At 59.2% G+C, this 54,664-nt stretch carries 62 protein-coding genes and 1 tRNA gene (2 of these 63 only partly in view); 20 read left to right on the forward strand and 43 right to left on the reverse strand.

Annotated features, from left to right (window positions below; genetic code table 11):
* Positions 1-715 carry the 3' portion of an EamA family transporter RarD gene (rarD, locus tag AB731_RS09715; RefSeq protein ID WP_047093278.1) on the forward strand. Its footprint begins 203 nt before the window's first position, so 715 of the gene's 918 nt are visible here — the last part of the coding sequence; its start codon lies beyond the left edge, outside the window; the stop codon is at positions 713-715.
* Here the strand turns inward: rarD and pyrC are convergent.
* Positions 712-1,749 (reverse strand): dihydroorotase, encoded by a 1,038-nt coding sequence (gene pyrC, locus AB731_RS09720; protein ID WP_047093277.1) that lies wholly within the window; start codon positions 1,747-1,749, stop codon positions 712-714. The two genes, rarD and pyrC, sit on opposite strands and share 4 nt — an antisense overlap.
* Positions 1,750-1,787: 38 nt before the next feature.
* Between pyrC and ygfZ the strand changes: the two genes are divergently transcribed.
* A complete protein-coding gene (gene ygfZ, locus AB731_RS09725; RefSeq protein ID WP_047093276.1) occupies positions 1,788-2,522 on the forward strand; it encodes a CAF17-like 4Fe-4S cluster assembly/insertion protein YgfZ in 735 nt (244 codons plus the stop codon).
* Here the strand turns inward: ygfZ and AB731_RS09730 are convergent.
* Positions 2,519-3,118 (reverse strand): TetR family transcriptional regulator, encoded by a 600-nt coding sequence (locus tag AB731_RS09730; protein ID WP_047093275.1) that lies wholly within the window; start codon positions 3,116-3,118, stop codon positions 2,519-2,521. The two genes, ygfZ and AB731_RS09730, sit on opposite strands and share 4 nt — an antisense overlap.
* 84 nt (positions 3,119-3,202) lie before the next feature.
* Here AB731_RS09730 and AB731_RS09735 point away from each other — a divergent pair, with 84 nt between their 5' ends.
* Entirely contained in the window at positions 3,203-4,099 is an 897-nt protein-coding gene (locus tag AB731_RS09735; protein ID WP_082126449.1) for a metal-dependent hydrolase, read from the forward strand.
* 4 nt (positions 4,100-4,103) lie between these two features.
* Here AB731_RS09735 and AB731_RS09740 read toward each other — a convergent pair whose 3' ends face one another.
* The 3 genes from AB731_RS09740 to rplU form a co-directional block, all read right to left on the reverse strand.
* Complete coding sequence (locus AB731_RS09740) at positions 4,104-4,652, reverse strand: GNAT family N-acetyltransferase (protein ID WP_047093274.1); 549 nt, start codon at positions 4,650-4,652, stop codon at positions 4,104-4,106.
* A gap of 172 nt (positions 4,653-4,824) precedes the next feature.
* Positions 4,825-5,094, reverse strand: a complete 270-nt coding sequence (rpmA, locus tag AB731_RS09745; RefSeq protein WP_047093273.1) for a 50S ribosomal protein L27 — start codon at positions 5,092-5,094, stop codon at positions 4,825-4,827.
* A 33-nt stretch (positions 5,095-5,127) separates the two neighbouring features.
* Positions 5,128-5,628: a 50S ribosomal protein L21 gene (gene rplU, locus AB731_RS09750; RefSeq protein ID WP_047093272.1), complete on the reverse strand. Its 501-nt coding sequence runs from the start codon at positions 5,626-5,628 to the stop codon at positions 5,128-5,130.
* Positions 5,629-5,843: 215 nt separating this feature from the next.
* Here rplU and AB731_RS09755 point away from each other — a divergent pair, with 215 nt between their 5' ends.
* Complete coding sequence (locus AB731_RS09755; RefSeq protein WP_052768957.1) at positions 5,844-6,350, forward strand: hypothetical protein; 507 nt, start codon at positions 5,844-5,846, stop codon at positions 6,348-6,350.
* A 103-nt stretch (positions 6,351-6,453) separates the two neighbouring features.
* Here AB731_RS09755 and AB731_RS09760 read toward each other — a convergent pair whose 3' ends face one another.
* The 6 genes from AB731_RS09760 to AB731_RS09785 form a co-directional block, all read right to left on the reverse strand.
* The gene (locus tag AB731_RS09760; protein WP_047093271.1) at positions 6,454-6,885 is read right to left on the reverse strand and encodes a hypothetical protein; all 432 of its coding nucleotides are present in this window, start codon (positions 6,883-6,885) and stop codon (positions 6,454-6,456) included.
* 81 nt (positions 6,886-6,966) lie between these two features.
* A complete protein-coding gene (locus AB731_RS09765; protein WP_231638901.1) occupies positions 6,967-7,413 on the reverse strand; it encodes a molybdenum cofactor biosynthesis protein MoaE in 447 nt (148 codons plus the stop codon).
* A gap of 1 nt (position 7,414) precedes the next feature.
* Positions 7,415-7,654, reverse strand: a complete 240-nt coding sequence (locus tag AB731_RS09770) for a MoaD/ThiS family protein (protein WP_047093270.1) — start codon at positions 7,652-7,654, stop codon at positions 7,415-7,417.
* Between the two features lie 2 nt (positions 7,655-7,656).
* Positions 7,657-8,658, reverse strand: coding sequence for a GTP 3',8-cyclase MoaA (gene moaA, locus AB731_RS09775; RefSeq protein WP_047093269.1), 1,002 nt, complete (start codon positions 8,656-8,658; stop codon positions 7,657-7,659).
* A gap of 75 nt (positions 8,659-8,733) precedes the next feature.
* Positions 8,734-9,048 (reverse strand): Rossmann fold domain-containing protein, encoded by a 315-nt coding sequence (locus AB731_RS09780; RefSeq protein ID WP_052768956.1) that lies wholly within the window; start codon positions 9,046-9,048, stop codon positions 8,734-8,736.
* The gene (locus AB731_RS09785; RefSeq protein ID WP_047093268.1) at positions 9,045-9,413 is read right to left on the reverse strand and encodes a dihydroneopterin aldolase; all 369 of its coding nucleotides are present in this window, start codon (positions 9,411-9,413) and stop codon (positions 9,045-9,047) included. The genes AB731_RS09780 and AB731_RS09785 overlap by 4 nt, the downstream gene beginning before the upstream one ends.
* Positions 9,414-9,542: 129 nt before the next feature.
* Between AB731_RS09785 and AB731_RS09790 the strand changes: the two genes are divergently transcribed.
* Positions 9,543-10,337, forward strand: coding sequence for a DUF1499 domain-containing protein (locus AB731_RS09790; protein WP_052768955.1), 795 nt, complete (start codon positions 9,543-9,545; stop codon positions 10,335-10,337).
* On the opposite strand, the gene AB731_RS09795 is transcribed toward AB731_RS09790, so the two are convergent.
* The 10 genes from AB731_RS09795 to coxB form a co-directional block, all read right to left on the reverse strand.
* Entirely contained in the window at positions 10,334-11,221 is an 888-nt protein-coding gene (locus tag AB731_RS09795) for a class I SAM-dependent methyltransferase (protein WP_047093852.1), read from the reverse strand. The two genes, AB731_RS09790 and AB731_RS09795, sit on opposite strands and share 4 nt — an antisense overlap.
* On the reverse strand, positions 11,221-12,621 hold the full coding sequence (gene thrC, locus AB731_RS09800; protein WP_047093267.1) for a threonine synthase: 1,401 nt from the start codon (positions 12,619-12,621) through the stop codon (positions 11,221-11,223). The genes AB731_RS09795 and thrC overlap by 1 nt, the downstream gene beginning before the upstream one ends.
* Before the next feature lie 42 nt (positions 12,622-12,663).
* The gene (locus AB731_RS09805; protein WP_052768954.1) at positions 12,664-13,281 is read right to left on the reverse strand and encodes an SURF1 family protein; all 618 of its coding nucleotides are present in this window, start codon (positions 13,279-13,281) and stop codon (positions 12,664-12,666) included.
* Positions 13,278-13,565 (reverse strand): DUF983 domain-containing protein, encoded by a 288-nt coding sequence (locus AB731_RS09810; RefSeq protein WP_331386696.1) that lies wholly within the window; start codon positions 13,563-13,565, stop codon positions 13,278-13,280. Before AB731_RS09810 ends, AB731_RS09805 begins: the two co-directional genes overlap by 4 nt.
* Before the next feature lie 116 nt (positions 13,566-13,681).
* Positions 13,682-14,554: a cytochrome c oxidase subunit 3 gene (locus AB731_RS09815; protein ID WP_047093265.1), complete on the reverse strand. Its 873-nt coding sequence runs from the start codon at positions 14,552-14,554 to the stop codon at positions 13,682-13,684.
* Between the two features lie 67 nt (positions 14,555-14,621).
* Positions 14,622-15,227: a cytochrome c oxidase assembly protein gene (locus AB731_RS09820; RefSeq protein WP_047093264.1), complete on the reverse strand. Its 606-nt coding sequence runs from the start codon at positions 15,225-15,227 to the stop codon at positions 14,622-14,624.
* Positions 15,224-15,352: a hypothetical protein gene (locus tag AB731_RS14325; protein WP_047093263.1), complete on the reverse strand. Its 129-nt coding sequence runs from the start codon at positions 15,350-15,352 to the stop codon at positions 15,224-15,226. Before AB731_RS14325 ends, AB731_RS09820 begins: the two co-directional genes overlap by 4 nt.
* Positions 15,349-16,299: a heme o synthase gene (locus AB731_RS09830; RefSeq protein ID WP_047093262.1), complete on the reverse strand. Its 951-nt coding sequence runs from the start codon at positions 16,297-16,299 to the stop codon at positions 15,349-15,351. Before AB731_RS09830 ends, AB731_RS14325 begins: the two co-directional genes overlap by 4 nt.
* 80 nt (positions 16,300-16,379) lie before the next feature.
* A complete protein-coding gene (gene ctaD, locus AB731_RS09835) occupies positions 16,380-18,101 on the reverse strand; it encodes a cytochrome c oxidase subunit I (protein ID WP_047093261.1) in 1,722 nt (573 codons plus the stop codon).
* Positions 18,102-18,158: 57 nt separating this feature from the next.
* Complete coding sequence (gene coxB / locus AB731_RS09840; protein WP_231638903.1) at positions 18,159-19,226, reverse strand: cytochrome c oxidase subunit II; 1,068 nt, start codon at positions 19,224-19,226, stop codon at positions 18,159-18,161.
* Between the two features lie 188 nt (positions 19,227-19,414).
* On the opposite strand from coxB, the gene pyrE reads away from it, so the two are divergent.
* From pyrE to ruvX, 7 genes are read left to right on the forward strand one after another with little or no spacing between them, the layout of a single operon-like run.
* Positions 19,415-19,993, forward strand: a complete 579-nt coding sequence (gene pyrE / locus AB731_RS09845; RefSeq protein ID WP_047093849.1) for an orotate phosphoribosyltransferase — start codon at positions 19,415-19,417, stop codon at positions 19,991-19,993.
* A gap of 1 nt (position 19,994) precedes the next feature.
* Positions 19,995-20,750, forward strand: coding sequence for a pyridoxine 5'-phosphate synthase (locus AB731_RS09850; RefSeq protein WP_047093260.1), 756 nt, complete (start codon positions 19,995-19,997; stop codon positions 20,748-20,750).
* Complete coding sequence (gene acpS / locus AB731_RS09855) at positions 20,747-21,151, forward strand: holo-ACP synthase (RefSeq protein ID WP_047093259.1); 405 nt, start codon at positions 20,747-20,749, stop codon at positions 21,149-21,151. The genes AB731_RS09850 and acpS overlap by 4 nt, the downstream gene beginning before the upstream one ends.
* A 9-nt stretch (positions 21,152-21,160) precedes the next feature.
* On the forward strand, positions 21,161-22,054 hold the full coding sequence (lepB, locus tag AB731_RS09860) for a signal peptidase I (RefSeq protein WP_047093258.1): 894 nt from the start codon (positions 21,161-21,163) through the stop codon (positions 22,052-22,054).
* Positions 22,051-23,193 carry an AI-2E family transporter gene (locus AB731_RS09865; protein WP_047093257.1) on the forward strand — a complete coding sequence of 381 codons (1,143 nt, stop codon included), beginning with the start codon at positions 22,051-22,053 and terminating at the stop codon, positions 23,191-23,193. Before lepB ends, AB731_RS09865 begins: the two co-directional genes overlap by 4 nt.
* A 37-nt stretch (positions 23,194-23,230) precedes the next feature.
* Positions 23,231-24,385, forward strand: a complete 1,155-nt coding sequence (locus tag AB731_RS09870; RefSeq protein ID WP_047093256.1) for a DUF3089 domain-containing protein — start codon at positions 23,231-23,233, stop codon at positions 24,383-24,385.
* Positions 24,364-24,858, forward strand: coding sequence for a Holliday junction resolvase RuvX (gene ruvX / locus AB731_RS09875; RefSeq protein ID WP_047093255.1), 495 nt, complete (start codon positions 24,364-24,366; stop codon positions 24,856-24,858). Before AB731_RS09870 ends, ruvX begins: the two co-directional genes overlap by 22 nt.
* On the opposite strand, the gene AB731_RS09880 is transcribed toward ruvX, so the two are convergent.
* From AB731_RS09880 to argH, 7 genes are all read right to left on the reverse strand, one after another.
* Positions 24,855-25,772, reverse strand: a complete 918-nt coding sequence (locus AB731_RS09880) for a hypothetical protein (protein ID WP_047093254.1) — start codon at positions 25,770-25,772, stop codon at positions 24,855-24,857. The genes ruvX and AB731_RS09880 overlap by 4 nt on opposite strands.
* Positions 25,772-26,728 (reverse strand): hypothetical protein, encoded by a 957-nt coding sequence (locus tag AB731_RS09885; protein WP_047093253.1) that lies wholly within the window; start codon positions 26,726-26,728, stop codon positions 25,772-25,774. Before AB731_RS09885 ends, AB731_RS09880 begins: the two co-directional genes overlap by 1 nt.
* Positions 26,729-26,743: 15 nt before the next feature.
* Positions 26,744-26,905: a hypothetical protein gene (locus tag AB731_RS09890; protein ID WP_156167429.1), complete on the reverse strand. Its 162-nt coding sequence runs from the start codon at positions 26,903-26,905 to the stop codon at positions 26,744-26,746.
* A gap of 104 nt (positions 26,906-27,009) precedes the next feature.
* On the reverse strand, positions 27,010-27,798 hold the full coding sequence (locus AB731_RS09895) for a precorrin-2 dehydrogenase/sirohydrochlorin ferrochelatase family protein (protein WP_047093252.1): 789 nt from the start codon (positions 27,796-27,798) through the stop codon (positions 27,010-27,012).
* A 1-nt stretch (position 27,799) separates the two neighbouring features.
* Positions 27,800-29,062: a diaminopimelate decarboxylase gene (gene lysA / locus AB731_RS09900; protein WP_047093251.1), complete on the reverse strand. Its 1,263-nt coding sequence runs from the start codon at positions 29,060-29,062 to the stop codon at positions 27,800-27,802.
* Positions 29,063-29,064: 2 nt separating this feature from the next.
* On the reverse strand, positions 29,065-29,310 hold the full coding sequence (locus tag AB731_RS09905; protein ID WP_047093250.1) for a lipoprotein: 246 nt from the start codon (positions 29,308-29,310) through the stop codon (positions 29,065-29,067).
* Positions 29,307-30,683 carry an argininosuccinate lyase gene (gene argH, locus AB731_RS09910; RefSeq protein WP_047093848.1) on the reverse strand — a complete coding sequence of 459 codons (1,377 nt, stop codon included), beginning with the start codon at positions 30,681-30,683 and terminating at the stop codon, positions 29,307-29,309. The genes AB731_RS09905 and argH overlap by 4 nt, the downstream gene beginning before the upstream one ends.
* Here argH and AB731_RS09915 point away from each other — a divergent pair.
* From AB731_RS09915 to AB731_RS09925, 3 genes are all read left to right on the forward strand, one after another.
* Positions 30,646-31,302 carry a TlpA family protein disulfide reductase gene (locus AB731_RS09915; RefSeq protein WP_231638904.1) on the forward strand — a complete coding sequence of 219 codons (657 nt, stop codon included), beginning with the start codon at positions 30,646-30,648 and terminating at the stop codon, positions 31,300-31,302. The genes argH and AB731_RS09915 overlap by 38 nt on opposite strands.
* A 320-nt stretch (positions 31,303-31,622) precedes the next feature.
* Positions 31,623-31,698, forward strand: a tRNA-Val gene (locus AB731_RS09920).
* A gap of 208 nt (positions 31,699-31,906) precedes the next feature.
* On the forward strand, positions 31,907-32,887 hold the full coding sequence (locus tag AB731_RS09925) for an asparaginase (protein WP_047093248.1): 981 nt from the start codon (positions 31,907-31,909) through the stop codon (positions 32,885-32,887).
* A gap of 76 nt (positions 32,888-32,963) precedes the next feature.
* Here the strand turns inward: AB731_RS09925 and AB731_RS09930 are convergent, their stop codons facing one another.
* Both AB731_RS09930 and AB731_RS09935 read right to left on the reverse strand, forming a co-directional pair.
* The gene (locus AB731_RS09930; RefSeq protein WP_047093247.1) at positions 32,964-33,938 is read right to left on the reverse strand and encodes a winged helix DNA-binding protein; all 975 of its coding nucleotides are present in this window, start codon (positions 33,936-33,938) and stop codon (positions 32,964-32,966) included.
* Between the two features lie 94 nt (positions 33,939-34,032).
* Positions 34,033-35,322 (reverse strand): adenylosuccinate synthase, encoded by a 1,290-nt coding sequence (locus AB731_RS09935; RefSeq protein WP_047093246.1) that lies wholly within the window; start codon positions 35,320-35,322, stop codon positions 34,033-34,035.
* Between the two features lie 179 nt (positions 35,323-35,501).
* Here AB731_RS09935 and AB731_RS09940 point away from each other — a divergent pair, with 179 nt between their 5' ends.
* Positions 35,502-36,389: an alpha/beta hydrolase gene (locus tag AB731_RS09940; RefSeq protein ID WP_231638905.1), complete on the forward strand. Its 888-nt coding sequence runs from the start codon at positions 35,502-35,504 to the stop codon at positions 36,387-36,389.
* A 71-nt stretch (positions 36,390-36,460) separates the two neighbouring features.
* Here the strand turns inward: AB731_RS09940 and AB731_RS09945 are convergent, their stop codons facing one another.
* From AB731_RS09945 to AB731_RS09960, 4 genes are all read right to left on the reverse strand, one after another.
* Positions 36,461-37,369, reverse strand: a complete 909-nt coding sequence (locus tag AB731_RS09945; RefSeq protein ID WP_047093245.1) for an OmpA family protein — start codon at positions 37,367-37,369, stop codon at positions 36,461-36,463.
* A 404-nt stretch (positions 37,370-37,773) separates the two neighbouring features.
* On the reverse strand, positions 37,774-38,886 hold the full coding sequence (locus AB731_RS09950; RefSeq protein WP_047093244.1) for an ATP phosphoribosyltransferase regulatory subunit: 1,113 nt from the start codon (positions 38,884-38,886) through the stop codon (positions 37,774-37,776).
* Between the two features lie 56 nt (positions 38,887-38,942).
* Positions 38,943-40,538 carry a phosphoglycerate dehydrogenase gene (serA, locus tag AB731_RS09955; RefSeq protein WP_047093243.1) on the reverse strand — a complete coding sequence of 532 codons (1,596 nt, stop codon included), beginning with the start codon at positions 40,536-40,538 and terminating at the stop codon, positions 38,943-38,945.
* Between the two features lie 100 nt (positions 40,539-40,638).
* Positions 40,639-41,799: a phosphoserine transaminase gene (locus tag AB731_RS09960; RefSeq protein ID WP_047093242.1), complete on the reverse strand. Its 1,161-nt coding sequence runs from the start codon at positions 41,797-41,799 to the stop codon at positions 40,639-40,641.
* A gap of 194 nt (positions 41,800-41,993) precedes the next feature.
* Here AB731_RS09960 and AB731_RS09965 point away from each other — a divergent pair, with 194 nt between their 5' ends.
* Positions 41,994-42,734 carry an extensin family protein gene (locus tag AB731_RS09965; protein WP_047093241.1) on the forward strand — a complete coding sequence of 247 codons (741 nt, stop codon included), beginning with the start codon at positions 41,994-41,996 and terminating at the stop codon, positions 42,732-42,734.
* A 101-nt stretch (positions 42,735-42,835) separates the two neighbouring features.
* Here the strand turns inward: AB731_RS09965 and AB731_RS09970 are convergent, their stop codons facing one another.
* From AB731_RS09970 to AB731_RS14330, 8 genes are all read right to left on the reverse strand, one after another.
* Positions 42,836-43,540, reverse strand: a complete 705-nt coding sequence (locus AB731_RS09970; RefSeq protein ID WP_064971814.1) for a response regulator transcription factor — start codon at positions 43,538-43,540, stop codon at positions 42,836-42,838.
* Between the two features lie 204 nt (positions 43,541-43,744).
* Complete coding sequence (locus AB731_RS09975; RefSeq protein WP_047093240.1) at positions 43,745-44,491, reverse strand: proteasome-type protease; 747 nt, start codon at positions 44,489-44,491, stop codon at positions 43,745-43,747.
* Between the two features lie 43 nt (positions 44,492-44,534).
* Positions 44,535-45,353 (reverse strand): transglutaminase family protein, encoded by an 819-nt coding sequence (locus AB731_RS09980; protein ID WP_047093239.1) that lies wholly within the window; start codon positions 45,351-45,353, stop codon positions 44,535-44,537.
* Positions 45,354-45,371: 18 nt separating this feature from the next.
* Complete coding sequence (locus tag AB731_RS09985) at positions 45,372-46,316, reverse strand: alpha-E domain-containing protein (protein WP_047093238.1); 945 nt, start codon at positions 46,314-46,316, stop codon at positions 45,372-45,374.
* Positions 46,316-47,746, reverse strand: a complete 1,431-nt coding sequence (locus AB731_RS09990; RefSeq protein WP_047093237.1) for a circularly permuted type 2 ATP-grasp protein — start codon at positions 47,744-47,746, stop codon at positions 46,316-46,318. Before AB731_RS09990 ends, AB731_RS09985 begins: the two co-directional genes overlap by 1 nt.
* A gap of 71 nt (positions 47,747-47,817) precedes the next feature.
* Positions 47,818-48,630 carry an esterase/lipase family protein gene (locus AB731_RS09995; RefSeq protein WP_156167430.1) on the reverse strand — a complete coding sequence of 271 codons (813 nt, stop codon included), beginning with the start codon at positions 48,628-48,630 and terminating at the stop codon, positions 47,818-47,820.
* Between the two features lie 114 nt (positions 48,631-48,744).
* A complete protein-coding gene (locus tag AB731_RS10000) occupies positions 48,745-49,278 on the reverse strand; it encodes a DUF3617 domain-containing protein (protein WP_156167431.1) in 534 nt (177 codons plus the stop codon).
* A 147-nt stretch (positions 49,279-49,425) separates the two neighbouring features.
* Positions 49,426-49,548, reverse strand: coding sequence for a hypothetical protein (locus AB731_RS14330; RefSeq protein WP_269429524.1), 123 nt, complete (start codon positions 49,546-49,548; stop codon positions 49,426-49,428).
* On the opposite strand from AB731_RS14330, the gene uvrB reads away from it, so the two are divergent.
* The 3 genes from uvrB to AB731_RS10015 all read left to right on the forward strand — a co-directional run bounded on the left by uvrB (position 49,532) and on the right by AB731_RS10015 (position 53,912).
* On the forward strand, positions 49,532-51,718 hold the full coding sequence (gene uvrB / locus AB731_RS10005) for an excinuclease ABC subunit UvrB (RefSeq protein ID WP_047093235.1): 2,187 nt from the start codon (positions 49,532-49,534) through the stop codon (positions 51,716-51,718). The genes AB731_RS14330 and uvrB overlap by 17 nt on opposite strands.
* Before the next feature lie 105 nt (positions 51,719-51,823).
* Positions 51,824-53,254, forward strand: a complete 1,431-nt coding sequence (locus tag AB731_RS10010; RefSeq protein WP_047093234.1) for a cadherin repeat domain-containing protein — start codon at positions 51,824-51,826, stop codon at positions 53,252-53,254.
* A 100-nt stretch (positions 53,255-53,354) separates the two neighbouring features.
* Positions 53,355-53,912: a hypothetical protein gene (locus AB731_RS10015; protein ID WP_047093233.1), complete on the forward strand. Its 558-nt coding sequence runs from the start codon at positions 53,355-53,357 to the stop codon at positions 53,910-53,912.
* Here the strand turns inward: AB731_RS10015 and AB731_RS10020 are convergent.
* Positions 53,909-54,664, reverse strand: the 3' end of a protein-coding gene (locus AB731_RS10020; RefSeq protein WP_047093232.1) for a protein-disulfide reductase DsbD family protein. It continues 1,287 nt past the right edge of the window; only the last 756 of its 2,043 coding nucleotides appear in the window; its start codon lies off the right edge, out of view; the stop codon is at positions 53,909-53,911. The two genes, AB731_RS10015 and AB731_RS10020, sit on opposite strands and share 4 nt — an antisense overlap.

Genomic DNA, 54,664 nt, shown 5'->3' on the forward strand with positions numbered 1-54,664 from the left:
ACTGCGCGCGTGCCTTGGCCAGCGCTGCGTGATGCTCACGTTGCTCTGCACAGCAGCCTTTATCGCACTGAATTGGCTAGGTTATATCTGGGCCATCCAGAACTCGCATGTTTATGCTGCCAGCCTTGGGTATTATATCCTGCCGATCGTCATGATGTTGCTCGGCGTCGTATTCTTGAAGGAAACGCTGTCGCTCAGCCAATGGCTTGCGGTCGCGTTGGCGGCGGTCGGCGTTGGCGCGCTGGCTCTTGGCGCGCTGACCACCTTGTGGGTCAGCCTGTTGCTGGCCATTTCCTTTGGTCTTTATGGGCTGCTCCGCAAGACAGTCGCAGCCGGCGCACTTGTCGGGCTCACAATCGAATCGATGATATTGCTGCCTTTGGTTCTGGCCTATCTGGGATGGGTTGAATGGGCCGGCGGCGGCACGGCATTCGGCCGTGCGCCATTGGAAACGGCAGCCATTCTCGGGGCCGGTCTGGTTACGGCGGTTCCGCTGATCCTGTTTGCCGTTGCGGCGCGCGCCCTGCCCTACACCGTGATCGGGTTCTTGCAGTTCAGCGCCCCCACGATGATGTTCATCCTGGGGCTGACGGTGTTCGGTGAGGAGCTGAAGCCTGCTCAATTGGCATGCTTCACTGCGATCTGGCTGGCGGTAGCGCTGTTCAGTTGGGACCTGTGGCGCAAAAGCCGCGCCGTTCGGGTCCGGACAGCCTAACCGGAAAACGTCCAGCCGAGCGTTTGCCCGGCGTGGAATGGCACCAGCACATCACCACCGGCAGCGATCGTATCGGGAATGGCGCATTCGCGCTGTTCCAGCGTGACCATGTCTTCGTTCACCGGCAGTCCGTAAAAAGCAGGGCCATGCAAGCTGGCAAAACCTTCGAAATGGTCCAGCGCATTTTCCGCTTCGAACACGGCGAGATAGCTTTCCAGAGCATAGGGCGCATTGAATATCCCCGCGCAGCCACACGCACTTTCTTTCGCAGCTCGCGTATGCGGTGCGCTGTCTGTGCCAAGGAAGAATTTGGCAGAGCCAGATGTCGCGGCGCGGCGCAGCGCCAAGCGGTGCTTTTCGCGCTTGGCGACAGGCAGGCAATATGCATGAGGCCGCATCCCGCCCACCAGCATCGCGTTGCGATTGATATGCAAATGCTGGGGCGTGATCGTGGCAGCGACATTCGCCGGTGCTGCTTCGACAAAGCGCACCGCATCTTCAGTCGTTATGTGTTCGAACACCACTTTCAGATCAGGCAGATCTGCCAATAGCGGAGCAAGAACCTGCTCGATAAACACTGCTTCCCGGTCGAATATGTCGATTTCGGCAGAGGTCACTTCGCCGTGGACACACAGCACCATGCCGATTTCTGCCATCACTTCCAGAACTCCGCGGATATTGGCAACACCGGTCACCCCGCTGTCTGAATTTGTGGTCGCCCCGGCAGGGTAAAGCTTTGCTGCGGTAAACACGCCGGCTGCAAACCCGCGCCGCACTTCCTCAGGATCGATATTGTCGGTGAGGTAACAGGTCATCAGCGGCGTGAACCTGATGCCCTCTGGCACTGCCGCCATGATCCGAGTGCGGTAAGCTTCCCCGGCCTCCACCGTGGTCACCGGCGGCGTGAGGTTGGGCATGACTATGGCCCGCGCAAACTGCCGGGCAGTAAAGGCTGTCACGCCTTCCAGCATGGCGCCGTCGCGCAGGTGGACATGCCAGTCATCAGGGCGGCGGATGGTGATCGTCTGCGTCATGGCATTGCCTATGCCGCGCTCCGCCCTATCTGTCACCCATGACAATGGGCCAATTGACACGCCGCGCCGTTGTGCGCGTTTCTCCGCAAGACGAGAGCGAAAATGCCGCAGCATTTCTGCAGGGATTGCTTACCAACGATGTAGCAGGGCAATTGCCTGTCTACACCGCACTGCTGACCGCACAGGGCAAGACCATGTTCGACATGATCGTGTGGGGTGAGGGACCGGACTTGCTGCTCGATTGCGAAGCCAAGGTCGCGGAAGATCTGGCTAGACGCCTGACGCTATACCGCCTTCGGCGGAAAATCGATATCCGCATAGACCCTTCGCTCAGGGTATTCTGGAGCTTGGACGCAGAAGATGGTTTCGCGCCCGATCCGCGCCTTCCCGAACTGGGCTTTCGGCGCATCGATAGCCAGGCGGTGAACAGCAAAAGCGCTGATGATCAGTACCTTGCACACCGCCTTTTGCATGGCATTGCAGAAGGCATTGCCGATCTCGGTGATGTCCTCTGGCTCGAAACAAACGCGGTCGAACTGAACGGCGTCAGCTTCACCAAAGGATGCTACATCGGGCAGGAAAACACTGCGCGGATGAACTGGCGTCAGAAAATCAATCGCCGCCTTGTGGTGGTGCCGCTGGAGCAATCGCAGGAAAAGCGCCGCAAGGCGGAATATCCCGCATCCGGACTGGCGATCGATCATCTGCGCGTGGAGGATATTCCGGCAGAACTGGTGCCACGCTGGATGCACCTCGAAGCCAAGGTAGATTAGGCAGGAAGTTCGTTGTCCTTCTGGAAGGCAGCAATCAGCATTTCCTCTGCCCGGTCCCGTGCAACGGCGCGTTTGACCGAAAGCGATTCGGCCAGCTGTTCGCCCAGCAAGGCGTCGCCCAAAGCTAACAGGGCAAGCGTGAAGGTCGTTTCGTGCATCGCAAAGCTACCTTCGTTTGCAACCTCGTCGGGGTTCAGATTGTCGACCATATTATGAATAGTTTCGATAATCGGGTCGAGCGCATCTTCATTTCCCGACGCCAGCATCCAGCTTGCCAACGCGCCGCCACCTTCCTTGCCGAAAGCATCAAAGGTCAAATCCACCACTTCTCGGGGTGAGCCGATACCGGCCCGCGTGGCCAACACCGCCTCCCCGATCGTTTCGCAGACCGTGCCTGCCAGATGCGCTGCCAACTGTTTTTGCAAGCCTGCGGCGCTGCCGAAATGGTGCAGTAAATTGGCATGCGTACGCCCGATTCGCGCGGCAACGGCTTTAAGTGTAACTGCCTGCGGCCCTGCCTCGATCAACAAGGCACGCGCAGCTTCGAGTGCCGCTGCACGGCTTTCTTCGGGGCTCAAACGCTTTCTCACTGACATTGATGTAAGTTTCCTATTGACATTGATGTAAGCTCTGCGCATTTTTGAGACCGAAGCTAAACGCGAATGCTATTGGACTACGATATGACTGCGCGACTCGACTGGCAAGCAACGCCCACCGATAGTGCCGTAAGGGCGCCGGGCCTTACCGTGCGCGACCGGCGTTTCGGGCGCGGCGAAAAGCGCGCTCGCGGCATCGATCCCGTGGCCGCTGCATGGTTCGCGGCCCTGTCTGCCAGCTTTCCGCGCGGCGAAGCGATGTTCATCGAAGCGGTCAAGGCACACCGGGACGGCGTGCCAGATCAGCTGGCTGAGGAAATCCGAGATTTCATCCGGCAGGAAGTGAATCACTCACGCGAACATATCGCGTTCAACCGCGCGGTTGAGGAAGCGGGCTACGACCTCACCGATATCGATGCCAGGGTCAAGAGTCTGGTCGGTGACACGCTGGCCGCACCGCCAATCGTGCAGCTTGCGATCACCTGCGCGCTGGAACATTTCACCGCAATGTTTGCACATGAATTCCTGCGCGATCCCGCATCGCTGGCTACAGCAGGGATGGGCGACCCGCAGTTGTGGCTGTGGCATGCTGTCGAGGAAATCGAGCACAAGGGCGTCGCCTATGACACCTGGCTCCATACAACTCGCAACTGGTCCGGCTTCAAGCGCTGGAGGCTTCGCTCGATCATCATGGCTCTGGTCACTTTCCGGTTCCTCCGGAATCGCACAACTGATGCTGTGGAACTCCTCCGCCAGGACGGCATTACCGGGTGGCAAGCGAAGTGGCGGCTGTTCACCTACCTCACAGCCACACCTGGTATTCTCCGCAAGATCCTGCCGTCGTGGCTCTCGTACTTCCGGCCCGGCTTTCATCCGTGGAACCTGGACGACCGCCATTTGATTGCCGAGTGGGAAGATGGCCAGCAGATTGCTGACAACCCGCCCGTCAAGGCGCATGCGTCAGGCCCTGCCACCACCTGATTGTTCAGGCAGCGACAGGGCGAACCTGCTGCGCATTCATCCCAATCCACTTCACGAACCGGCGGGTTGGCACTTCGGCGCCTCCCCTGCCTGTGCTTTTTGTACGGTGAATCTCGCCGGTTTCGCGAAAGCCGGCCTTGCGCAGGACTTTGCCGCTCGCAGGATTGTCGATGAAATGGCCTGCTTCCAATGATTCGATACCAAAAGCTTCGGCAATCTCGATCATGCCGCGCACGGCTTCTGTGGCGTAACCTCGCCCTTGCCGCGTCTGCGCGATCCAATAGCCAAGCTCTTCAGCTTCACCGTCCAGCTGTTCAAAGCCGATCATACCGATAATTGGAGCGCCGGCCTCATCTGGCAGGGTAATGGCAAAGCGCGTTCGCCCGTCCGCGTTTGCATCCTTGCAAAAGCTTTGCGCATCTTCCTGCCGATAAGGCCAGGGCGCGCGGGCGAGCATGCTGATCACGCCGTAATCGGCGATGCCGCGATAGATATCGCGCCAATCTTCAGGAAACACGGGCCGCAGGAACAGCCGCTGGGTACGCATGAACATGGGTCTTCTCCATCATGCCGGGTGCCCGCCTCCAGTGGACCACCGACGTTTCACAAATGCGAAAGGAGAATCAAAAAAGGAGACGGGGCGGCCCCATCTCCTTCCAGTTTTCCGGACCTCGCGTGTCCGGAGGGACCATCCCGTTGGATGGCCCCTTTATCGGATCATCCGTTTATTCTGCAGCCATCGCCATGGCATCTACAGAGACGTATTTGCGACCCTGCTTGCCATCGTGGAAACGGACCCGGCCCGCTTCGAGCGCGAACAGCGTGTGGTCCTTGCCCATGCCAACATTGACACCGGGATAGAACTTCGTGCCGCGCTGGCGCACGATAATGTTGCCTGGAATCACTTCCTGGCTACCGAACTTTTTAACACCGAGGCGACGGCCAGCTGAGTCGCGACCGTTACGCGATGAACCACCAGCTTTTTTATGTGCCATTGTCTTTAAACTCCGTAGGTCCGGTTGCCCGGATTATTCCTTGTCGGCCGACTTGTCGGCGCTTTTCTTGGTGGCAGCAGCCTTCTTTGGTGCGGCCTTCTTTGCGGCTGGCTTCTTTTCAGCAGCTTCCTTCTTGGGAGCAGCCTTCTTAGCCGGAGCCTTCGCTTCGGTAGCGGCTTCGGTCTTCGGAGCCTCTTCCTTCTTCGCGGCAGCTTTCTTTGGCGCGGCTTTCTTGCCTTCACCAACACCGACAATGCGCAGCAGAGTCATCTGCTGGCGGTGGCCGGCCTTACGGCGATAGTTGTGGCGGCGACGCTTCTTGAAGACGGTCACCTTCTCGCTCTTGGCCTGGGCGATCACTTCGGCTGAAACCGTGATCTTGGATGCGTCTGCAAGGTCGGCGCCTTCGCCGGCCAAGAGAACATCACCCAGCACGATTGTTTCCCCGGCTTCACCAGCCAGTTTCTCAACCGCGATCTTATCTCCTTCGGCGACGCGATACTGCTTACCGCCCGTGCGCACTACTGCGAACATGGTGCTATATTCCGTTTATCTGGTGTTCCCGCCTTTAGAACTGGCCACATGAAACAGGCCAAAACCAAAGCAACAACAAAAAGGGCGCCCGAAAGGGCACCGTGAAGACGCCGCCGTTAAGCCAAGCGCCCGAAGCTGTCAACCACCCGGTGCGGTGAAAAGCAGCCATTTGCACGCTGGATTGCATGCAGGAGCCGATGTAGGGCAATGGAGTGATGATGCAAGCACGTTTCCTTGCCCTAGGGCTAATCTCCGCGACTCTGGCAGCCTGTGCCAGTCCGGCTGAAGAGTATCCTTCGCTGGCCATTCGCGATTCGGAACGCCTGACCGGATCGATGGCGGCAGCAGAGCCGCAACCTTATATTCCGCCGCCCCCAAGTGCATCGGCGCTGGATCAGGTGGAACAGCTTGCTGCAACCGCGCGCGCTGCCCATGCCGCGTTTCTTGCCGCCGCGCCCGCAGCCCGCCGCCTTGCTGGAACAGCTGGCGCGGGCCGCGTAGGAAGCGAGGCCTGGGCGCTGGCACAGGTCGCGATTGCCGATCTTGAAACCCGCCGCAGTCTAACAATGATCGCTTTGGCGGACCTGGACAGGATCTATGTCGATACATCGAGTGCCGGAGAAGCAATTGCGCCTGTCGCGCAGATACAGACGCAAATTGCTGCGATGGTAGAACAGGAAAATGCAATTATCGCTGAACTTCTGGCAGCCACTCGCAATTGACCTGGCCCCTGAGTGCGGAACGCGCGAGGCCGGACTGATCGGCCCCGCGCGTCCCCGGGAAGCAAGCTATGATCTGCGTCATCCCCCTCAATGACGATTCGGTTCAGACCAGCGCGGCAATGGTTACCGCGACCACTCCCCATACGAAAATCAGGACTGGCAGGATAAGAACCTGCACGGTGGCATCGCGCGCAGAGGTCCGTCCGTATGCCGTCATGATACCTTCCTGCCTGAAACGCGCCCAACTTTTGGATTTCGAAGGCGTTTCTGGGGCCAATCGGGTCCAGACAGTTGGCAGGCCGAACGCGCCGACAACAAACACGGTGAAGATCGCCACCGGAATGATCATTTCTGGATGGGAGAAGCTCAGGCCCATCAGTGCGATAAAGCCAAGATACAGACCGACGGTTGCGACATAGAGCCCTTTGGGTAACTCGAATGTGCGGTCCACAATGGTTCGGCGCACCAAAGCGGGCGGCGCGATCCGGATATCCGCTGTTCGGGCAATTTGTTCGCGAGTAAGTTGTTCAGCCATGATCGTTTTCCTTCTTGTTGGTGAAGGAATGAACCGATTCGCGCCGCGCTTCTTTGATCTGGCGCAAATCTCGCGGATTTTTCACTGCCAGCGGGCAATATCCTCGTGGTCAGCTGCGCGCGGCTCTATCCAGTGCCAGCGCCCCTTGCGTTTCTCCCGCTTCCAGAACCAGCTTTTCGCCTTGAGATGGTCCATGCAGAAATCGACCGCATCAATCGCGCCGCGCCGATGCATGGCACAGGCAGACACCAACACGATAGGCTCGCCCGGGTGCATGATCCCCGTACGGTGAACCATCAGCAGGCCCATCAGGCCGAACCGCTCAACTGCACTTGTTGCCAATTGCTCCATGCCGGGCCGTGTCATCGGTTCGTAATGGGTAAGTTCCAGCGCTTCGACATCATCTCCGCCGCGCACTTCACCAACGAAGGTGCACACGCCGCCAAGGCCGGGATGGGCATCGCTGAACGGGCCGACATAAGCACCGGGGTAAAAAGGGGTTGCCCGAAGCTCGACAGTGATTGCCACCTCAGCCCCCGCTGACCGGCGGAAGCAGCGCGATTTCCGCCCCTGCGGGCGCGGCGAGTGCGGTCTTGTCCGCCAGCAATTCCCCGTCCAGCGCCAGCTTCACACGGTCGTTGGCAATTTCCTCGGCAAGCGGCCCATCACAAAGGGCCAGTAACCCGTGCCAATCCAGCGGGGCAGCGACCTCGTGCTCGACCCGCCCTGCAAGGCCTGCAAGCCTGCCAAGAAAGACCAGCCGGACCATGCTCACCCGCCGGTCACCGACATATGGCGTTCCTGTGCCGGAGCAATGTCTGGGCCGATATCGAAATGGTGCCGTTCGGGCTTGATCCGCATCGCTTCATCGAGCGCCTGCGCAAGCTGCTCATCCGGCGCACCGGACCGCAACGCGCCGCGCAAATCCACTTTCTCCGCGCCGCCCAGACAAGCATACAGCTGCCCCGTCGCAGTCACCCTTATGCGGTTGCAGCTGGCGCAGAAATTGTTGGTCAGCGGAGTGATAAAACCGATCCGTCCACCAGTCTCGGCAACGCGCACATACCGCGCCGGACCGCCGGTTGTGTCGGCAATATCCGTCAGGGTGAAGCGCTGTGCCAAATGATCGCGCACGGCGGGCAGTGGCAGATAATGGTCGATCCGCTCGCCATCCACTTCGCCCAGCGGCATGACTTCTATCAATGTCAGATCGTGGCCTTCACCGTGCACCCATTGGACAAGCTGCGGTATCTCGGCTTCGTTCAGGCCCTTCAGGGCGACGGTGTTGATCTTTACCTTCAGCCCCGCAGCCTTCGCCGCAGCGATGCCTTCCAGCACCTGCGCCAGACGGTCGCGGCGGGTGAGGTCTGCAAACAGGTGCGCATCCAGCGTATCGAGGCTGACATTCACGCGGCGCACGCCTGCTGCATACAATCCCGGCGCAAACTCCGCCAATTGTGTGCCGTTGGTGGTGAGTGTGAGTTCGTCCAGACCGTGCCCTAGCTTGCAGCCCAGTGCCCGCACCAGATCCATCATGTCCCGTCGGACGAGAGGCTCCCCGCCGGTTAGCCTGATCTTGGTGATCCCACGCTTGATGAAAGCGAGCGCCAACTGGTGCATTTCTTCCAGACTGAGCACTTGCGACTTGGGCAGGAACTTCATCCGCTCCGGCATGCAATAGGCGCAGCGCAAATCGCAGCGATCCGTGACGGAAAGGCGCAGATAAGTGATCTTGCGATCGAATCCGTCAATAAGGGGCGGCGCAGAGCTCATTCAGTACTCATGAAGGGAAGCGGTTCTGCAATCAACTTCGCGGCTGCAAGCTCACCGGTTACGGACACGCCGGTTTCAGGCAAGCGTAAAAACCTGCCCTGTCACGCCAGGGGCCGATGCGATGAAGGCAATCGTGCTATCCATTGCTTCCCCCAAATCCCCGATCACCGCATTGACCCGCACAGGTGCTGCTTCCCGCGCCAATTCCTGCGTGACCGCCAGCCGCCAGCTATCGTGGGAATGTCCCGCATGATCAAACGCGATGATCGCATCGCCTGTCTCTGCAATTGCAGAACGGATCAAGGGCAGCAGTTCTTTATGAAATTGCGCGGCCGCATCAAGCGGGCTTCCAGGAAGATCGGCCGCCCTGACGATTCGCGGATTATTCACCGCCGCTCGCGCGTCAGCGTAATGCCGATTTTCTCACCCGCCTCGCTCAATGCCAGTTTGACGATCTTGACCTGGATTTCCTCGATCCGGGTATCCTGCAGGAACAGCGTTTCGCATACATGATCCGCTACCGCCTCAATCAGCTTGTAGTGCCTGTCCCCCAGCCCTTCGGAGCAGGCAAACTTCAGGTCCATGTAATTCTTGCTTTCCTCCAGCGGCGTATCCGCATCGTAGAAAGACTTCGCCTTCAGCTTCGCCCGCACGGTAAAGCGCAGCGGCTGAGGCTTGCCGGTCTCCTCTGAATAGATCCCGGTGTAGATGTCATGCTCGAAATCGGCGAGCTCAAGATAAAGGCTGTCTGCCATAGGCCGCGGGCAATGGCAGCGGGCGCAGCGATTGGCAAGCGGGAGCCGAATGTGGAGCCTGTGCGTTTATGTTGACGCACGGGGGTGCTTGATTGCATTGGCAGTGCAAGAACCAATAGGGAGCAGGTCGTGAACGAAACGCCCGAAACAACTGATACCGCCACCAACGTAACGCAGGAAAAGGCGCGCACATCGGCCGAGGCCGTCAAATGGCTCGGCAATTTCGTGCTTGGCGGCGCGATCATTGCAATCGTGGCCGTGCTGATTGCCGCAACCCTGGCGCGGTACGACATCATCGACAAGTTAGCGGGCTTTGCACCGTTCTACATCACGGTGAACCCGGCACGCGCGCTGGCGATTATTGGTCTTATCGGGCTCGCCTTTGCGTTCTGGCGCAAAACCGGGAACATCGCCAAGCTGGCGCTTGGTTTCGCGCTTTCATCCGCTCTGCTGATAGCGCAGTACACAATGCTGATCTTGCCCGCTGGTAAAGTACCGCCAATCCATGACATCACCACCGATCTGAACGAATTGCCCCAGTTCACCACGCTCGATGTAGCGCCGGTCAGCACTGGCCCATTCACGCAGGAGGAATGGCGCGCCTATCACGAGGAAGCTTACGGCGACATCCGCCCTGAAGTGATCGACAAACCACCCGTTGAAGTGCTCGCCAATGCGCGCGCTCTGGCTGAAACGCGCGGCTGGGAAATCGCTGCCGCCGATCCGGAGGCAGGCACCCTGGAAGCCACAGCGACCGCCGGATATGTGCGCTTCTACGATGACGTGATTGTCGAAGTTACTCCGGTGGACGACGGCAGCACCCGCGTTGACATGCGTTCAGTCAGCCGTGTGGGCGTAAGCGATGTCGGATATAATGCCGCACGCATCCGGGCCTTCCTCAAAGACCTGCGCGGAATGGGTTAATCCCGGCTCCACCGCGCGAAGATGGCGGTGGGCAGCAGCCTGCCGCCCTCGCCTGTTTCGCGCACTGCCAGATCGCCATGTTCGATCTTGCCCGGAAGATCGGCAAACACTTCGGCCAGCAATCCGCCAATCGCGAGCGATGACATGCGCACAGCATAGACGGTGAGGAACAGGAAGCGACTGTCGCCGTCCAGCAATTGGCGGCAATCGGAGATCAGATCGGGCAGGCCTTCTTCCAGCCGCCATGTTTCATTCTTCGGCCCGCGCCCGAATTTGGGCGGATCGAGAATGATACCGTCGTAGCGATTTTCGCGCCGCACTTCGCGTGCGGTGAATTTCGCGGCATCATCCACCAGCCAGCGGATCGGCGCGTCTTCCATGCCGGACAGAGCGGCATTTTCACGCGCCTGCGCCACCGACTTCTTGCTCGCGTCGACGTGCGTCACGCGGCCATGGCGGCTGAGCGCCAGTGAACCGACGCCGGTATAACCAAACAGGTTGAGCGTTTCGGCATCATCGCGCCCTGCCAGCTTTTCGCGCATCCAGTCCCACACAGGTGCCATGTCCGGGAAGAAGCCGAGGTGGCGAAAGGGCGTGGGATTTGCGTTGAAGGTCGCCTCGTTCCAACTGACAGGCCAGCCACCCTCCGGAAGGCCCGGAGCATCGGTCCAGCGTCCGCCGCCATCTTCATCACTGCCCGGGACAAATTCACTTTCCGCCTGCCAATCACCCTGCCGCGGTGTCCACATGGCTTGGGGCTCGGGCCGGATGAATGCGCGCCCGCCGAAACTTTCAAGTTTCCGGCCATGACCGCTGTCCAGCAGGCGGTATCCGTCCCAACCGTCGCCGATCATCAGAAGCGGATCTTGTCGAAGGTCTGCCATCAGGCGCTCGGCGTGGCGCACTGCACCACATAATCGCGCACGGCTTCATAGGTGCCGGGTAGCGTTTCATAACGCTCTTCTCGGTCGAACAGATCACCCACGCGGGCAGGCAATTCCGGCACCGTTCCAGTCGCACCTTCCACCGCGTCAGGGAATTTCGCCGGATGCGCCGTGGCCAGCGTGACGACAGGCACCGAAGGATCAATTCCCGCCGCGCGCGCTGCGTGCAGGCCAATCGCCGTGTGCGGGTCGATAGTCTGGCCATAATGCTCGGCAGCGTAAGCCATGGCCTGCGTCATTTCGCCGGGCGTGGCGCGCGCACTGGTGAACAGCGCGGCGGATCCTTCGCGCTGGCTATTGGTCAGCTGCATCGCCTTGCTCGCCTCAAACCCGCGCATTTGCTCTGCCAAAGCAGCGCCATCGCGCCCGCCTTCGCAGAACAGCAGGCGTTCAAAATTGGAACTGACCTGAATGTCCATGCTCGGCGCGGCGGTAGGCGTGACCGTGCCAGCGGAATAGTCACCGCTCGACAAAGCACGGTGAAGAATGTCGTTTATGTTGGTGGCAACGATCAGCCGCTCTATCGGGAGCCCCATTTGCGCCGCGACATAGCCTGCAAAGACATCGCCGAAATTGCCGGTCGGCACCGAAAAGGCGACCTTGCGCTGCGGCGCACCCAATTGCAGAGCGGCAGCAAAATAATACACCACCTGCGCCATCAGCCGCGCCCAGTTGATCGAATTGACCGCCGTAATGCGGTATTTGCCTGTCACCTCGGCATCCACAAACATGCGCTTCACCATCGCCTGCGCATCATCGAAACTGCCGTCGATGGCGATATTGTGGACATTGGGGGACAGCACCGTCGTCATCTGGCGGCGCTGCACATCGCTGACCCGGCCTTCCGGATGGAGCATGAAAATGTCGATCCGATCGCGTCCCGCAACGGCATCAATCGCGGCGCTGCCGGTATCGCCGCTGGTCGCGCCGACAATGGTCAGATGATCATCGCTGCGGCTGAGAAAGTGTTCGAACAAACGGCCTAGCAATTGCAGCGCCACATCCTTGAACGCCAGTGTGGGGCCGTGGAACAGTTCAAGCAGCCATTGTTGTTCGTCCAACTGGACCAGCGGCGTGATCGCCTCATGTGCAAAAGTGCCGTAGGCCTGCGTGCACAATTCGCGCAGTTCACCCTCGGTCAGGCTGCCTTCCACGAAGGGAGCCATGATCCGCACCGCCAGTTCTGCATAAGGCAGGCCTGCCATGTTGGCGATTTCTTCAGCGGAGAAACGCGGCCAGCTTTCGGGAACATATAGCCCGCCGTCAGGCGCGAGGCCGGCAAGCGTTACGCCTTCGAAGTCGAGCGCCTCTGCGTGGCCTCTGGTAGAGATATACTTCATGGCCGCGCGGATTAGCCGCCCTGCCCGCGCCTCGCAAGCAAGCTATTGTTGCGACGCTGCACCTGCGGCTTTCGCCTCGTCCCGCCAGCGGCGGCGAATGGCGAGCCAGTAGATCACGAGCGCGGTAATCGCGAAGAAGAACCATTGTCCTGCGTAGGCCAGATGATTGTTGGGAAGGTCTGTTGGATCGGGCTGCGCCAGTGGCTGCAAATCCGAAGGTGGCTCGCTTGCCGTGACCCGCAATTCAACAGGGCCGGTAAGTGTGATCATCCCGGTCACATCTCCGCCGTCCCAGGAATATCCGTTGGGCTCGCGAGACCAGCCAAGTGCAGCCTCTGCTTGTCCTGCCTCTGCAACTTCGCAAATCGCCGAATGGGCATAGCCGCTCTGGCCCGATGCGTTGCGCCCCGCCACAGCGCGCATTTCGAGGACACGCTCACAGGGCAGCGTCGTCAATCGGTACTGCGCAGCTTCGCCTAATTGGACCGCTTCTGCCCAAGGCAAAGGGTCTGGCTGCTGAGCGGCTGCAAGTGAAGCGACAATCATCGCCTCTTTTTCGTCCGCCCGGCCAAGCTGCCAGAAGCCGAGCATCACCATCACCGCCGCAGCGGCAACCGCCACTATGGTCGAGAAAATCGGGATTTTGCGAATGCTCGTCATAGGTCGGTCCCATCATGGCGGTGCTCTTCTGCTCCGTGCCGGTATTCTGTAATCAATAGCCACGCCTTGGTCAGCCGCAATCCGCCAACCACACCCACCACGATCAGCGGCAGCCACAGCAGCACATGCACCCACCACGGCGGCTCCGCGCTCAATTGCAGCCACAGCGCCAGCGCGACGACCACCGCGCCTACGACCATCGTCAGAAAGGCTGCCGGGCCATCGCCCACGTTGAAGCGCGCGAAGTCCAGATTGCATGCGATGCACTGGTCCGCGAATTTCACGGGGCCATCGAACAGGGTCCGCTCCCCGCATCTCGGGCACATAGCGAAAAGGGCAGCCTCACCAATGGCGGGCTGCCCCTTCGAATTGTTTGGCGGAATATCCGTCAAGGAAGAGCCTAGTGGACTTCGGCGCCCCAGCCGCCCCAGACGTAAACTGCGATGAAAAGGAACAGCCACACCACGTCAACGAAGTGCCAGTACCACGCAGCTGCTTCGAAACCGAAGTGCTGGCGCGGAGTGAAGTGGCCCTTGTACGTGCGGAACAGGCATACCGCGAGGAAGATGGTGCCAACCAGCACATGGAAGCCGTGGAAGCCGGTCGCCATGTAGAATGCGCTGGAATAGTTGGAACCGCCAAAGCCGAAAGCGGCGTGGCTGTACTCATACGCCTGAATGGCGCTGAACAAGATGCCGAGCGCTACGGTCAGCCACAGGCCCTTCTTCAGGCCATCACGGTCGCCGTTGATAAGCGAATGGTGCGCCCAGGTTACCGTTGTGCCAGAGCACAGCAGGATCAACGTATTGAGCAGTGGCAGGCTGAAGGGATCAAGAACATCGATACCCTCTGGCGGGAAGCTGAGCAGTGCGGCTGCGCCGTCCTGCCCGATGACATTTTGCCAGCGATTATCACCCAGATATTCAAGCGGCGACGGGAACAGGGCGAAATCGAACCAGCTCCAGAACCAGCCGACGAAGAACATGACTTCGGAAGCGATAAACAGGATCATGCCATACCGCATGTGCAACTGCACGACAGGGGTATGATCGCCGCGCTGCGCTTCGTTCACAATTTTGGAGAACCAGCCGAAGAAGGTCGCGATCAGGCCGGCGATGCCGATGCCCAATACAATGCGCCAGCCTTCACCGAAGAAGTCTGCATGCATCAGCATGACCATGCCACTGGTGAAGATCAGCGCGGAAAACGCGCCAACAACTGGCCAGATATCGGGGGCGAGAATGTGATAATCGTGGTTTTTGGCGCCGGCCATGTGTCTGTCCTGATGCTTGATGTCTTGTTTTGGCTCTTAATGTCCCCAAACGCGCGGGTCCAGAGCCTTAGCTGTCTTGTTCGGCCAATTCGCCGGTTTTGGTTTCTTCGTTTTCGATAGCGCGGTGGAACGTGTAGCTGAGCGTAATCTGCTCCACGTCCTTCATATTCGGGTCATCCATTACCGCCGGATCGACGAAATAGAGCACCGGCATGCGGATTTCCTGACCCGGTTGCAACGTCTGTTCGGTAAAACAGAAGCACTGGATCTTGTTGAAGTATCGTCCCGCCTGCTCCGGCTCCACGTTAAAAGTCGCAGTGCCGGTTATCGGCTGGTCCGAATTGTTCCGCGCAATGTAGGTTGCCATGTCACGCTGGCCCACGGCCACGCGGTCTGTCACCTGCGTCGGACGGAAATCCCACGGCATGTCGCGCGCGGTATTCGCATCAAAGCGGATCGAGAAGCTTTTGCCACCAGCCAATGTTGCCATGCGCTCTGCCGCGCTGGCTTCCGCTTCGGTTGCCACCTGAGTTGTCCCGCCAAAACCTGTCACGCGGCAGAACAAATCATACAGCGGCACAGCCGCATAGCCGAGGCCCAGCATCGCCAGCGCCCCGCCAAATGCCAGCAGCATTGTGCGGCGATTGCGGTCTTCCAGAGTTGCAGTTGTCATTGCGCACCTATGCGGACAATCGTGATTGCATAAAACAGCACCACCAGGCCCAAGAGCACCAAGCCGAAAACGGCATTTCGCGCCTTGCGGCGGCGCTTGAATTCTTCTTCTTCCTGCGGCGTCATGCGAAAGCTCCAAATCCGGCAGCAACACGGTCGACAACCAGCGCGGTAAAAAGCGCGAAGAGATAGAAGATCGAAAACGCGAACAGCTTCTTCTCCGGCTTCATACCATCGCCTTCAACAGATGTCCGAAGGCCTACCGGGACAGTCAGCGCAAGGAAGACCGATGACAGCATCAGCGCCGAAATTCCGTAAATCGCTCCTGTTTCACCAATGATCCATGGAGCAATGCTGAGCGGCAGAAGCAGGACCGAGTAAATCAGGCTCTGGCGGCGGGTCGATGTCTCGCCTGCAGCATTGGGCATCATCGGAATGTTCGCAGCGGCGTAATCAGGCTTCACCCACAGGGCCAGCGCCCAGAAATGCGGAGGGGTCCACATGAAGATGATGGCAAACAGCAATATCGGCATCAGGGTGATCTCACCCGTCACGCATATCCAGCCGATCAGGGGTGGAAACGCCCCTGCAGCGCCGCCAATCACGATATTTTGCGGTGTGCGCGGCTTCAGCCACATGGTGTAAATGACAACGTAGAAGAAAATGCTGAAAGCCAGCGCGCTCGCTGCCAGCCAGTGGACCGCAAGGCCCATGATCATGACGGATGCGCCAGACATCAGCAAACCGAAATCACGGGCATCCCCGCGCTGAATGCGGCCCATTGGCAAAGGGCGGGCCTGCGTGCGCTTCATCTTCGCGTCGATATCGGCTTCCCACCACATATTCAGCGCACCCGCGCCGCCCGCAGCGAGCGCGATGCACAATATGGCGGTGAAGCCGATGACCGGATGGATGGAGCCGGGGGCAGCCAGCAGGCCGCACAATGCCGTAAACACCACCAGGCGCATCACCTTAGGCTTCGTCAGCGCGAAGAAATCGCGCCAGTCGGCCGGCATGCTTTGCGAAACAGTGGCCTGCGGTGCCTGGGGTTGGGTGGCGGAAATGGCGGTCATGGTCCTGTTACTTGTATGAAGGGGCGCACCGTTACCGGCGCGCCCCTCTCATTTACGTGTCTTGGCGAGAGGGTTCGCCGTTAAGCGGTCGCTGGGCGATCGCTGATGTGATCATCCGCGCTGTGATGATCTTCGATCACCGGCAGCGTTTCGAACTGGTGGAACGGCGGCGGGCTGGAAAGGCTCCATTCCAGCGTCGTTGCGCCTTCGCCCCAGTAGTTACCTGCAGCGCGCTTCCCGGCGACCAGAGCATAACCGATGTTCACGAAGAAGATGATCATCGAACCTGCCATAATCACATAGCCGTAGCTGGAAATCTGGTTCCAGTATTCAAACGCAGCCGTGTAATCAGGGTAGCGACGCGCCATCCCGTTCAGTCCGAGGAAGTGCTGCGGGAAGAAGATCACATTCACACCGATGAAAAACACCCAGAAGTGCAAATGGCTGAGGAATTCGGAATGCCAGCGACCGCTCATCTTCGGGAACCAGTAGTAGAAGCCCGCAAAGATGGAGAACACTGCACCCATCGACAGCACGTAATGGAAGTGTGCCACGACGTAGTAAGAGTCATGGAGGTTATCATCGATGCCGCCATTGGCCAGCACAACGCCGGTAACGCCGCCGACTGTGAACAGGAAGATAAAGCCCATCGCCCACACCATCGGTGACTTGAACTCGATACTGCCGCCCCACATCGTCGCGATCCAGCTGAAGATCTTGATACCCGTGGGCACCGCAATCACCATCGTTGCCGCGGTGAAATACATCTTCGTGTTCACGTCCAGACCGACCGTGTACATGTGGTGCGCCCAAACGATGAAGCCGACCACACCAATCGCGACCATGGCATAGGCCATGCCGAGATAGCCGAACACCGGCTTGCGGCTGAAGGTCGCCACGATCTGGCTGACCATGCCGAAGCCCGGCAGGATCATGATGTAAACTTCAGGGTGACCGAAGAACCAGAACAGGTGCTGGTACAGAACCGGATCGCCGCCACCGGCGGGATCGAAGAAGGTTGTTCCGAAGTTACGGTCCGTAATCAGCATGGTGATGGCAGCAGCAAGCACGGGAAGTGCCAGAAGCAGCAAGAAGGCTGTGACCAGCACCGACCACACGAACAGTGGCATTTTGTGCAGGGTCATACCCGGCGCACGCATGTTGAAAATGGTGGTGATGAAGTTTGTCGCACCAAGGATCGAACCTGCGCCCGCAAGGTGGAGCGAGAAGATCGCGAAATCGACTGCCGGACCAACGGAGCCGCTTGTCGAAAGCGGAGCATAAACCGTCCAGCCAGTACCGGCACCAAGGCCAACACCGCCCGGCACGAACAGCGAGAACAAGAGCGAGAAGAAGCCCGCAACGGTCAGCCAGAAGCTGATGTTGTTCATGCGCGGGAACGCCATATCAGGCGCACCGATCATCAATGGCACGAACCAGTTGCCGAACCCGCCGATCATGGCAGGCATCACCATGAAGAATACCATGATCAGGCCGTGCGCCGTGATCAGCACATTCCACATGTGACCCTGTTGATCGAAAGACGAACCATCGCCGCCCATCATATCAACGATCATGCCCATATATTGCAGGCCCGGCGCGGCCAGTTCAGCGCGCATGGCGCCCGAAATGACGCCGCCTATGATCCCTGCGATAATCGCAAAGATCAGGTAAAGCGTGCCGATATCCTTGTGGTTGGTCGACATAAACCAGCGAGCAAAAAAGCCGGGCTTGTGATCAGCGTGATCATGCGCGGCGTGATCTTCGTGGTGAGCGTCAAAACCTTCAGCGGTGGTGGCCATAATTTCGTGGACCTTGTTTTCTATATTCGTCGTTCAAAAAAATCGGATCGGTAAGAATTACGCAGCGGCTTCAACCGCCTCGCCTTCTTCGGTACCATCGTCAGTTGCTTCTTCCACAGGCGCCGGAGCCGCAGCAGCGGCATCTTCTGCCTGGATCTGGGCGCGGGTCATACCGCCTGGCTGCATCGCAACCCAGGCATTGTAGTCTTCCATGCTGCGCGCTTCGACGGTGATGGGCATGTATCCGTGACGGGCACCGCACAATTCCATGCACTGGCCGTAATAGATGCCTTCTTCCTCGATCAGGAGGATCTTCTCGTTGATGCGCCCTGGAACGGCGTCCATCTTGAACCACAGCGAGGGCACGGCGAACGAGTGGATCACGTCGGCACCGAAAACCTGCAGACGGATTGGAACACCAACCGGCACAACCATGCGGTTATCGACGGCAAGCTGGTGGGGTTCACCCGCGCTCAGCGCTTCGCTTTCGTCCAGCATGTTCGAAATGACTTCAAAACCGCCATTGTCGAGATATTCATAGCCCCAATACCACTGGTAGCCATTGGCCTTGATCGTGATCGCATCCTCTGGCGGAGCTTGATACTGGCGCGCCAGCAGAGTGATGGATGGCACCGCAATCACCACCAGGATGATGACCGGAACAACCGTCCAGATGATTTCGATCAGCGTATTATGGCTCGTCTTCGAAGGCACCTGATTGGCAGCACGGCGATAGCGAGCGATGACCCACAAGAGCAAACCGAGGACGAAAAGGCTGATTGCGAAAATAATCGGCAGCAAGATCGCATCGTGCATCCACAAAGCGTAATTACCGTTCGCGGTGTACTGGTCCTGGAACGTCATCGATGCCAGCATGTCCTCGTCTGCCGAGGTCGGCTGGCCAAGGATACGATCCGGGCCGAAATGTTCGAAACCGCCTGTTTCGTCGATCACGACTTCGCCGTCAGCTACGCTTTCGGCCACAACCTCTGCCGCATCCACGGTAGAGGCAGGCGCTGAAATGTCCTGCGCAACCGCACCGGACGGCGCGATGGCGACCATAAATGCTGCTACCAGCATGGTCAGGAAGTGCATTTTGTTGCGGGCAATTGTGCCGAAATTCATTGCTGAGATGCTTTCCGTTTTTTCCACCCGGACATATGGCCCGGCAGCCAGGCAGTGGCTGAGTCTGGCGGGCGTATACCCACGCTTGCTCGTTGTCTCAACCACATCTAGGGACTTTTTTCGAAAGGGTCCATGCGTCCCTTGGTCCCTGATATACTCGCAGCGCGAAAGGTTTAGGCGAAATGGCCATGACACAGGAAGAGGTACTCGCCGAATTTCGCGGCTGCGGCGCTCTGTTGGAAGGTCATTTCAAGCTGAGCTCCGGGCGGCATAGCGGCCATTATCTGCAATGCGCCCGCGTCTTGATGAATCCGCATCGCGCCGCCAAACTGGCCGAGGCGCTGGCTGAATGTATCCCCGGCGAAATACTTGATTCGCTGGATGCTGTGGTCAGCCCGGCGATGGGCGGCATTATTATCGGGCACGAAATGGGCCGCGCGCTGAACCTTGATGCGATGTTTTTGGAACGGCCAGATGGCGAGTTTCATCTGCGCCGCGGATTCGCACTGCAACCCGGCGCGAAGGTGCTGATGGTCGAAGATGTCGTGACCACCGGCCTTTCCAGCCGCGAGGCGATTGCCGCTGTTGGCCGTGAAGGCGGCGAAGTGCTGGCGGAAGTTTCCCTGGTGGACCGTTCCGGCGGCACGGCGGACCTTGGTGTGCCGTTCTTCCCGCTCATCGGCATTGATTTCCCGACCTATGCCGAAGATGACGTGCCCGACGCTTTGGCCGATATCCCGATCACCAAGCCGGGGAGCCGCGCGTAACATGGCCCATCCCTCTCGCCCCAACAGTCTCAGGCTGGGCGTCAATATCGATCACGTTGCGACCATCCGAAACGCACGCGGCGGCGATCATCCTGATCCGGTGCGCGCAGCGCAGATAGTGGCGGCTTGCGGCGGCGACGGGATCACCGCGCACCTGCGCGAAGACCGCCGCCATATCCGCGATGAGGATTTGAAGCGCATTCAGGAAGCAACCGACCTGCCGCTCAATCTGGAAATGGCCGCGACCGACGAAATGCTGGCCATCGCGCTTTCCCACATGCCGCATGCTGCCTGCATCGTCCCGGAAAAGCGGGAGGAGCGCACGACCGAAGGCGGGCTGGATGCCGCAGGCCAGCACAATCACCTCCAGCCGATCGTCACGCGGCTGAAGGATGCAGGCATTCGGGTGTCGCTGTTTATCGAGGCAAGCGAACGCCAGCTCGACAGCGCGCTGCAAATGGGCGTGCCGGTGGTGGAGTTTCACACCGGCGAATATGCGCACGCGATGGCGGCCAGTGATCAGGAGCGCGTTGCACGCGAGTTGAAGCGCCTGTCCGACATGGCCGCCCTCGCCGCGAAGAACGGTATCGAGCCGCACGCCGGGCATGGCCTTACCTATGACAACGTGCAGCCAATCGCCGCCATTCCGCAGCTCGCAGAACTGAATATCGGGCATTATCTCATTGGCGAGGCGATTTTCGACGGGCTAGAGCCAGCCGTGCTCAAAATGCGCGAACTGATGGATCTGGCGCGGTGATTATCGGTCTTGGATCAGACCTGTGCAATATCGAGCGTATACAGAATTCGCTCGACCGGTGGGGTGATCGCTTTCGCCAGCGGTCCTTTACCGATATCGAAAACGCCAAGGCCGCGCGCAGGCCGCATACGCAGGCGGGCACTTATGCCAAGCGATTTGCCGCCAAGGAGGCGTTTTCCAAGGCAGTGGGCACCGGCTTCAAGCGCGGCGTTTTCATGAAGGATATCGGAGTCGTCAACGCGGCCAGCGGTGCGCCCACGCTGGAGCTGACAGGAGGCGCAGCGGTACGGCTGGCGGAACTAACTCCTGCCGGACATAGTATAACCATTCATCTGACCCTCACCGACGATCACCCATGGGCGCAGGCCTTCGTGATTTTGGAAGCCAATCCGAAAGCCTGACCCAGTGCCATGAGCGCCGACGACACGTCCAAGCCTGAAACGACCGACTGGTTCGCAGAAGTTCGCGGACTGGCGTTGATGCTGCTTGCAGTGTTGGCATTTCACACTTTCATCGCCAAACCGTTTTACATACCCAGCGCCAGTATGGTGCCCAATATGATGGTCGGTGACCGGCTGATCGTGAGCAAATATCCCTACGGCTGGAGCTGGGTATCCGCGAGTTTCCACATTTTTCCGCGCGATGACTGGCGCATTGCTCCGGCCACTCCCGAATATGGCGACATCGTTATCGCCGTACCGCCTGACAGAGGCGAGGATTACATCAAGCGGGTGGTTGCACTGCCGGGCGATACAATCGCTCTGGTCGATGGGCAGATCATTCTGAACGGGGAGCCGGTGCCACAGGATATGGAGCCGCCGGTGAGGCTGCCGGCCGAAAACGATAATCTGTGCGATGCCGGTTTCGGCATGAAGCATCCCTGCCTCAGTGCGTTTGAACAATACCGGGTCACTCTGGAAGACGGCTCTCAAGTATTTGAACCGCCGACATACCGTGAAACGCTTCCCAATGGCGCAAGCTATCTGATTATCGACCATATAAACGGCCTGCGACTTGATAATATGGAGCCTGTTCTAGTGCCAGAAGGACATGTTTTCTTAATGGGTGACAACCGCGATCATTCGTCAGACAGCCGCGCCGAGGCGAATTCGCCTGCCTGCTTCGACTGCAATGGCCTTGGTGGTCCGGTACCGCTGACCAATGTTGGCGGAAGGGCCGAACGCCTTACATTCTCGCTCGACGGCAGCGCCAGCTATAACCCGCTCACGTGGTTGGGGGCCTTGCGTGATGGGCGCGGCTGGACCAGCCTCAGGCCCGAACTGCGCGGAGAGGTGGCGGAATGAGTGCTCCTGAGCAAAATTCGATAGACGACGATATGGGAGCCAGCCCTGCCCGCATATCCAGCCCGGAACTGCGATATGAAGCCGCGCGCGCCTTTGTCTGGGTGTCAATTGTCGGCCTGGTCGTGCTTGCCGTTTACATATCTCAAAGCCTGCTGGTGATCTTCGGCGCGATGGTATTTGCCGCAATGGTCGATGGCGGTTCGCGCCTGCTTGGCAGAGTATTGCCGATTGGCCGGGCCTGGCGTCTTGCCATTGTGTTGCTTGGCGGCGTTGGATTTGCAGTCTGGCTCGGCATGTTTGCAGGCTCTCAGATCTCGCAGCAGGCGGCCGAATTTCCTGATATTGTCAGCCGCCAACTGGACGCGTCGATCGACTGGCTGCGCGCCAGGGGCTTCGCGATCAGCGACAGTAATGTGCAATCCATTTTTGGTCAGTTGGCGAGCGGAGCTGGCACCGTGACACGTGCAATAGGCGGCGTATTTGGCGGACTGACCACATTTGTACTGATCGTGATCATTGGCATCTATGTTGCTGTAGAACCAAAACTTTATGAACGCGGTGTGGCGTGGATGATGCCGCGGGGCCGGCGCAGCGAATTCCATGAAATGGTCAACAAGATGGGCTTTACGATGCGGCGGCTGATGTTTGGCCGTATCGTCGGCATGGTTTTCGAAGGTATTTTTACCTATCTCATGCTGCTTGCTTACGGTTTGATCACGGGCGACGCGATCCCGATGGCTGCATTGCTGGCAATACTGACAGGCTTGCTGGCCTTTGTGCCCAATATCGGCGCGGTAATTTCCGGTGTACTGATGGTGCTGGTAGGGTTTTCCGGCGGCGTTCAGATGGGAGTATATACGATTATCGTATATTTCCTCGTTCAGAATATCGACGGTTATTTGATTGTACCGATGATTGCCCGCAAAACGGTGGATCTGGCCCCGGCACTGGTGCTTGGAATGCAGCTGATTATGGGCATATTGTTCGGCATTCTCGGCTTGTTTCTTGCCGATCCTTTGCTGGCAATGATCAAGGTGGCGCTGGAACAGCGGGCCAAGTCGAAGGATGCCGAAGACATGGCGATTGAAGAAGGGGCGCTGGCAAACAAAGCCGGACCAATGGAGAAGACCACTGCGTAAGTTCCTTTATACCATCGTTTTTTTGATCGTTCTTGTGATGGCGGGATTGTTCGCGCTGCGCATGTTCGATGATGAACTGACCGAAATCGCCTTCGTCCCCAACACCGAATTCGTCGAGCAGGACCCGCTCGACAGCAACAGCTATCAAGATCCGGACATGTGGTTCAGCCGCCCCGGAAAGGGTGTGCAGAATGATCCGGCACGCTGGCAGCCGGCTTTTGCAGAAGCTGATGCGGCGGAACCACGCAGAGGTAGTGCGCAGGCGGCGACGACATCACAGAGCGAGCCGCTGCCGCCTGCGTTGATTTCGCAGGAAGATCCGCCCCGCTTTGCGGTATTCTTCGTTCACCCCACAAGTTACTTCGATGCGCGCCAGTGGAACGCTTCTCTCGATGACGAGGAATCGCAGGACCGTGCGCGACTGATGGTGCGGGGGCTCGGTAGCGCTTTCAACCAGGCGAGCGAAATATGGGTGCCGCGTTATCGCCAAGCCACATTCGGCGCGTTCATCACCGATCTGCCAGAGGCCACGCAGGCCCTGGAGGCGGCTTATGCCGATATTGACCAGGCCTTCGACTTCTTTCTGGACTCGATCCCGGAGGATATGCCCATCGTTCTCGCCGGACACAGCCAAGGCGGCTATCACGTCGCCAGGTTGCTGGAAAAACGCATTACCGGAACGCCGCTGCAATCGCGGATTGCGATGGCCTATCCCGTAGGTTGGCCGATCAGCATTGAACATGATTTGCCCAGCCTGGGTTTGCCCGCCTGCGCTACGCCCGAACAGGCTGGCTGCATCATGAGCTGGGCCAGCTTTGCCGAACCTGCAGAGCCGGGCCAATTCTTCCGCCGCTACGCCGCGATCCCTGGCAGTGATGGCGAGCCGCGCGGAAACAGCCCTATTCTTTGCGTGAACCCCCTGAACGGGATGTTGAATGGAGAGGCAGGTATGGCTCTGAATCTCGGAACGCTTGTGCCAGAGGATGATCTGACCACAGGAGAACTTGTTGTCGGGGCAGTTCCTGCACGCTGCGATACCAATGGACTGTTGCTTATTGGTGATCCACCCGAACTCGGCCAGTACGTGCTGCCGGGCAACAATTACCACGTGTATGACATCCCGTTGTTTTGGAAAAACCTGCAACAGGACGTCGTACGGCGCGTGGGTGCATGGCAGCAGGCCCGGCCATAACCACGCTGGTCACAGAGGACGCCGCCACGTTTCGTGACGCGCTGCCCGATGGCGGCGTGCTGATGGGACTGGACCTTGGCACCAAGACGATCGGCGTCGCTATATGCGATGCCGGATGGAGCTTTGCGACGGCCGGCAAGACGATCCCCAAAGGCAAGTTCGCGCGCGACAAGGCAGCGCTTGAGGCCATCTGCAAGGATCGCAGTGTGGCGGGAATTGTTATCGGTCTGCCGCTCAACATGGATGGCACGGCCGGGCCGCGGGTACAGGCAAGCCGGTCTTTTGCGCGCAATCTGGCTGTGCTGGAATTGCCGGTGCTGCTGTGGGACGAGCGGTGGTCGACCGCCAGCGCAGAGCGGGATCTGATCGCGCAGGATTTCAGCCGTGCAAAACGTGCGGTGCGTATCGACAGCCATGCCGCTGCCATCATTCTGCAAGCTGCGATTGACCGACTGGCTGGAGGCATCCTTTAGGCAGAGGCCGGTTCTAGTGCCGGGGCCAGCGCGCGGCGACGCTGTGTCGCTTCTGTTGCCACCAGCCTGTTGCCCGAACCTTCCGCAATTCGCCACAAATCATCGCGGGCCTGCACATCAAGCACGCCTGCCTGCGCATCCAGCGCGACCAGCCGCATGCGGTCGCTGGGGTGCGACCCGGCGAAGTGGACTGCAAGATCGCGCGCCTCTTCGCCCCCCAGCCCCACCGCCACACGCAGAAACGTCTCGCTCCCACCTGCGCTGATGACGCCTGCAATCTCGTCCTTCTCGACATCGAACCGGTATTGATCGAGCCAGCCCTGCGCGCCGCCAGCGTGCATGATGTTGATCGAAACCGAAAGGCTTTCCGGCGGGAGCTGCGAATGCACATCCTTATGCGCGCGGTAATGCATCAGCCTGCCCGGCGTCAGCGTGGAGCGTTCGATAAAGCGCAGCCCTGCCTTCTCTCCAACAATGCCTGCGACCTGGTCGTAATCATATTCCCAATAATCGCTCGAGTAGCCCGGCCCGAAATAGCCGGTGGTGAGGAAATCGAAATTGTGATCGTGCGGCAATTCATAACTGAAGGCGGCCTTTCCGCTTGCTCGGAACATGTGCTCGTCTCCGCTTGGCCAGAAATTTGCACGCATGAAAAATTCGCTGCCGAGTGGGGAAAGCATGACAACTTGTGGTCCGTACGCCGCCGCCTCTTCGGCAGCCTTCGGTCCGCGTTTCAACTCGTCGACCAACATATCGCCAAGGAAGCTGCGGTTGTTGCCCAGGCGGCGAAGCCAACGCGCCCCGGAAAGCAGGCTGTCCTCCTCCCATGGACGAAAGCCGCCGTCGTGCAGCCCAGCAATGCACTCTTCCAGTTCGCATGATGTTTGATCAAGGCAATCGATTGCGCGCGGCATCAGACGGTCTCCAGCGTGGCAAATTGGGGATTGGCTTCAAGCAGTTGTGCGCGCAGCGCTCCGGCAGGAGCGGCAAGCGGATCTCCTGCGCGGCGCGCAAGACGAACCAGCGCCCGAAAGCCGACCTCGCTATCCAGCGCAAGACATTCACGCAAAGATTGCCAGCGCAGCGAGGCATCCCCGCAGTCCAGCGCCGTTTTCGCCATCAGCGGTGCAGCATCGCAGCGGCCCATGCGGCCCAGCAAGGCGGTAATCGCCTCCTGCCGGCTCGTCGCAAGCGCGCCAGCACTCTGCATGAGCAGTTCACCGGTAGCTGCATCATAATCGCGAACCGGTTGAGGGTCACTGGCGCTCCGGCTCAAGCGCAGGATCACAAGGCGGCGACTGACGCTCTCGACCACCAGTGTCTCGCTGTTCAGATCAAGCCCGAGCCTTGCTCCGCCCCGGAGTGAGATATGTTCGGCGTCAAACTGCATCTTGCGCTCACCTGCGGACCGGGCCCGCACAATTCGCGCCTCCGCCACGCCGGCCAAAACAGCATCGAAGCGTTCGGCATCGGAGAATTGATGCCCGGTGCTTACCGTTTTCCCAGGTTCACGGCTCTGGAGCGTCAGCTGCGCACGGCCTGACCGGGCCAGCAATATGGTTCCTGCCAAACCGTTGAAGCCATGACGAAAAGGCGGATGTCCAATCGGATGATCGCGAAGGGCCGCGCAATAATGGTGCGATAGCCGTACCATGATTCTCTCGCCCTCACCGCCTTGGGTAAAGACATTGTCGAGCATGGGGCAGGCACCCAGCGGGGCGCCTTCGCCAAACCGCCCCATCTCCATCATCATTTCAAACGCGCCCGGTTCTGCCTGCCAGGCCTTGCGCGCGACATCCATGGCCGCCTGAGCCTGGCGTTGCGGAACACGATCATTCCGCAACGCCGCGATGAAAGGGTCAATATCCATCGTCTGGCCCGATTGTCAGAACAATGTCGTCGTGGGAGGCATGGCATCGTACAGCATGGTCGCCAGCACAATGATTGTATCGTCATGGCCCGGTGTCTGTGCCTGGCCGCTGCCGAACATACCGGTCAGAGTGTTCAGATCAGGCAAACTCGCCAGATCGATTGAGGGAAATTTCATTTCGGTCTCTCCGTTTTCGGATGGTGCGACAGATTGCCGAACCACGAAAATGGGTTGCCGAGATATAGCAGTTATTGAAAATTAAATTACTGTAATACAGCTCTTTATTTCTCTTCACACCAATTCAGAATGACTATCAAGCCTTCCGGCATGGGCTCTTGAAGCGGCAGTTCGAAACGCGCCGCATCGGCGCGCGCGCGGTTTATGATGCGCGCAGGAATCCGCGGGTCGGCCAGAACTGCGTCGGCCATGCCGAGAAGCCGTGCCTGACGCAGCGTCAGATCTTCGGGATCGTCGCTGGAAAGCGTAAATTCGTGCAGCTGCGCCTGCGAAGGGGCGCCAGCGTCCGCTAGCCACATTTCGACCCGGCCTGCGCTTCCCCCCCCAAGCGGATCAAGCATTCCGCCTTCTCCTAACGCCCCATCCAATGCCCGGCGCCGCTCCGGCATGGCAGGAAAACGGGCGCGGATGGCATCGCGGGCACTTGATAAGTTGGCGGCCAACACGCCAAGATCGGCAGGAAGTAGCTTTTCCAGCCGCAGACGTAACTGCTTGGCCAGCCCGGCAGAGGCACCGCCTGTCCCGACGGCAACAAGCACCGGGTCCCGGTCAAGAATGCTGGGAGTGGTGAAATCACAAAGCTCAGGCCGGTCCACCACGTTCACCAGCAGGCCCGCGCAGCGCAGGCGAATCGCATCGGATTCGCACATGGCCGGATCATCATGCGCCACGAAAGCAAGCCGCGCGCCTTCATCCAGCCCTTCCTGCATATCTGCGACCACGCGCCCACCTGCGCGCTCCACCAGGCGGCGCTTGGGTTCGGCCATTTCTCCTTCACCCAGCACGATTACAGGTTGCCCGGTAATCGTGTGGAAAAGTGGCAATTGCTGCATGTCAGGCGAGAAAGTCGGGCACGCGTTCAGCGTCAGCAATCGCGCCTGGCAGAATACGGTCGGCAACAACGGCAAAGTCCGATCCATCGACCATCACTTCAGCCACAAAGCCGCGCGAATTATAGCTGCTGGCCATGGTTGCGCCGTATGCGCCTGCGGTGCGGAAGACGGCCAGATCGCCAGAGACAAGCGCGTCCGTTTCGCGGCCCATGGCAAAGGTATCTCCCGTTTCGCAGATCGGGCCGACGATATTGGCGGTCATCCGCTCGCCAGACGGCTTCACCGCATCGAAATCGTGCCACGCGCCGTAAAGGGCTGGCCGCGCAAGATCGTTCATCGCGGCATCGACGATCACGAATGGATCGTTCAGCCCGCGCTTCACGCGGATTACGCGGGTCAGCAAAACGCCCGCATTGCCCGCAATCACGCGGCCCGGTTCGAACATGAGGGTGACATCCCACCCCTTCGTGACGCGCGCCACCATCTCACCATATTCCGCAGGACTAGGGAGCACTTCTCCCTTGCGGTAAGGCACGCCAAGTCCGCCGCCCAGATCCATGTGGCTGATCGTATGGCCCCCGCCGCGCAAGGTGCGCAGGCTGTCAGCGAGCTTTGCAAAAGCGGCCTCCAGCGGAGCAAGCTCGGACAATTGGCTGCCGATATGCACTGCAAGCCCGCGCAGATCGAGGCCGGGAAGCGCCGAAAGCTCGGCAAACAATTCCGGTGCGCGGTCGATCGGTACGCCGAACTTGTTGTCCGCCTTGCCGGTCGAAATCTTGTCATGCGTGCCCGCATCGACATCGGGATTGACCCGCAAAGCGCAGCGGGCAACTTGTCCGCGCGCCGCAGCGATGGCGGCAAGCTCCCGCCCTTCTTCGCTCGATTCAATATTGAATTGGCCAATGCCGGCATCAAGGCCCTGCGCCAGTTCGGTATCGGTTTTGCCCACGCCGCTGAACACGATATCATGCGCCGGCATCCCCGCCAGCAGCGCACGGGCGAGTTCTCCACCCGATACGACATCCGCACCGTATCCTTCGCGGCCGAGCAGGCGCAAGACAGCAAGGTTGGGATTGGATTTGACGGCAAAAGCAAGATGCGGCGGCCTTTCAAGCCCGCTCAAGCCTTCGCGAAAAACACGTGCATGGCGTTCAAACGTGGCGCGCGAGTATACGTATACAGGGGTTCCAACCTCTTGCGCGATGCGCGAAAGGGGAACGTCTTCGGCATACAATTCGCCGCCGTGAATGTGAAAATGGTCCACGGTCAGCCTTCCGGTGGCAAGTCGAACGGATCGTCTTCGCGCTCTTCGCTTTCGCGCCGCAGTTCAACGCTGCGTTCTGGCGCAGCTTGCGGGTCGAGAGCGAGCAATTCGTTCGCGTCGAGCGGTTCGGTCGCTCCGTATGGTGCCTCCGGAAGCGTTTGCCCGGCGGTAGGCTGCAAATCGGTGCGTTGGCCGCAACCGGCCAGAAGCAGGACAGCGACAATGGCCGAAGTGGTCCTGTGAATCATGTTTCCATTCCTGATTTGCTGCGGGCCTCTGCAACCCGTGCGCGTACTTGCTCGGGCGCGGTGCCGCCATAGGAATTGCGTGCCGCCACCGATGCCTCCACCGACAACGCTGCGTACACACGTTCATCAATCCGTTCATCAATGGCCTGCAGTTCTTCCAGCGAAAGTTCATCTAGCGCCGCGCTTTTGCGCTCCGCCAGCTTTACCGCTGCGCCGGTGATGTGATGTGCCTCGCGGAAAGGAATGTCTGCCTCCCGCACCAGCCAGTCGGCCAGATCGGTTGCCGTGGCATAGCCCAGTTCCGCTGCCTGACGCATCCGGTCCTCTCGGAAATCCGCACCGTCGATCATACCTGTCATGGCAGCAACACACAGTTGCAGCAAAGCTGCTGCTTCGAACACGGGAGGTTTGTCGTCCTGCATGTCCTTGGAATAGGCGAGCGGCAAGCCTTTCATGGTCATCATGAGCGCCATCTGGCACCCGACGATCCGCCCCGCATGGCCGCGCACCAATTCCGCCGCATCAGGGTTCTTCTTCTGCGGCATGATTGAACTGCCCGTGCTGAGAGTATCGGGCATCCGCACAAAGCCGAAGGGCTGGCTGGCCCAGATCACGAATTCTTCCGCAAGCCGTGAAAGGTGCAAGGCGCACTGGCTGGCTGACCCCAGAAAATCGAGCGCGAAATCGCGGTCGGACACGGCATCAAGGCTGTTGGATGTCGGCCCGTCAAACCCGAGCGCTTGCGCTGTCATCTCACGATCAATGGGAAAGCCAGTGCCGGCCAGAGCAGCGCTGCCCAATGGCGACTGATTGAGCCGCACCCGGGCATCGCGGAAACGGGACAGATCGCGCCCGATCATCTCGTAATAGGCCATCAGATGATGGCCCAGCGTCACTGGCTGCGCAGTTTGCAAATGGGTAAAGCCGGGCATGATTGTCCCGGCATGTTCGCCTGCACGATTGACAAGTGCTCGTTGCAAACCCGTCAGCGCGTCCACCAGGGCATCGGTTTCATCACGCACCCACAGCCGGAAATCGGTCGCCACCTGATCATTGCGGCTGCGCGCGGTGTGCAGACGGCCTGCAACCGGACCGACAATTTCCGCCAGCCGCGCTTCGGTGGTCATGTGAATATCTTCGAGGTCCCAATCCTCCGGTACACCGTCACTGGCATATTCCGCAGCAACCGCGTCAAGCCCGCCGGTTATCGTGGCAGCGTCGTCCTCGCTGACGATCTTGCACGCTGCAAGCATGGCGACATGCGCTTTGCTCGCGGCTATATCTTGTCGCCACAATAGTTTGTCGAACGGGATACTCGCATTGATCTCGCGCATTATGGCAGAGGGGCCTTCGGCAAATCTGCCGCCCCACATCGTATTGGAGGAATTGTCCGTGGCCAAAATGCGCCTTTCGAGTTTGCTGATCGCCTGCCTTGCGGCGGGCCTGTTGACCGCGTGCGATACCGGTGCGAGCGACAGCACGCAAGAAAACGCGAATGCGGACGGGACAAGCGAAACTATCGCGCTGACGGGCACATTGAACCGCAGCTTTGCTGGTGAGGCCATTCCCGACGTCACTCTGACCGACCCTGACGGCGCCACTTTGGACCTTGCCGCCCTGAAAGAGCCAGTGCTGCTGAACTTGTGGGCGACATGGTGCGCACCATGCGTAGTGGAAATGCCCCTGCTGGATGAGCTTGCAGCCGATTTGGAAGGGGATGTCCGCGTGCTGACGGTGAGCGAGGACTTGCGCGGAGCCGAAGTGGTCGTGCCGTTTTTCGAAGCCCGTGATCTGCCGAATTTGCCGCGCTGGATGGACCAGCAGAACGACCTCGCTTTCTCCTACGGCGGCGGCGCTGTACTGCCGCTTACGATCCTTTATGATGCGGACGGCAGAGAGGTGTGGCGCGTGATCGGGGCCTACGACTGGTCTTCTGCTGAGGCACGCGAAGAAGTGCTGGAGGGGACGACTGCGGCCACAAACGCCGAATAATCAGGCAACACCAGGCCCACTCGCGGGCGGCTGGTTCGGCCGAGGCCAGTGAGCATGTATGCCTTCAGGTACGGCCTGGACGCCATGGACAGATCACGAAAGAGCTCGGGCCAGATTGATTCGAACTGGAATGGCGGCGTGAAAGCCCGTGTCAGCCATTGATAGAATCGCAGACGCGACGCCCTTGCCGTTCCAGCAACGAGCCCGCAGCCAGTCCCGAAATGCCCCATCCGGTCACAGCTATTTTCAAAACTTGCATCTTATCCCTTTTGCGCGGGCAAACCTTACGCTAAGGCGCTCCCGCTATAGGCATTCCTATAGGGCGATTAGCTCAGTTGGTAGAGCATCTCGTTTACACCGAGAGGGTCGGCAGTTCGAGCCTGTCATCGCCCACCAGTTTTCTTGCAAAACCGTCCAAGGGACGGTTTTGCAAGAAAATTCCCCAGCGACAGCGAAGGGCCATGAACAGTGAGAATGATCCGGAGGATCGTTTTTTCATCGCAGCTCCAGTGCAAAGAGCGGGTGCACCTCGGCTGAGGCAAAGCGCCGGAAACACTTCCAACATTGCTGGTATCGAGCAAAAACCCGGTCTATTCGCCAGAATATGAGCGAACCCAAGATCCTTGTCCTTGCAACAGGCGGCACCATTGCCGGTCAGGCGGGCTCCGCCACGCGGGCAGATTACCGCCCCGGGCAGATCGACATCGCCGATTTCCTCAGCGCGTTTCGCGAGCTGGGTATCAACACGCGGCTGGAAGGCCGGCAAATAGCCAATATCGATTCGGCCAATATCGGTCCTGCCATTTGGGCCCAGCTGCAGCACGCCTGTATGGCCGCGATGGATAACCCTGATTGTGGCGGCGTCATCATCACCCATGGAACAGATACGGCCGAAGAAACGGCCTTTCTGCTCGACCTGACCCTGCCGACCACAAAGCCGGTTGTGCTGGTGGGCGCAATGCGGCCTGCGGATGCTGTGGGCAGCGACGGGTTGCGCAATTTCGCCAATGCCGTGCAGATTGCCGCGCATCCGGATTCGGCCGGGCGCGGCGTTCTGGTGGTCATGGGCGATACCGTTCTATCAGCGCGCGATGTGCGCAAAGCGCACACTGGAGGAACCAACGCCTTCAAGGGTTTCCCGCGCGGGCCCGTCGCGCTGGCCACGCCCGCCGGGGTCGACTGGCTTTCACCGCCCTGGCGCCCTTACGAATCGGCGCGTTTCACTTTTCCCGCAACTTTCCCCCGCGTGCCGATCCTTCATGCTTATGCAGGCATGGACGGTGCCAGTGTCAGGGACGCGCTTGAAGCGGGGGCGGAAGGCTTCGTGCTGGCCGGCTTCGGGGCAGGAAATTCACCTGACGCGGTTTATGAAGCGCTGTGTGATGCTGCCCGGAACGGCGTGCCGGTCGTGCGCGCAACGCGTGTTGATGAAGGGCTGGTCAATCGCGAACCGGAAGATGCACAGAACGGCTTTATCGCTGCCCGCGCACTTGGCCCGGCCAAGGCGCGTATCCTGTTGCAAATGCTAGTAGCGAGCGGACGGGCCGACCCGGTTGAAGCACAGGCCGCATTCGATCTGCGCTAGTTCATGTATTGAATTGAGCGAACAGATTACGCCGTAGTCCGGCCTTGTCGGCGTTCCAACCAAGCCAAAGCCCCTATTAAGCCAAGGCCAATATATCCTGACCGATTTCCGCGAAGTAGCGCGCCATCGCGTCTGCAGCCTTGTCTGATAATTCGATAAATGCGCGGCGGCGGTCGGCATCGTCTTCCACCCGGTCGAACAGGCCGGCTTCGACCATCTGCCCAATCCAGCGCAGCGCGGTTGTGGGCGGAACGCCTGACGCAATGCACAGCGAAGTTACCGAAACGCGGCAGTGCTCCACACGCGCGGCAGTCAGGTCGAGCAGCATATCCCATGCCGGATCCGCAAACAGCTCTGCATCAAAGAACTTTCCGCGCGCATTCCGCTGATGGATAATCTGCCGCACCAGCCGCGCGTCGGGGAGCGCCGGACGCGGCCTGCGCACCAGTTCATTTTCGGCGCGGTAGCCGGTTTTGGGGCTTTCGAATCGAAACGCCCCGCCACCAGCTTTCTGGCCCCAGCCACTGCCGGCACTGCCCAATCTGTCCAGCCGGTTGGCGATTTGGCCAACCTGCTCGGTCAGGCGCAGCAGAGTAAGGCGATCATCTTCGGAAAGTTCGCGTAGGCGCAAATTGGGCGTTTCCGCCAGCAGCCGGCCCAGCGCAATCACACGCTCTGCCCGCAATGGATTGACCAGTATCTGCGGATTGGACTGCGAGCAGCAGCCAAACACCACATCGAGCGATTCCATAGAAGTGGAAATCACCAGCCGCGCGCCGGATTTTGCTGCCCTGCCATCAAGCCGTGCAAGCGTCGCCATGGCGGCAACATCGGGCTGCGGGCAATCGACCAGAATTATCTCTCCCAAAGCTCGCGCATCGCCTGCCAGCAATTGATCGAGATTACCGCGTTCACGCACACACAGGCCGGCCTGCGTCACATCATCTTCAAGATCGCCGCGGAGAAGGTCGCAATCGGCAAAGATGGACACCGCCAGCGGCAATCCTGCCGCATCGGCAGCCAGTGCATAGTCAAAATCAGCCTGAGCCATCGCCCAATTCTCCTGAAACGCGAATTTACCTGAGTCGCGAATTGCGAACACAGTGAGAACAAACACGGATCATGTCAAGAATATGGGTTAAGGATCAGTCCGCAAAGGGATCCCGCACAAGGATCGTGTCTTCACGCTCGGGACTTGTTGAAACACTCGCCACGGGGCATTCGACCAGTTCTTCGATACGGCGGATATATTTGATCGCCTGCGCCGGCAGATCGGCCCAGCTGCGTGCGCCAACGGTCGTGCCTTCCCAGCCTTCGAATTCTTCGTAGATGGGTTCAACCGCAGCCTGTTCAGCGGCATGGGCAGGCAAATAATCGAGTACCTTGTCGCCCAGTCGGTAGCCGGTGCAGATGCGGATCGTTTCAAATCCGTCGAGCACGTCGATCTTGGTCAGCGCAATGCCGGTCACGCCGGATAGCGCGCAAGTCTGGCGCACCAGTACGGCATCGAACCAGCCGCAGCGGCGCTTGCGCGAAGTGACTGTGCCAAATTCATGCCCGCGCTCACCCAGTTTTTGGCCAATCTCGTCTTCCAGCTCTGTGGGAAAGGGTCCGCTGCCGACGCGCGTGGTGTATGCCTTTACGATGCCGAGCACGAAACCCGCTGCATTGGGCCCAAGTCCGCTTCCGCTCGCGACAGTTCCGCTAACCGTGTTGGAGCTGGTGACGAAGGGATAGGTGCCGTGATCGACATCGAGAAGTACGCCCTGCGCGCCTTCGAACAGGATCTTTGCACCAGCTTTCTTCACTTCATTCAGGCGTTTCCAGACCGGCTGCGCGAACTGGTTCACAAACGGCGCTATTTCGCGCAGTTCAGCAAGCAGCCCCTCTCGGTCGACAGGGTCCTGCCCGAAACCGGCGCGCAGCGCATCGTGATGGGCGCAAAGGCGGTCCAGCTGCGGCTCCAACGCATCCAGATGGGACAGATCACACAAGCGGATCGCACGGCGTCCAACCTTGTCTTCATAGGCTGGGCCAATGCCGCGGCCTGTTGTGCCGATTTTGCCCTTGCCGGCCGCAGTTTCACGTAATCCATCAAGGTCCCGGTGGAGCGGCAGGATCAGCGCGCAATTGTCGGCAATGCCAAAATTGTCGGCTGTGATCGATACGCCCTGCCCTTCGAGCTTCGCGATTTCATCGCGCAAAGCCCACGGGTCCAGCACAACGCCGTTTCCGATCAGGCTTAGCGTGCCGGTTACAATGCCGCTGGGCAGCAGACTTAGCTTGTAGACCTGATCTCCCACCACCAGCGTGTGACCGGCATTGTGGCCGCCTTGAAAGCGCACCACGGCATCGGCCCGGCTTGCCAGCCAGTCGACAATCTTGCCCTTGCCTTCATCGCCCCACTGGGCGCCGATAACGGTGACATTGGCCATGGGCAGTACAACCTTTCAAGAAACAACCGCCGCGCCCTAGGCAATGGTGATGCCAAGGGCAACATGGCAGGGCGTATTCCCTGCGGGCAACGCAAGGAGCCTGCGACAAATTATCGCACTTTGCGACTGGAGAAATGTGACGCACCGGGCAAGATCTGCACCGGAAAAAGGAAAAAGCCATGCGAAAAGCCATGCGAATCGCACTTCCTGTCCTGCTCGCCTGTGCCCCTATGGTGTTTCTTTCCAAGGGTGACGCAACTCAGGCCGCAGGCACCCAGTCGGAAATTGCAGGGCAGATGCAGCGCATGTCATACGGCGCGGATGAATTGCAGACGGCATTGTACTGGCCAGGAGCCTCTGTCGAAGCGCCGCTGATCGTGTTTGTCCACGGCGGCGGTTGGTCGCGCGGCGATATGCGCTCTACCATCGGTTCCAGCATGCTTGCATCCTGGCAATCGCAAGGCTTTGCCGTGGCCTCGCTCAATTACAGGCTTGTACCAGCTTCGAGTGTCGAGCAGCAGGCAAGCGACATCGCAGCAGCACTTGCGTATCTTTCGGACAATGCGCCAGTTCTGGGCTTTGACAGGGAACGTATCGTATTGGCCGGGCATAGCGCCGGTGCACATCTCGTCAGCCTTGTCGGCACCGACCCGACCTATCTTGAGAATGCAGGCCTTGCCCTGACCAGCATTCGCGGAATCCTGGCGCTAGACGGGGCAGCATATGATGTACCTCGCCAGATGGAGGAAGGTGGGCGGCTGATGAGCCAGACCTACCGCAATGCATTCGGGACGGAGCGCAGACGGCAGGAGAATCTGTCACCAACCTTCCATGCCGCCGCCCCCAATGCGGCGGAATTCCTGATCCTGCACATCGACCGGCCCGACGCGCAAATGCAAAGCGAGGCTTTGGGATATGCGCTGGTGAATGCAGGCACGCACGCCGAAGTGCACAGAGTGCCCGGACGCGGACTGCGCGGACACCGTGAAATCAACCGGCGGCTTGGTGATCAGGATTATCCGGCCACGCCGCTGGTCGATGCATGGCTGTCGCGTGTGCTGCGCTGATGTGCGCTACACACGCGCCAGTTGAAACACGCGCCAGTTGAAAAATGTCAGGACCTCAGAATTTTGGGATCTCAGGCCCCGTCGAGCGCTTTGCTGACCAGAATATTCACCGAAACACGGCGGTTCTGGGCGCGGCCTGCAGGCGTGCTGTTGTCCGCCAACGGATCCGATTCTGCCATGCCCGTCGGGGTCATCATGCGATATGGCGCCCAATCGCATTCCTGCTGCAGGAAATTGACCACACGGCCTGCGCGACGCTCACTCAGGACCTGATTGTAATCCTGATCGCCAACCGAATCGGTGTAACCAACGACCAGCAACAATGCGTTGGGCGTTTCGTTAGCCTGGCGTGCCACTGAGCAAAGTTCGCTTTCGCCCGAAGGTGTCAGGTTCCACCGGCCGGTGTCAAAATACACGTTGGTGACACCAGTGACGTTATACTGGTCGATATTGGCAACGCGGCCTCGCAATGCCTCAGTTGCGGCGGCATTGACCTCGATCGCCTCACCCTGTTCAGCAAAGCGCTGCGATGTGGCACCGCGGATCATGGCAGCGGTTTCAAGATCACTGTTGGAAAAGCGGACCCTGCTGGCCAGCAAGCTGTTGCTCCATTGGACGGTTCCAACGGTAACAGGCAGACCATTCAGCAGATCGGCGGTTGTCAGGCGGGTACGTCCCAAGCCGAGCAGGCCCCCGCGCCCTCTGATATCGGTTCCTTCGGAAACACGCACCGTCGTGGTCGTACCGTCGGGACTGGTGATTTGCAGCGTATTGCCGGTGCGTGCCGAAATGAAGCCTTCGATGTCAGGCCCTTGGGCCAAACCCGAAAGGTCAGTTGGCGGCGATCCGTATACGTTGATCACTTCCTCGTTCTGCGCGGAATCCAGTTCCTGCGCAGACACGCTGGCAGCGCCCATTGCCGGCACCGCCAGTATGGCAGCCATGGCATAAAGTTTCGGTCCGTTAGAAATCATGTTCATTGCGATATTCCTTCAATTTGTCTCAGCTGGCCCGGCGTATGTGCAAACCATTTTCAGGCGGCCACAATGCGGGCTGTCCGGCTGTAGAATCCCGGTCTTACATCAGGCACGAAGCAAAGCCGATTGCTCACGCTTCGTAGCATCGGACGACTTGCCTGTTCAGACCGACCTTTCTGCCACATGAATGGTTAAGGCGGTACAATTGATTGTAGGGCCGGTCAGAGCTCAAGATGCGGCGAACCGTTGCCCACGGTTTTACATTTCGCCGATCAACCTGATTTTTGCGTCCTCTGGCAACACTGCTGATCTCACAGCGAAACCGCTTCACCGCTTCACCGCTTCGCGCAAGATGGATACATCCCGAATGTGTCGCTGCTGTGGCCGGGCTTTGCAGACTTCGCGCGCTAAAGCGGCTTGGCAGCTCCGGCGCTGAGGATGTGGGTGCAATCAAGCGCCTTTCCATCATCGCTATCAGACAATGCCGCCACAGTGCGCCAGCCTGCAGCACGCAGAACATCAGCTGCGGCGCGATCATGGCCAAGTGGCAGGAACACGCGCTTGCCCATAGGTTCATCGGCCTTCACCGCCTCAACCAGAGCATCGGGATAGAGCGAGAATCCCGTTGCGGCCTCGCCGCTACCGCCGATGCGATAGGTGCCGCCACGGCCCAAGGCTCCGCGCACACCTTCGGCGTAGAGCGTGAAGCCGAACCAGCTTTGATATTCAAACCCGTGGCGCTCTGACGGATCGAGCGTCAGCCGGGCGCGCCCTTTAATCCGTTCAGCGATCTGGCGCAGGCCCTTTATACGCGAACCAAGCGCACCTGTGTTGTCGAGCGCGGCCAGACGTTCCACCGCCTCCTCAAATGGACCAGCAGCGTGGATCAGGGGCAAATATGCCGCGCCGCCAGCATCCACCAGTGCGCCGGCATCCTTGGCATCCAGTTCCCGCCGGACAGTTTCCCTTGTTGCTGCGTCAAGTGGCAGCGGACCATCTGCGAGTGTATCGACCAGGTCGGGCAGCGTAAAATCCACCGAAATGCCGGTTGCGCCCGCAACCTCCAGCGATGCAATCGCCAATTCCACTATCTCACCAGCTGCTGCGACACTGTCTGCACCGATCAGCTCCGCCCCGACCTGCTGATATTCGCGCCGGGGATCCAGCATATCCCCTGCAATCCGCGCGACCTGACCGGCATAGCAAAGTCGCAACGGGCGCGGTGCATCGGCAAGGCTGGTGGCGGCAATGCGGCCAATCTGCACCGTCATATCGGATCGCAGTGCAAGACTGCGCAGACTTTTGGGATCGACGAAACGGAACAGTTTGCGGGTGCGGACGCCATCCATCCGGCGTGCCATGCTCTGTTCGAATTCGATAAGCGGGGGGCGCACCCGGTCATAGCCATGGCCAGCCATCGCATCGAGCATGGCGCGCTGAATACGCGCCGCAGCAGCCGCACTTTGAGGCAGTCGGTCTTCCAGCCCTTCCGGCAGGAGATCTTGTGTCAGGTCAGTCATAGGCGCGCCCTAGCCAATTCGTGATCCCGGCGGAAGCCGGGATCACGATTGTATTGTCAGAAGCTGAGCGCCCGCACCTTCTTCACGCCTTCCAGCGCACAGACGGCATCCTGGACTTCCTTGGTCGGGGCCTGGTCAAGCGAAAGGAGCAGGACTGCGTCGCCCCCGCGATTGCGATCGGGCAGACGACGGCCGAGGTGGAAGTTACCAATGTTGACGCCCGCTGCACCCAATGTCGAACCGAGGCGACCGATGAAGCCCGGCGCATCTTCGTTGACGATGTAGATCATATCGCCTTCCAGATCGGTTTCGATCCGCGTCCCGGCGATTTCAACCAGGCGCATCTGCGAATCACCAAACAGGCTGCCCGCGACTTCACGCTCCCGGTCAGATGTCTTCACCGTTACACGCAGCAAGGTGTGATAATCGCCTTCACGGTCGTGGCGCACTTCGCGCACGTCCAGCCCGCGCTCTTTGGCGAGGATCGGTGCATTGACCATGTTGATCGTATCCGACCATGTGCGCATCATACCAGCCAGCACAGCTGCGGTGATCGGCTTCAGGTTAAGCTCTGCTGCTGCGCCCGACACTTCAACCGTGAGAGACTGGACTTCTGGTCCTTCAAGCTGGCCGACCAGCGATCCGAGCTTTTCACCCAGAGCGATATAAGGCTTGAGCCGCGGAGCTTCCTCGGCACTGAGCGATGGCACGTTGAGCGCGTTGGTGACCCCGCCGGTAACAAGATAATCGGCCATCTGCTCTGCCACTTGCAAAGCCACATTGACCTGCGCCTCTGTGGTCGATGCGCCGAGATGTGGTGTGCAAATAAAATTCGGCGTACCGAATAGCGGATTGTCCTTGGCGGGCTCCACCGCAAACACATCCAGCGCAGCGCCCGCAATGTGGCCGTTTTCCAGCCCATCCTTCAGCGCCGCCTCATCAATCAGGCCGCCGCGTGCGCAATTGACGATGCGCACACCGGGCTTTGTCTGTTCCAGCCGTTCCCGCGACAGGATATTACGGGTTTCATCGGTCAGCGGTGTGTGCAGCGTGATGAAATCAGCGCGCTTGAGCAGCGTACCCAGATCAACCTTCTCCACGCCGAGTTCCATTGCCCGGTCGGGTGTCAGAAACGGATCGTAGGCGATGACCTTCATCCGCAGGCCCTGTGCGCGGCTGGCGACAATAGCGCCGATATTGCCTGCGCCGATCAGGCCAAGCGTCTTGCCAGTGACTTCGACACCCATGAAATCCTTCTTCGGCCATTCGCCTGCCTGTGTGCGGCGATTGGCTTCGGGGATCTGGCGGGCAAGCGCCAGCATCATGGCAATGGCATGTTCTGCAGTGGTAATCGAATTGCCGAATGGCGTATTCATGACAACCACACCGCTGGCCGAAGCCTTGGCGATATCGACATTATCCACGCCGATTCCCGCGCGGCCAATCACCTTGAGATTGGTCGCTGCGGCAAGGATTTCAGGCGTGACAGTGGTGGAGGAACGGATGGCGAGGCCATCATATTCACCAATGCGCGCGATCAATTGTTCGGGCGTTTCGCCGGTTATGACATCCACATCGCAGCCGCGCTCTTCAAAGATACGAGCGGCGTTGGGGTCCATCTTGTCGGAAATGAGAACTTTAGGTTTGGTCATGGTTCTAATCCTGTGGGAATCCCGGCCCAGGCCAGGATCTCTTGAAACATTTTGCTGATCGAGAGGGGAGGCCCCGGCATCCGCCGGGGCTCACCAAATGCTAAAGCCGTCCGGCTTTCAGCTCTTCATAAGCCCATTCGATCCACGGCAGCAGCCGCGCGATATCTTCGGACTCGAGAGAACCGCCGCACCAGATCCGCAGTCCCGGAGGGGCATCGCGGTAGCCGTTGAAATCATATCCAACATCCAGCTCTTCCAGCTTGGCGGCGATTTTCTTGGGCACGGCAGCCTTGTCGCCATCGGGCAGGCTTTCATACCAATCGCCCTGAAACACCATGCACACGCCAGTATTGGTCCGCAGCGCAGGATCGGACGCCATATTGCGCAGCCATGGTGTGGCTTCGATCCAGTCGGTAACGATCTTGGCGTTGGCATTGGCACGGCCAATCATGGCGGAACGCCCGCCGAGGGACTTGGCCCATTCCAGCGCCCAGATGTAATCTTCCACCACCAGCATGGAAGGCGTGTTGATCGTTGCGCCTTCGAATATCTCGGTGTTGACCTTGTCGCCCTTTTTCAGGCGGAACAATTTGGGCAGCGGCCATGGCGGATCATAGCTTTCCAGCCGCGCGACAGCCTTGGGGCTCAGGATCAGCATGCCGTGCTGGGCTTCGCCGCCCATCACTTTTTGCCAGCTGAATGTTGTCGCATCAAGCTTCGCCCAATCCATCTCCATGGCAAAGACGGCGCTGGTGGCATCGTTGATCGTGATGCCCTTGCGGCCCGGCTCCAGCCAGTCAGTATCGGGAATTCGTGCGCCGGACGTTGTGCCGTTCCAGGTGAAAACGACATCGTTGTCCTGCGGGATAGAAGCAAGATCGGGGATCTCGCCATAATCGGCGGTCATGGTCGTCAGATTGTCCAGCTTCAGCTGCTTGACCGCATCCTGAATCCAGATGTTGCCGAAGCTTTCCCACGCAGCGACAGTCGCGGGGCCGGCGCCAAGCATCGTCCACATCGCGCATTCCAGAGCGCCCGTGTCGGAGCCCGGCATGATGCCGATCAGGTAGTCATCGGGAACGCCCAGAAGCTCTCGCGTCAGCTCGATCGCATATTTCAGACGGGCTTTGCCATATTTGGAGCGGTGCGAACGGCCGAGGCTACGGGTGTCGAGCTTTTCAGGCGACCAGCCGGGCGGCTTGCAAGTAGGTCCGGACGAAAAAAACGGGCGCTCAGGTTTGAGCGCTGGCATATTACTCATGTATTCTCTCCTTACAGAGAGCTCGCGCGGCGTTGGGACCGCGTGGCCCGTCGGCGGCACTAGAGCCACGGTTGGTTAAGTCAAATGCAAATGCGGTTTCATCTGATACGACGGTTGATTCCGGAAATGGTTTCAACGCTGTTAACCAAAGCTGCGATATGCCCTTTAACCATTGTAAGGGTACGTAAACGGCCATGAAACGCGCAATGATCTTATCCACCGTTTGCCTTGCTTTGGCAGGTTGTTCGGTCGTGCCGCAGACCAGTTATGACCGTTCTGCAGGTTTTGCCGCCCAGTCGAACACTTTCGCAGCGCCTGCAAACCGGACATCTGCCTCGGTTGCACCAGCAAGAGCGCGAATTGCATCTGCAGCACCCATCGCCAGCAACGCGGCCGCGGCACAATGCCTCAATCAGCTAGGCTCGGCAGGCGTTCGTTTCGAAGCGTTGCCGGACCAATACCGGGATCAGGGCTGCAGCACCCTGGGCACGGTACAAATGCATGCACTGCAGGGGGATTCGGGGCGGCTGAATATCAGCAATCTTGGCCCGGTCACCTGCCCTGTCAGCACTGCCTTTGCCGCGTGGGTGCGGTTCGGCGTGGACCGGGCAGCGCAGGAAATTCTCGGCACACGGCTAGCCAGTGTCCAAACCATGGGTAGCTATTCCTGCCGGAACGTTGCCGGCACTGACCGCCGGTCAGGTCATGCTACGGGCACAGCAATTGATATCGGCGGCTTTGTGCTGGCCGATGGGCGGGTGATCAGTGTGGAGTCCGGCTGGGACGGATCAGCAGACGAACGGGAATTCCTGCGCGTTGTTCAACGCAGCGCATGCCGCCGGTTTGGCACGGTTCTCGGCCCGGATTACAACGCAGCGCACCGCGATCACTTCCATGTTGAGGGCGTAATCGACGGCAATTCCTACTGCCGCTAACGCGGTAAGTGAAACGGTTGAGCGGACACAGGGCCCGTGATCCAGGGGGCCTGTGATCCAAGTGCAACGATCAAGGTGCGACGATGCGGGTGCGCGGGGAGTCAGGCCGTTTGTGAAGGCATGACGACAAGCTGTGTCATAATGGATGACACAGCGGATTCCCCTCTTGCCCGCTTGGCCGCGACACCGCCCTGCTTCTTGTCCTCAAGCCCGGCTTCAATACGCACCCGCACAGCTTCGGCAGCGTGGGTCGCACCCAGCTTGTCCATCATGTTGGAGCGGTGAATTTCAACTGTGCGTGGACTGATATCAAGTTCGCGTGCGATAGCTTTGTTGGAACATCCCTCGGACAGCCAATCGAGCACTTCGCGCTCCCGCTTGGACAGGCATTTGATCCGTCGCCGCGCGTCAATCAGGCGGCGGCGCACTTCTGCATGGCGCCCCGCATCGGAATGCACATGGGCGACCATCCGGCAAAGTTCGGCTTCGCTGAGCGGCAAAGTAAGGAAATCTAGAGCACCAGCCTGAATGGCCTGCACGACCTCATCCAGTCCCGGGTTTTCGCGGGCGGCCACCAGCGGTATCCAGATGCCGCTGTCAGCCAGTTCCTCCAGCAGTTCGGTTATGCCTTCCTCGACCACATCATCAGATGCGATAATCACCCCATCGCTGGGCGGCCTGTCGAGCAGTTCGACTAGGTCTGAATAGACCTCGGCATGATGCCCCATTGAAAGTACGAGCCGCGATTGGGTGGCACGTGAGCGGCTGTTGCCGCCGACGATATGCATGGTGATACGCTGTTCCATGCTTTTGAAACTGAACGTTATTTCTGCATTTTACATTCCGTATTACTACGGAAGGCCACCTATTAGCCGGGCACAATCGCGGTAACAGTCCGATAAACTGCCAAAAACTTTCCTCCATTATGGAGGATGAACTGGATAATATCCCGTATCGCGTAGCTACCTAACCGTAGGAATATGAAAATCCGGTGCGATAACTAGGTAGGGCTACTTAGGCTGGTCGAAGCTGTAATCGGGCAATGAGTGAAAGGCTGCACGCAAAGCCTCGCTCCAACTGTTCGAAATCGCATCGAAATAGGGATCGCTGCTTTCGATCCGCCGTTCATGCAATGGGGCAAAATCATCACGGCCAATGACCATGAGATCCAGCGGGAGCCCAACCGAGAGATTGGCTTTCAACGTTGAATCGAAGCTGACCATGATCAGTTTGACTGCATCTTCGAAGCTCATGTTCCGGTCATATCCGCGCAGCAGGATCGGGCGGCCATACTTGGTCTCGCCAATCTGGATGAACGGGGTATCGAAGCTCGCTTCGATGAAATTGCCTTCGGGATAGATCATGAAAAGGCGCGGTTCCATGCCGTTGATCTGGCCTGCAAGGATGATCGAAGCCGTAAAGCGTCCCTTGCCGCGCGTGCCGTTGTCGTCCTGCGTAGAAGCTATTGTTTCGCGCAGGATCTTGCCGATTTCGACGGCCACCTGAAACATGGTTGGCATGTCGAGCAGGCCATTCTGCCGGTCTTCTGGCGCCTTTGAGCGTTCTTCCAAAAGGCTGATTACCGCCTGCGTCGTGGCCAGATTGCCCGCTGTCATCACAGAGATGATCCGTTCGCCCGGCACAGACCAGGTGAACATCTTGCGGAATACAGAAATGTTGTCGACGCCCGAGTTTGTCCGGGTGTCACTCATCAGGACCAAGCCCTTATCAAGCACCATACCAACGCAATAAGTCATGTAATCTGTATACTCCGGGCAGCTCCCGCTCTCAAAGAGCGCGTTACTGCTGTTCCACCATCTGTTGCTCGACGGAAAGGTTTACGGTCAAATCTTCGGTATTTGCGCCGAATGAAATGCCAGTCACCGGGGCAGCGTCACGATAGTCGCGCCCGGTCGCAACGCGCACATAGCGCGGATCGGGGCAGATGCCATTGGAAATATCGAAACCAACCCAGCCAAGCCCCTGCACATAGGCCTCTGCCCACGCGTGGGTGGCTTCCTGATCGATCCGGTCGTTCATCATCAGATACCCGCTGACGTAGCGCGCCGGGATTTCCAGGCTGCGGGCGGCGGAAATGAAGATATGCGCATGGTCCTGACATACGCCCTGGCCATCGGCCGCCGCCTCTTCTCCCGTGGTGGTGACGAGCGTGGTGCCGGTGCGATACTCGACGTTGTCGCGAATGACATTGGACAAATTGTGCAGTGTATCGACCATTCCGGATTCGCTGCGTTCAACCTGCGCAATCAATGATTTGATCTTGGGGCCGGGCTTCGTCAGCTTGGTCTGCCCAAGGAAGGTCCAAAGCGGCAGATGTCCGGCATGCTGCCCGATAACGCCGGCATTGTCTTCTGTATCGACCTTACCCTCACAGGTGATGACGACTTCGCGCGCGCCTTCCTCCACCGAGATGAGGTTGACGTGATTGAAGTTCTGGTCGTCAAAAACCAGTTCCTCATGCGCGCCTTCCAGCTCCATATTCCACCCGAGAATCTTCTGACCCTGCGTTTCCTTGGGTGTCAGGCGAAGCCGCTGGATGCCGTGCGAAACAGGCTCCGCAAAACGGTAGCGTGTGGTGTGGCGGATAGAGAGGCGCATGTTTTCTGGTCCTCTTCTTCAGGCCGTGAACCGGTAATCGGACGCGATGGCACTGGCGATTTTCTGGTTGCCCGAAATGAATTCAAGCAGAAATTCGTGCAGGCCCTTCTGGAAGATGTCTTCCACGCTTTTGTCGACAAGCTGGATGTCCGTCATGCGCATCTGCTCCTGCGCCTTGCCGGTTTCGCCGTGCAGCTTCGCCAGTTCGAACAGGTTTTCGCGCATTTCGGAATAACAGAATACCAGGCTGCGCGGAAAGCGGTCATCGAGGATGAGGAATTCCGCAATCGAGCGCGCGCTCATTTCACCAGAGTTGAGCCAGCGATAGGCGCGCTCTGCCGAAAGCGAGCGCAGCACGCTGTCCCACTGCCCGCTGTCGAGCGGCGTGCCTACGTAGGAAAGCGAGGGCAGCAACAAATAATACTTCACGTCAAGAATACGCGCAGTGCTGTCGGCCCGTTCAAGGAATGTGCCGAGTCGCGCGAAATTATACGTTTCGTTGCGCAGCATGGAGCCATGCGTCGCGCCGCGAGCAAGCGTGCTTTCACGGCGCACTACGCCAAGCGCCTCATTCAGATTGCTGGACCTGACAGGCTTCGCAAGCAGATCGCGCAGAGTCATCCAGCCTTCATTGACCGCTTCCCAAACCTCTGCGGTGATTGCTGATCGGCAAACGCGCGCATTGGTGCGGGCGCGCTCTACCATAAGCATCACGCTTTCCGGATTGTCCTTCGACCGCAGCACGAAATCGCAAACAGCGGCACCGGTATAATCGTCATGGCCAGCTTCATACGCCTTGCGCAGACCCAGTGTGGTGAGGATCGACTTCCACTCGCGACTGGCCATGTCCGGCCCGCGCGTCAATGTCATTCGATGGCCCGCTTCGAGCAGGCGGGCAGTATTTTCTGCCCGTTCGAGATAGCGATACATCCAGAAGATGCCGTTGGCGACGCGTCCTAACATCAGTCGTCCAATACCCAGCTGTCTTTGGTGCCGCCGCCCTGGCTGGAATTGACCACGAGAGAACCTTCCTTCAGCGCCACACGCGTCAATCCGCCGGGCGTAATGTCCACCCCATCTGGCGAGCAGAGCACAAAGGGCCGCAAATCGACATGGCGCGGGGCGAGTCCTGCCTTTGTGAATATCGGACAGGTCGAAAGCGCCAGCGTTGGCTGGGCGATATAATTGTCCGGATCGTTTTCCAGCTTGCCCCGAAACTCTTCGATTTCCTTTTTCGACGAAGTCGGGCCGATCAGCATCCCGTATCCGCCGGAACCGTGAACTTCCTTCACCACCAGCTCGGCGAGGTTTTCCAGCACATATTTCAGGCTATCGGGATCAGCGCAGCGCCATGTATCGACATTGGGCAGCAGGGCCTTCTCGCCGGTGTAGAATTCGACGATTTCGGGCATGAAGGAATAGATCGCCTTGTCATCCGCGACTCCGGTTCCGGGCGCGTTGGCGATAGTTATGCCGCCGGACCGATAGACATCCATAATGCCGGGCACACCAAGCATACTGTCGGAATTGAACGTAAGCGGATCGAGATAATCATCGTCCACCCGGCGATAAAGGACATCGACCGGCTTGTAGCCGACCGTGGTGCGCATCTGCACCTTGCCGCCGACGACGCGCAAATCGCTGCCTTCGACCAGTTCCGCGCCCATCTGATCAGCCAGAAAGGCGTGTTCGTAATAGGCGGAGTTGAAAATGCCCGGCGTCAGCACCGCAATGGTCGGCTGACCTTCGGTGCTTTCCGGAGCGCATGCCGCCAGGCTTTTGGCGAGGCGGCGCGGATAATCAGAGACCGGGCGGACATTCACCTTGCTGAACAGCTCGGGGAACATTGCCATCATCGTCTCGCGGTTTTCCAGCATGTAGGAAACACCGCTGGGTGTGCGTGCATTGTCTTCCAGCACAAGGAAATCGTCCTGGCCGGTGCGGACCAGATCAATGCCGGTAATATGTGTGTAAACACCGCCCGGCGGCGTGAAGCCGACCATTTGCGGGAGCCATGCGGCATTGTTGCGGAACAGGCGTTCAGGCAAGCGACCAGACCGGATAATTTCCTGCCGGTGATACAGATCATGCATGAAGGCGTTGAGCGCGCGAACGCGCTGTTCAATGCCCTTGGAAAGTCGGCGCCATTCGCCGCCTGTGATGATGCGCGGCACCAGATCGAAAGGGATCAGCCGTTCCTCGGCATCATCCTCTCCATATACGTTGAAAGTGATGCCCGTCTTGCGAAAGAAACCTTCCGCCTCGGTGCTTTTGCTGCGCATCCAGCTGTCATCCTGTTCGGACAACCAGCCTTGATAGCCACTATACGCGTCGCGCACCGATCCGTCGGGCGCATGCATTTCATCGAATTTCGGAGGCTCGGAAGCGCTCATGGTCCCCTTTGTGCGGCATTTGCAGCATTCATTGACCGAGAAAGGTGTCGGCGCATTCAGATATACAAAGGTTAGCTGGTCTTACAGTTCCCGCAACCTTCAAGTTCATTTATTATTGCCATGATGCAATCAGGCGATGTCGGGAAGGTCAAATGCGTACAGCGCAGCGCAACAGCCCGGTCACGTTCATCTGCACCGCCGCAAGCTGCCCGGCGCGAGACTACTCCGTCGCGCGGGCTCCAGAATGCGATTGTCTCGACTGGCGGCTTGGATTGAAGATCGGACGGGATCGGCGGGTTCTCAACCGAATGCCCTGCCACGACCTGATAGGCGCGCCACAAATTGTTGGAATAGGGCGAGTGGCTGAACGGTGATCCCATGGTGATCACCTTGGCCACACAATCGGGCTTCAGCTTCGCCACTTCGCGCGCGAACACGCCGCCAAGGCTCCAGCCGACCAGAACGACTTTCTGGCCATATCGTGCGCTCACATCGCAAATCCGATCGGACAACAGACCCAGCGTTTCATCCGTCGGGCCAAGATTGTGGCCCAGCCCCCAGCGCTTTACCGTGTGCCCGGCCCGCTCAAGCTGCAGCGCCATGTAGCGCATACGCGTGGGACCAGTGCCGAAGCCCGGAAGCAGGATCACGACACGTGGCTGCTCGCTCAGTTCTATCTGCAATTGCGGACGGAAGCGGCGCAGTACCGGTTCTGCAACCGCGCCAAGTTCTGCGTAGAACAGTTTCAAAGGCGGGGAATGGGCATTGTCCGGGCTTGAGCCGCGCAGCAGTGCAATTCGGTGGGCAAAAGCCCCCCCGACAGCGCCAGCCGTGCGCCGAAAGCGCTGGATCGGGGTCTGCGTGTCGGCATCAACGGGTAACATCGAGCCGAGAGCTACAGGAAAGCTGGTGGCTGCACAATTAATGCTGCCCTGCCGCTAATGCTCCCCTGCCGCCGTCTTACTCAATTGAGCCTGCAAGGCCTGGCACGGCAGCGATCATCCGCAGTCACCGATGCGTTCAGATACAACGCGCATACGCACGGTACTATCGCCGGATTCAAGCGGAAGCGTGTATGTCATGGTCAGATCCGAGCCTTCTTCTGCTGTACGGCCGGCCATTTCGACCCGGCCATCCAGGCCGATATCGGAATTGCATGTCATCGCCCCGTCAAGATCATTGCCGTCTGCGGTAAACCGCGAAAGTGTGCAGGATGCTTCCACCATCTCGGAGAACCACTGCTCGCGCGTTGTATCTTCGCCGACACAATACAGGTTCGGCTCAGCCGCACCGGCGGCAAATTCTGCGCGCGCATCCGCAATGGCACTTTCAGCAAGACCGGGAGCGTCAAATTCGATCAGCTCGACCGTGGTGCTGTATTCGCCGGCCTGAGGTTTTGCGCCGTTATCCTCGATTACTGCAGCGACATCGCCTGCTGCCAGTTCTTCATCGGTCAGACCTTGATCGGCATCATTGCCGCAAGCGGTCAGCGCGAAGGCCGCAATCAACGGAAGGGCAAAGATCGGACGCATTGGATATCCTTTGAATTCAGGAAGGCAGGAAGCCTCCGGATTTGCGCTATTGCTAAACGCAACGGCCAGCGCTGCCAATCGCAGGAGGGCCGAATCCGCGCGATTTGAAGCCTGCGTCCCATTGTGGAGCAGGCCGCTGCCGATCTCCTAATCGGCAACTTCCCCGCTCGCCGCGACTTCGCCGACGCATTGAATGCCAGAGATACGCGGTAAAGAATTGCCGAACGCGCCCACCATCTCCATATCCTTGCCCATGGCCGAATTAATCATCAGACGCGGGCTGGAAGAGCCTGATACAACGGGCGATTTTGTGCCCCACAAACCTGCTCGTCCTGAAAAGCTGATGGAGGGAAAACCGTTCAAGCTGGTATCCGAATATCAGCCTGCGGGCGACCAACCCACAGCCATTGCAGAGCTGACCAGCGCGGCACGCGATGATGAACAGACGCAGGTTCTGCTGGGTGTGACCGGCAGCGGCAAGACCTTCACCATGGCCAAGGTGATCGAGGAATTGCAGCGCCCCGCCCTGATCCTTGCGCCCAACAAGATCCTTGCCGCGCAGCTGTATGGCGAATTCAAAAGCTTCTTTCCGGAAAACGCGGTCGAGTATTTCGTATCCTATTATGATTATTACCAGCCCGAAGCCTATGTGCCCCGCTCCGACACCTATATCGAGAAGGAATCGAGCGTTAACGAGGCGATTGACCGGATGCGCCATTCGGCCACGCGGTCTTTGCTGGAACGGGACGATGTGATCATCGTTGCGTCGGTTTCCTGCCTGTATGGTATCGGTTCGGTCGAGACATATTCGGCGATGATTTTCGACCTGAAGGCGGGTGAAAGCGTCGATCAGCGCGAGCTCATTCGCAAGCTGGTCGCGCTTCAATACAAGCGTAACGACACTGCCTTTGCGCGCGGCTGTTTCCGGGTTCGCGGGGACAATCTTGAACTGCACCCAAGCCACCTTGAAGACACCGCATGGCGGATCAGCTTCTTCGGCGACGAGATCGAGGAAATCAGCGAATTCGATCCGCTGACCGGCAAGAAGGGCACAACGCTGGATAAAGTGCGTGTTTACGCGAACAGCCACTATGTGACCCCAGGCCCGACAATGAAACAGGCCGCCAATGCCATCAAGTTCGAGCTGACCGAACGGCTGAAAGAACTGCACGAGGAAGGACGCCTGCTCGAAGCGCAGCGGCTGGAACAGCGCACCAATTTCGATCTGGAAATGATTGCAGCCACCGGCAGCTGCAACGGGATCGAGAATTATTCACGCTTCCTGACAGGCCGCCTGCCGGGTGAACCGCCGCCCACGCTGTTTGAATATCTGCCCGAAAATTCGCTGCTGTTCGTCGATGAAAGCCACCAGACCGTGCCGCAGATCGGCGCGATGTCGAAAGGCGATCACCGCCGCAAGATCACTCTGGCAGAGCATGGCTTCCGCCTGCCAAGCTGTATCGACAACCGCCCGCTTCGTTTCAACGAATGGGACGCGATGCGCCCGCAAACCTTTGCCGTTTCCGCCACGCCGGGAAACTGGGAAATGGAGCAGACCGGCGGCGTGTTTGCCGAACAGGTCATTCGCCCTACCGGCCTGATCGACCCACCGGTGGAGATCAAACCGGTCGAAGATCAGGTGCAGGACTGCATCGCGGAATGCAAAGCGACCGCGCAAAAGGGATATCGCACACTCGTCACCACGCTGACGAAGCGCATGGCGGAAGACCTTACCGAATTCATGCACGAACAGGGCGTGCGGGTGCGCTACATGCACTCCGATGTAGAAACGCTGGAACGGATCGAGCTGATCCGCGACCTGCGGCTTGGCGTCTATGACGTGCTGATCGGCATCAACCTGCTGCGCGAAGGCCTCGATATCCCCGAATGCGGGCTGGTTTGCATTCTGGACGCGGACAAGGAAGGCTTCCTGCGTTCCGAAACCTCGCTCATCCAGACCATTGGCCGCGCGGCGCGTAATGTGGACGGCAAGGTCATCCTTTATGCTGACCGCATCACCGGCAGCATGGAACGTGCAATGGCGGAGACAGAACGTCGCCGCGAAAAGCAGCGCGCTTACAACCTCGAACACGGCATCACGCCGACCACGATCAAGCGCGGCATCCAGGATATTGTCGCCGATACCGCGGCGCGTGACGGGGTGCTGATCGAAACCGGTGATCCGGAGGTCAACAACCTCGTCGGGCACAATTTGCGCACCTACATCAACGATCTGGAAAAGCGCATGCGCAACGCTGCTGCCGATCTGGAATTTGAAGAAGCAGGCCGCCTGCGCGACGAAATTCGACGCCTGGAAGCAGACGAGCTGGGCATTCCCGATCCGGACAAGAAAGCGCCCATCGTAGGCCGATCAAACGAAGGCAAGCCGGGCACGCGCAAAATGCGATACGGGCGGACGCAGCGGAAAAAAGGAATCTGACCCGCATAAATGTCGCTGTAATGCAATGATGCCATGACTGGTCGGTCGTAAATGCGTCTCACCGATTTCTGGACTGGCCAGTGAGTCGCGCTTGGGGTTTCATAAATGACGAATGCGAAATTTCGCGCTGGCGTGGCCGGTGTGTGTTTGGTGTTGGCTGGCTGCGGGGGCGGAAGTTCAGGAAGCGGGACTCGCAGTAATGGCGGCGGCGGCGCGGCGAATGTGGCGCCAAGTTTCACCAGCCCGAGCACGGTATCTTTCATTGAAAGCCAAACCTTTACGGATGACCGCGCTGTCGTCCAGCTCAGCGCGGCTGACCCTGACAGCGGCTCGCTTGTTTTCAGCTTCGTCGCAGGAAAGGATGCCGCGCTTTTTTCATTCGTCAATGCACCAGGCCGAATTGCCTTCAACCAGGCGCCCAGCTTTGAAACGCCTCGCGATGCCAATGGCGACAATGTCTACGAAGTGGATGTCAGTGTCAGTGATGGCATGGCCACAACGCGCCAGAGCCTGCGCATTACTCTTACCAACAGCACCGAAAATCTGCTTTTTTCTGAAGTCGCGACAGGGCTCGGTGCCAACGGCCGCATAGCCTATCTCCCCGACGAGGACCGCATCCTTGTCGTCGACGAGCAGGGCAACATGGCGCGGGTCGATGCGCGGACCGGTGCAATAACGCGCGCCGCCAACCGGATTGCATTTGGTGGTGGCCGCATCATCGACATGGCGGCAGACCAGCTTTCTACCAACAACGAAAAGTTCCACGTTCTGGCCAGTGACGGATCGCATGTCCGGTTGCTGGAGACGCGCTACGACACCGGAGCAACCACCTTGATCTGGGAATACCGCTCTCCCGCTCCGATAGAGGCTTCGATCGGTCTGCGGGGCAGCCAGGTACTTGTGGCACTCGGCGATGCAGGTTCTGCTGCCGCCGCTCAGGACCCCGATGATCCGCGTGGTAATGTGATACTGATGGCGCAGGGCAGCACGACTGCGAACCCCGGCGTCATCATCAATATTCCCGTCACGGTCGGGTGGGGGCTGCATGATCCGATTTTTCCGCTGGCCGGAAATATCGGCGACTGGACAATCGACCGCGGTGAACGGTTTAATGAAATCAGCCAGGGAGGTTTTGAACTCAGCCAGTCTCGCGCCAATTTTGAATGGCCGATACGTGATGGCCTGACCAATGTCGGGTTTGCCGGCACGGTGCAAGGGGACCGGGTCGCACCGCGTATTGTTCAGGAAATCGGCGTGGGCGGCGCAGGCCGCTGGCTGGATGCTGCGGACAGCTTGCAAGGGGACGGCTGGTTCGGCGTCTGGGTGATCGGCGATGCCAACGGCAATATCTGGACATGGGACCGTAACAACAGTGGCCCGTTGGAACTGCGCAATGTCGATTTCGAAATTACGAACCCGGCAGCCACGCGCGCCTTCGTTTCCATCGATGAAGGTGATTTCGACGTCGGAACTGCCATTCCGATCTACATGCTTCGCGCCGACGGCAGGTTGTTCAAGGCGGATTTGCAACGCTGATTGATGGGCCCACTTATCCGCGCCTGGCTATATCCGCACAGCAGGGCTTGATCCTGCGCGCACCGACGCACATTTGCGCTGTGTGAAACGCTGTTCCGCCATGATCGCTCTCTGCGCCCTCACCGCGTGCGGCACGCAGAGCGAACCCGCGCCGGAAACGCAGCGGATTGCAATTGACGACACCGGCCCACGGGAAGCGCGCGCCTATCCTTCTCCCGATACCACAAGCGCCCTGTGGACCGTCGCAGACAGCGGGCAGGCGATCCGCTTCGGCAATGCCGGGGAGGACCCGTGGCTGACGCTAGCCTGCGATCTCGATGGAACACCGATCCAGTTCATCATCATCCGTCACGCCGAAGCGCTGCCCGGACAAAGCGCGCTGTTCCCTTTCGTGGGCAATGGAATGCGCAGCCGGTTCCTGACCGATACACGCCTGTCCGAAGGCGAATGGCGCTGGGAAACGCGGCTGCCTGTTGATGATCCGCAGCTCGATGTTTTCGCCGGAACGCGCGATCTGACAGCGACCCTGCCGGGGCGCGGAATGCTGGAAATCGGGGGGAGCCGGATTCCTGGTGAGTTTCTTGATTGGTGCCGTGCCGGTGGCCGTACGCCGGAAGTCGAGAATTATTCGGACGACGAACGGCCTATGCAGGATTAGCTTCCCGCACGCTCTGCCAGCATGTCTGCTGTAAGTACTTGCGGCAATTGCTCTCCCTCACTGCCTGCTGGGTACCAGACATACAGCGGCACACCTGCAACGCCCCATCGCTCAAGATAACGCGTGATTGCGGGATCGGCGCGGGTCCAGTCGCCGCGCATGGTTATAACCCCTGCATCGTCAAATACAGCGCGTGTCGACTCGCGTTCAATGGCGATGCTTTCGTTGACCTTGCAACTGACACACCAATCGGCAGTGAACCACAGAAACACAGGCTGACCAGTCGCACGGGCATTCGCCAAGGCCGCTTCGCTGTAAGGAACGGGATCGAGCAGGCTTTGGGCAGAAGCAGCGGCTTGCTGCTCTACACGAAATGGCAGAGCCACGATGAAATAGATCGGAATAATGACAAGCAGTGCCTGCATCGGGCGCGTTGCACGCAGCCGTGACGCCAACAGAATGGCGAGTGTCACCCCTGCTCCCACAGCGGTAAACGCAAAATGCATGCCGCCCAGCCGCCATGCCAGCCAAACCAGGGCGAGCGCAGTCAGTCCCATCGGCACGGCCATTACGCGGCGGAAAGTTTCCATCCAGGCACCCGGCTTTGGCAGCCGGCTGCGCAGCGCGGGAATGTAGCCGAGCAGCAGAAACGGCAGCGCCAGCCCTAAACCCAATGCTGCAAACAACAGCAAAGCCTGCGGAACGGGCAATAACAGCGCGGCTCCAAGTGCGGCCGCCATGAACGGCCCGGT

Origin of the sequence: Aurantiacibacter marinus (assembly GCF_001021555.1) — a bacterium.
GTDB lineage: Bacteria > Pseudomonadota > Alphaproteobacteria > Sphingomonadales > Sphingomonadaceae > Alteraurantiacibacter > Alteraurantiacibacter marinus.

Excerpts from the sequence above, each read along its gene's own strand:
- pyrC (WP_047093277.1), bottom strand. The coding sequence starts at position 1,749 with ATGACGCAGACGATCACCATCCGCCGCCCTGATGACTGGCATGTCCAC.
- ygfZ (WP_047093276.1), top strand. The coding sequence starts at position 1,788 with ATGACAATGGGCCAATTGACACGCCGCGCCGTTGTGCGCGTTTCTCCG.
- AB731_RS09730 (WP_047093275.1), bottom strand. The coding sequence starts at position 3,118 with ATGTCAGTGAGAAAGCGTTTGAGCCCCGAAGAAAGCCGTGCAGCGGCA.
- AB731_RS09735 (WP_082126449.1), top strand. The coding sequence starts at position 3,203 with ATGACTGCGCGACTCGACTGGCAAGCAACGCCCACCGATAGTGCCGTA.
- AB731_RS09740 (WP_047093274.1), bottom strand. The coding sequence starts at position 4,652 with ATGTTCATGCGTACCCAGCGGCTGTTCCTGCGGCCCGTGTTTCCTGAA.
- rpmA (WP_047093273.1), bottom strand. The coding sequence starts at position 5,094 with ATGGCACATAAAAAAGCTGGTGGTTCATCGCGTAACGGTCGCGACTCA.
- rplU (WP_047093272.1), bottom strand. The coding sequence starts at position 5,628 with ATGTTCGCAGTAGTGCGCACGGGCGGTAAGCAGTATCGCGTCGCCGAA.
- AB731_RS09755 (WP_052768957.1), top strand. The coding sequence starts at position 5,844 with ATGATGCAAGCACGTTTCCTTGCCCTAGGGCTAATCTCCGCGACTCTG.
- AB731_RS09760 (WP_047093271.1), bottom strand. The coding sequence starts at position 6,885 with ATGGCTGAACAACTTACTCGCGAACAAATTGCCCGAACAGCGGATATC.
- AB731_RS09770 (WP_047093270.1), bottom strand. The coding sequence starts at position 7,654 with ATGGTCCGGCTGGTCTTTCTTGGCAGGCTTGCAGGCCTTGCAGGGCGG.
- moaA (WP_047093269.1), bottom strand. The coding sequence starts at position 8,658 with ATGAGCTCTGCGCCGCCCCTTATTGACGGATTCGATCGCAAGATCACT.
- AB731_RS09785 (WP_047093268.1), bottom strand. The coding sequence starts at position 9,413 with ATGGCAGACAGCCTTTATCTTGAGCTCGCCGATTTCGAGCATGACATC.
- AB731_RS09795 (WP_047093852.1), bottom strand. The coding sequence starts at position 11,221 with ATGGCAGACCTTCGACAAGATCCGCTTCTGATGATCGGCGACGGTTGG.
- thrC (WP_047093267.1), bottom strand. The coding sequence starts at position 12,621 with ATGAAGTATATCTCTACCAGAGGCCACGCAGAGGCGCTCGACTTCGAA.
- AB731_RS09805 (WP_052768954.1), bottom strand. The coding sequence starts at position 13,281 with ATGACGAGCATTCGCAAAATCCCGATTTTCTCGACCATAGTGGCGGTT.
- AB731_RS09815 (WP_047093265.1), bottom strand. The coding sequence starts at position 14,554 with ATGGCCGGCGCCAAAAACCACGATTATCACATTCTCGCCCCCGATATC.
- AB731_RS09820 (WP_047093264.1), bottom strand. The coding sequence starts at position 15,227 with ATGACAACTGCAACTCTGGAAGACCGCAATCGCCGCACAATGCTGCTG.
- AB731_RS14325 (WP_047093263.1), bottom strand. The coding sequence starts at position 15,352 with ATGACGCCGCAGGAAGAAGAAGAATTCAAGCGCCGCCGCAAGGCGCGA.
- AB731_RS09830 (WP_047093262.1), bottom strand. The coding sequence starts at position 16,299 with ATGACCGCCATTTCCGCCACCCAACCCCAGGCACCGCAGGCCACTGTT.
- ctaD (WP_047093261.1), bottom strand. The coding sequence starts at position 18,101 with ATGGCCACCACCGCTGAAGGTTTTGACGCTCACCACGAAGATCACGCC.
- coxB (WP_231638903.1), bottom strand. The coding sequence starts at position 19,226 with ATGAATTTCGGCACAATTGCCCGCAACAAAATGCACTTCCTGACCATG.
- pyrE (WP_047093849.1), top strand. The coding sequence starts at position 19,415 with ATGACACAGGAAGAGGTACTCGCCGAATTTCGCGGCTGCGGCGCTCTG.
- AB731_RS09850 (WP_047093260.1), top strand. The coding sequence starts at position 19,995 with ATGGCCCATCCCTCTCGCCCCAACAGTCTCAGGCTGGGCGTCAATATC.
- lepB (WP_047093258.1), top strand. The coding sequence starts at position 21,161 with ATGAGCGCCGACGACACGTCCAAGCCTGAAACGACCGACTGGTTCGCA.
- AB731_RS09865 (WP_047093257.1), top strand. The coding sequence starts at position 22,051 with ATGAGTGCTCCTGAGCAAAATTCGATAGACGACGATATGGGAGCCAGC.
- AB731_RS09870 (WP_047093256.1), top strand. The coding sequence starts at position 23,231 with ATGGCGGGATTGTTCGCGCTGCGCATGTTCGATGATGAACTGACCGAA.
- ruvX (WP_047093255.1), top strand. The coding sequence starts at position 24,364 with ATGGCAGCAGGCCCGGCCATAACCACGCTGGTCACAGAGGACGCCGCC.
- AB731_RS09880 (WP_047093254.1), bottom strand. The coding sequence starts at position 25,772 with ATGCCGCGCGCAATCGATTGCCTTGATCAAACATCATGCGAACTGGAA.
- AB731_RS09885 (WP_047093253.1), bottom strand. The coding sequence starts at position 26,728 with ATGGATATTGACCCTTTCATCGCGGCGTTGCGGAATGATCGTGTTCCG.
- AB731_RS09890 (WP_156167429.1), bottom strand. The coding sequence starts at position 26,905 with ATGAAATTTCCCTCAATCGATCTGGCGAGTTTGCCTGATCTGAACACT.
- AB731_RS09895 (WP_047093252.1), bottom strand. The coding sequence starts at position 27,798 with ATGCAGCAATTGCCACTTTTCCACACGATTACCGGGCAACCTGTAATC.
- AB731_RS09905 (WP_047093250.1), bottom strand. The coding sequence starts at position 29,310 with ATGATTCACAGGACCACTTCGGCCATTGTCGCTGTCCTGCTTCTGGCC.
- AB731_RS09915 (WP_231638904.1), top strand. The coding sequence starts at position 30,646 with ATGGCAGAGGGGCCTTCGGCAAATCTGCCGCCCCACATCGTATTGGAG.
- argH (WP_047093848.1), bottom strand. The coding sequence starts at position 30,683 with ATGTGGGGCGGCAGATTTGCCGAAGGCCCCTCTGCCATAATGCGCGAG.
- AB731_RS09925 (WP_047093248.1), top strand. The coding sequence starts at position 31,907 with ATGAGCGAACCCAAGATCCTTGTCCTTGCAACAGGCGGCACCATTGCC.
- AB731_RS09930 (WP_047093247.1), bottom strand. The coding sequence starts at position 33,938 with ATGGCTCAGGCTGATTTTGACTATGCACTGGCTGCCGATGCGGCAGGA.
- AB731_RS09935 (WP_047093246.1), bottom strand. The coding sequence starts at position 35,322 with ATGGCCAATGTCACCGTTATCGGCGCCCAGTGGGGCGATGAAGGCAAG.
- AB731_RS09940 (WP_231638905.1), top strand. The coding sequence starts at position 35,502 with ATGCGAAAAGCCATGCGAATCGCACTTCCTGTCCTGCTCGCCTGTGCC.
- AB731_RS09945 (WP_047093245.1), bottom strand. The coding sequence starts at position 37,369 with ATGAACATGATTTCTAACGGACCGAAACTTTATGCCATGGCTGCCATA.
- AB731_RS09950 (WP_047093244.1), bottom strand. The coding sequence starts at position 38,886 with ATGACTGACCTGACACAAGATCTCCTGCCGGAAGGGCTGGAAGACCGA.
- serA (WP_047093243.1), bottom strand. The coding sequence starts at position 40,538 with ATGACCAAACCTAAAGTTCTCATTTCCGACAAGATGGACCCCAACGCC.
- AB731_RS09960 (WP_047093242.1), bottom strand. The coding sequence starts at position 41,799 with ATGAGTAATATGCCAGCGCTCAAACCTGAGCGCCCGTTTTTTTCGTCC.
- AB731_RS09965 (WP_047093241.1), top strand. The coding sequence starts at position 41,994 with ATGAAACGCGCAATGATCTTATCCACCGTTTGCCTTGCTTTGGCAGGT.
- AB731_RS09970 (WP_064971814.1), bottom strand. The coding sequence starts at position 43,540 with ATGGAACAGCGTATCACCATGCATATCGTCGGCGGCAACAGCCGCTCA.
- AB731_RS09975 (WP_047093240.1), bottom strand. The coding sequence starts at position 44,491 with ATGACTTATTGCGTTGGTATGGTGCTTGATAAGGGCTTGGTCCTGATG.
- AB731_RS09980 (WP_047093239.1), bottom strand. The coding sequence starts at position 45,353 with ATGCGCCTCTCTATCCGCCACACCACACGCTACCGTTTTGCGGAGCCT.
- AB731_RS09985 (WP_047093238.1), bottom strand. The coding sequence starts at position 46,316 with ATGTTAGGACGCGTCGCCAACGGCATCTTCTGGATGTATCGCTATCTC.
- AB731_RS09990 (WP_047093237.1), bottom strand. The coding sequence starts at position 47,746 with ATGAGCGCTTCCGAGCCTCCGAAATTCGATGAAATGCATGCGCCCGAC.
- AB731_RS09995 (WP_156167430.1), bottom strand. The coding sequence starts at position 48,630 with ATGTTACCCGTTGATGCCGACACGCAGACCCCGATCCAGCGCTTTCGG.
- AB731_RS10000 (WP_156167431.1), bottom strand. The coding sequence starts at position 49,278 with ATGCGTCCGATCTTTGCCCTTCCGTTGATTGCGGCCTTCGCGCTGACC.
- uvrB (WP_047093235.1), top strand. The coding sequence starts at position 49,532 with ATGGCCGAATTAATCATCAGACGCGGGCTGGAAGAGCCTGATACAACG.
- AB731_RS14330 (WP_269429524.1), bottom strand. The coding sequence starts at position 49,548 with ATGATTAATTCGGCCATGGGCAAGGATATGGAGATGGTGGGCGCGTTC.
- AB731_RS10010 (WP_047093234.1), top strand. The coding sequence starts at position 51,824 with ATGACGAATGCGAAATTTCGCGCTGGCGTGGCCGGTGTGTGTTTGGTG.
- AB731_RS10015 (WP_047093233.1), top strand. The coding sequence starts at position 53,355 with ATGATCGCTCTCTGCGCCCTCACCGCGTGCGGCACGCAGAGCGAACCC.